This is a genomic window from Weissella koreensis KACC 15510 (assembly GCF_000219805.1).
GTDB classification, from domain to species: domain Bacteria; phylum Bacillota; class Bacilli; order Lactobacillales; family Lactobacillaceae; genus Weissella; species Weissella koreensis.
In genome coordinates, this window is sequence record NC_015759.1 from 1095756 (window position 1) to 1153426 (window position 57671).

Consider the following 57671-nt stretch of genomic DNA (forward strand, 5'->3'; position numbering starts at 1 on the left):
TGGCGACTGAATTAACATCGTCTCAAATTTTAGCAAATATGACATACTATTTATCTGGGGAGTTAGCAGAACGTCAATCAATGCATGGTGTTTTGGTGGATCTTTATGGATTAGGAATTTTAATTACCGGTGATTCTGGTGTTGGAAAATCAGAAACAGCTTTGGAATTGGTTCAACGTGGACACCGATTAATTGCGGATGATCGAGTTGATATTTATCAACGTGATGAAAAGCATTTAGTTGGTGAAGCGCCAGCTATTTTAAGAAATTTAATGGAGTTACGAGGCGTCGGTATTATTGACGTATTGAACTTATTTGGTGCAGGGGCTGTTCGTGATCATTCTAATATTTCATTTAATCTTCACCTTGCTAAGTGGGATAAAGATACAAAATTTGACCGTTTAGGAAATGGTGAAGATCATATTTCAATCCAAGGTGTAAGTTTGCCAAGAATGGTTTTGCCAGTTCAAACTGGAAGAAATCTAGCTGTTTTGATTGAAACTGCAGCCAAAAACTTTCGAGCTAAGAAGATGGGATTTGATGCAACTGAAACGTTTAATCAAAATTTGAATAAATTAATCGAAGAAAATTCAAAAGATTAACAAAATCATTATTGAAAGCGCTTAAATATAGATTTTAAAAGATGATAAAATATGATAACCTATAAGAGTGATTTAATTAAAACCATTGGGGAGAAATGACATGGATCAAATAAAGGTGGCAGTATTAGGGGCTGGTTCATGGGGAACGGCTTTAGCTAATGTTGTGGCAGAAAATGGACATGCAGTCAAAATTTGGGGCCATCGTGCGGTCACAGTTGACGAAATTAATATACAACATACAAATAAAGAATATTTAGGAGACCGTGTTTTACAAGCGAGCATTAGTGCGACGACTGATTTGTTAACTGCGGTTGATGGGGCAGAGATTATTTTGAGTGTTGTTCCTACTAAGGCGACCCGTGAAGTGGCTAACTTGTTGAATCAAGCACTGGAACAATTACAGCAAAAATCGATTGTGGTGGCCGCAACCAAGGGGCTGGAACCATCAACATATAAGTTTGCGAGTCAAATGATTACCGAAGAAATTGAGGCTAAATATTTGGCAGGTATCGCAGTTATCGCAGGCCCTTCACACGCTGAGGGTGTTATTAAACATGATCCGACAACTGTTACAGCGGTTAGCGAAGATTTGTCCGTGGCAGAACGAGTTCAACGTGTGATGAGTAATTCAACATTTCGGGTTTATACCAATGATGATATTGTTGGGGCCGAGTTGGGTGGCGCTTTGAAAAACGTAATTGCCATTGCGGCAGGAGCTTTGCAAAGTTTAAATTATGATGCCAATGCGAAAGCGGCCTTGTTTACTCGAGGATTAAATGAAATGGCACAGCTAGGAAAAGCTTATGGCGCTAGTCCAATGACCTTTATGGGCTTAGCAGGAGTTGGTGATTTATTTGCTACTGCTACATCTACACATTCACGTAATTTTCGTGCGGGAATGCAATTAGGTGAGGGACTAAGTAAAGAAGAAGTGATTGAACATATGGGAATGGTGATTGAAGGAATTTCAACAACTAAGGTGGTGCATGATTTAGCACAAACTAAGCAAGTTGAAATGCCAATATCAGAAGCAGTCTATCAGGTTATTTATGAAGATCGCGACCCCAAAATTGTAATTAGAGAATTAATGGATCGTCCATTGCACCACGAAGGGAAGTAAAATATAATGAAACCAGTACGTAAAGCAGTTATTCCAGCAGCCGGATTGGGAACACGTTTTTTGCCTGCAACAAAGGCTTTAGCAAAAGAAATGTTACCCATTGTTGACAAGCCTACAATTCAATTTATCATCGAAGAAGCTTTGGCTTCAGGAATTGAAGATATCGTCATTGTTGATGGAAAATCAAAACGTTCAATTGAAGATCATTTTGACTCAAATCCTGAATTGGAAAACAATTTGAAAGAAAAAGGTAAGGATGAATTATTGAAGTTGGTTCAAGAAACAACTGATATTAATCTTTACTTTATCCGTCAATCACATCCACGGGGATTAGGGGATGCAGTTTTGACAGCTAAAGCATTTATTGGTGATGAACCATTCGTTGTAATGCTTGGGGATGACTTAATGACTGATGAAAAGCCATTAACTAAGCAATTAATTGAACGCTATGAACAAACTGGTGATTCAACCTTAGCGGTTATGAAGGTGCCACATGATCAAGTTTCTGAATATGGAGTGATTGCACCAGATACTGAAGTAACACCTGGATTGCATAAAGTTTCAACATTCGTGGAAAAGCCTAAGCCAGAAGATGCACCTTCTGATTTGGCTATTATCGGACGGTATCTATTAACACCAGAAATTTTTGAAGAACTAGAAAAGACTAAGCCAGGTAAGGGAAACGAAGTTCAGTTGACTGATGCTATTGATTCTTTGAACCAACGTCAACATGTCTATGCTCATGAATTTAAGGGACATCGTTATGACATTGGATCAAAGATCGGTTTCTTAACAACAAATATTGAATTTGGTTTGGAACACCCACAAACAGGTGCAGCTTTGAAGCAATACATTAAAGATTTAGCTAAAACCTTAGACTAAATCATTATAATTTTAAGAAGAGGTAAGAATAAGATATTCGGACCTCTTTTTTAATTAATGGTAATTATTTGACAACTTCATGTTAATTTAAATTGATGTACTACACTACATCAATATAGTTGATTCGGGTATATACTGAAATTGCATAGTAAATGCGTTATAATTTTGGAATAAACTTGATTCAAGATGTAGAAGTTATCTTTAAACAGGAGGGCATCAAATGAGTGAACATTTTGCAGTAACCGTGATTGGAGCCGGCCCCGGTGGAATGACAGCAGCAATTTATACTGCCCGTGCTAATTTAAAAACGTTGATGTTAGATCGTGGAATTTATGGTGGTCAAATGAACAATACCGCTGAAATTGAAAATTATCCAGGCTACGTGTCAATTCAAGGACCTGAATTATCTGAAAAAATGTATGCGGCTACGGAAAAATTAGGAGTTGAATATACGTTTGGCAATGTAGAACAGGTTTTGCCACAATCGGATAAAACTTTTAAAATTGTAACTGATATGGATGAATACACCACTGATTCTGTGATTGTTGCTACCGGTTCACAATATAAAAAGTTAGGTGTTCCAGGAGAAGATACCTATAACGGTCGAGGTATTTCCTATTGTGCAGTTTGTGATGGTGCCTTTTTTAAAGGTAAAAATGTTATTGTAGTTGGTGGCGGTGATTCTGCGATTGAAGAAGCTAATTACTTAGCAAGAATTGTTGACCATGTCACCGTTATTCATCGACGTGGTGAACTTCGTGCTCAAAAGATCCTACAAGATCGGGCTTTTTCTAATGATAAAATTGATTTTATGTGGAATACTGAAGTTGAAGAAGTGATTGGAACTGATCAAAAGGTAACAGGAGTAAAACTGATTAATAATCAAACGCAAGAACGTTCAACGTTTGAAACCGCTGGAGTCTTTATTTATGTTGGACTTTTGCCAGTAACTGAACCGTTTATGAATTTAGACATTACTGATGAAGAAAATTGGATTGTAACGAATGAACGGATGGAAACAAAACAACCTGGTATTTTTGCACTAGGAGATGTTCGATCTAAAGAGTTAAGGCAAATTGCAACAGCCGTTGGGGATGCAGCAATTGCGGGTCAGAATGCCTATGCATATATTGAAAGTCTAAAAGATTAGTAAAAATCAATCAGTTAATTTATTAAAAAAACATATCGAGGAATTCATAGATGGATTATAATAAATTATTAGAACAATTAAGGATGGATGAAATTAAAGAATTTAAATTGGAGCCTAGTCAATTTTCGGATTTTTATGAAGTTTGGCGAAGTTATCCATATCAAAATGCTATTCGAGGAATCGCAGGCCGGAATGGTTTGATCACTTATCGCCGGGCTAATTTTTCAGAGAATAATGATAACTAATTCATATAATTTATTGATCAAAATTGTTCTGTTTAATAAGACCTTTATTGTTTTTGATAGGTGTTGTTAAAATGCGGACTGTAACCGTTTGCAAAAAAAAGAAAATATCGTTATAATAGATAAGGTAAGAAGGACTATATCCGGATTATCATAAATAATTAAATATAAATAAAAGGGAGTACATTTATCATGGAATCACGCGAATTTCACATTACAGCCGAAACAGGTATCCACGCTCGCCCAGCTACTTTGTTGGTTCAAACAGCATCAAAGTTCTCATCAAATATCACTTTATCATACGATGGTAAGGACGTTAATTTAAAGTCAATCATGGGTGTAATGTCTTTGGGTGTTGGACAACATGCTGATGTTAAAATTTCAGCTGATGGTGACGATGCTGCTGAAGCAATCGAAGCCATTGGACAAACAATGACAAATGAAGGATTAGCATAATTTTTACTTGTAATAAAATTGTTGCATAAATGAGGGGGAGCCAAATTATGGCACAAGTGATCAAAGGAATTGCTGCGTCAAATGGCGTTGCAATTGCGAAAGCCTATAAGTTAGTGGATCCTGATTTGTCTTTTGAGCAAGTTACAATTGATGACGTGCAATCAGAAAAGGGCCGCTTAGAAGCGGCCTTTTCTGTTTCAAAGACAGATTTGGAACAAATCAGAGATAAAGCTAGTCAAAATATGGGAGCGGAAGAAGCAGAAGTGTTTACCGCTCATATTATGGTTCTAGAAGATCCTGAATTAATTGGTGGAATTAATAATGTAATTGAAACAGAACATGTTAATGCTGAAAGTGCACTGAAAAGTGTAACTGACATGTATATTGATATGTTTGAAGGAATGGCTGATGACAATCCTTATATGGCAGAACGAGCTGCAGACATTCGAGATGTTACTAAGCGGGCTTTGGCTCATTTATTAGGTAAAAAATTACCAAATCCAGCTTTGATTCAAGATGAGGTTGTAATTGTTGCTAAGGATATGACACCGTCGGATACTGCGCAACTTGATCGAAAATTTGTTAAGGGATTTATTACCGATTTGGGTGGTAGAACTGCTCATGCGGCTATTATGGCACGAACATTGGAGATACCAGCAGTTGTTGGTTCAGCAACATCAACACAGGATATTAACGATGGGGATATTTTGATTCTTAATGGGTTAGATGGAACCGCTGTAGTTAATCCGGAAGAGACTGAAATCAAAGAGGCACAAAAAGAGTCAGATGATTATAATGCTAAAAAGCTCGAATGGTCGAAACTTAAAAATGAAGCTTCAGTTTCAGCTGATGGTAAAAAATTAATTGTTGGTTCTAATATTGGGACGCCTAAGGATTTGGCTGGCGTTCTTGAAAGTGGATCTGAAGGTATAGGACTTTATCGGACTGAATTCTTATATATGGATTCGGCTGAATTACCATCAGAAGATGCTCAATTTGAAGCCTATAAAACGATTTTAGATGGAATGGGTGACAAACCAGTCACAGTTCGAACTATGGATATTGGTGGGGACAAGTATTTGCCTTACTTACCATTACCAAAAGAAGAAAATCCCTTTATGGGTTATCGGGCTATTCGAATTTCATTGGATCGGACAGATATCTTCCGGACACAGTTACGTGCCTTATTGCGGGCTTCAGTTTATGGAGAACTATGGATTATGTTCCCAATGATTGCGACACTCTCTGAATTTAGAGCCGCACGTGATATTTTTGATGATGAAAAGCAAAAATTAGTTCAAGCTGGTGTAGCTGTTTCAGATGATATTAAGCTAGGAATCATGATTGAAATTCCTGCTGCTGCCATGCTTGCTGACCGATTTGCTCAGGAAGTTGACTTCTTTTCAATTGGAACTAATGATCTAATAGCCTATACAATGGCTGCCGATCGTGGTAATGAACACGTTTCTTATTTATATCAACCATATAATCCTTCAATTTTGCGTTTGATTAAAAATGTAATTGACGCTGCACATAAATACAATAAATTTGTTGCAATGTGTGGAGAAATGGCTGGAGATCAAATTGCGGCTCCACTTTTGTTAGGAATGGGATTAGACGAATTTTCAATGTCATCAACTTCTGTCCTTCAAACGCGAGCACTTCTAAAATCTCTAGATTCTAAAGAAATGGCTAAATTAGCTGAAAAAGCTTTGAATATGGATAGCAACGAAGAAGTTAAAAAATTGGTTGAGGATACTTTGAACTTAAAGTAACTAAAAAATCGTATAGCCTTACATGAGATGAGGATATGCGATTTATTTTTATTTAAATGTAATTGGTATAGTTTAACGAAACCTTGTGAATGGCTTAATAAACTTATTTATATTGTTAAATTATTATTTTTGGTATAATGTGTTTATGCTATTGGTGAAGGGAGCAGCATGATGGAAATGATGAATCGACGCCCACTGGTTATTGCGAATTGGAAGATGAACAAGTTACCAAGTGAATCGTCAGCTTATATTCAAAAAATTGCAAATCCGCTGAGACGCTATCCTGATGTGATTCCCGTTTTAGCAGGTCAGGATGTTTTATTGCCTGCAATGGTTGAAGCGGCCAAACAGACGGATATCTCAATTGGTGCTGAAAATATGTATTGGCAAGATCGTGGTGCTTTTACTGGTGAAACTTCCCCTGCAGCTTTAGAAGATTTGGGTGTTACATATGTGATTATTGGTCATTCTGAACGACGAAATTATTTTCGTGAAACAGATGAAAAAGTTAATTTAAAGGCACAGGCTGCTTTACAACATAATTTAATTCCTATTATTGCAATTGATGAAGCAATTAAACCTAAAGATGATAATGATCGATCTCACTGGGTGGTAAATGAAGTTATTGAATCTTTAGAAGGTATTTCTGCGGAAGTAGCCAAATCCGTTATTATCGCCTATGAACCGACTGCATCAATTGGGAGTGGTCAAGCCATGACCCCGGCATTAGCACAATTTAGCTTGCGACGAATTCGTCTAACTTTAGCTGATATGTATGATTGGGATGTTGCAAATGCCGTGCGCATTATGTATGGTGGTTCAGTGAAACCAGAAAATGCGTATGAATTAATGATTCAAGATGATATTGATGGGGTCTTAGTTGGTGATTCAGCACTAGACCCAGACAATTTTATTGAATTATGCCAAGTAGCAAATCGAGCACTTCTTACAAAAATTAGACGACTTGATGAGTTTTAATGTAAAAATATGGTATAATTCTCTTTGTGATGGGTATTACAACCCAACTACTAATTATATAATTTGTAAGGAGAATACAAATGTCTGCAATTACTGATATTTATGCACGTGAGGTTTTGGATTCACGTGGTAATCCTACTGTTGAAGTTGAAGTTTACACTGAAGAAGGTGGTTTCGGTCGTGGAATCGTTCCTTCAGGAGCTTCAACTGGAGAACACGAAGCTGTTGAACTTCGTGACGGTGACAAGAGCCGGTTCCTTGGAAAAGGAACTTTGAAGGCTGTTGAAAACGTCAACACTACGATTAAGAACAAGTTGATTGGTATGGATGTTACTGATCAAGTTTTGTTGGATAAGACAATGATCGCTTTGGACGGTACACCAACTAAAGCTAAGTTGGGAGCCAACGCCATTCTTGGTGTTTCAATTGCTGCTGCTCGTGCCGCTGCTGATGAATTGGGAACTCCATTGTACAACTACCTTGGTGGTTTCAATGCTCATACTTTGCCAACTCCAATGATGAACGTTATCAATGGTGGAGCACATGCTGCTAACTCTGTTGATTTCCAAGAATTCATGATCATGCCTGTTGGGGCTAAGACGATGGCCGAAGCTATTCGTATGGGATCAGAAACTTTCCATGCTTTGCAAGCATTGTTGAAGGCTTCAGGTCACTCAACTGCTGTTGGTGATGAAGGTGGATTTGCTCCTGACTTCAAGTCAAACGCAGAACCATTTGAATACTTGTTGAAGGCTATTGAAAATGCTGGCTACACTGCTGGTAAAGATATTGCTATCGCCTTTGACGTTGCTTCATCAGAATTCTTTGATGCAGAACGTAAGCTTTACGTTTTGGATGGAGAACCTGATAAGAAGGAATACACAACTGACGAATTCATCGAATACTTGTCAGACTTAGTTGAAAAGTACCCTATCGTTTCAATCGAAGATCCTTTGGATGAAAACGAATGGGATGCTTGGGTTAAGTTGACTGATAAGCTTGGAGACAAGGTTCAATTGGTTGGTGATGACTTCTTTGTTACTAATACGGAATACTTGAAGAAGGGTATCGACATGGGCGCTGCCAATGCTATCTTGATCAAGGTTAACCAAATTGGTACATTGACTGAAACAATGGAAGCTATTGAAATGGCTAAAGAAGCTGGTTACACAGCGATTGTTTCACACCGTTCAGGTGAAACTGAAGATACAACCATTGCAGACTTAGTTGTTGCAACTAATGCTGGTCAAATTAAGACTGGTTCAATGTCACGTACTGATCGTATTGCTAAGTATAACCAATTGATGCGTATTGAAGATTTGTTGACTCCTGTTGTAGCTGATTACAAGGGTATTAACAGCTTCTACAACATCGATAAAGATGCTAAGGCAGCAATCATCAACTACAAGTAATAAAAATTAAGCAATTAATGTTAATTTAGAGAGGCCGTGACAATTTTTGTCCAGTCTCTTTTTTTGTTTCATTTTTAAATTACAATATAAAAATAATTATCCAAATGAATGAAGCAGACGGTTACCAATTACTAAAAACTATACAAACATGCTACTAATTGGTGAAATTTAATTGAAATGGTAAATAATTGTAAAACCGTATGATTATAAAAAATAATTAAAAATATTAGTTTAGCCATGAAATATCAAATTTAAATTAAGCTGGTCTTGAGTATATATTTTTTTATAAATATAATTTTATGAATTGTTGATATATGAGGTGAGATACCAAGATCATGAAGAAGGAGTTTGAGTAGATGAGTCGTAAAAAAAGGATAAATTATAAAAAGTGGTATGGCTTATTAGCAGCTGTCGTAGTGGCTACTGGAGGATATTTAGAAAATCAACATCAGAAGGACTCTTCAATAAATGATAACTATGCGACTGAAACGGTCAAAACTGATGAAAAAGTTGAATATGGTTCAGTAAATGATCAAAAGCCGACTGAAAGCTTGGCTACTTCAGTTTTGACGGATGATGTAAAAAATCAAGTCCGGGCTCAAACCATTAAATATAATGGAACCGGTGCGTTTGTTGTTGATCAAAATAAAACTAATTTAAATGCAAATGTTTCATCAGCTCCATATGTTCAATTGGCGCGTCAAGATCAACAAGGACGGCCAGGTGCAGCGAATGCATGGTTATCAAGATCAAGTCGCCAATATCGTAATCGTCAAGAAACCGGTAATAATCGTACGATTAATCCGGTCGGTTGGCAACAACTAAGAATTAATGGTAAAAGTCAGGTCCTGTATAATCGTGGACATTCTATTGGATATGCATTAGCTGGGAATATTAATGGATTTGATGCCAGTGAGGCTAATCCGCAAAATATTACTACGCAGACTGCTTGGGCTAATCAATCTTCTAATGGAAATGATCAAAACACTGGACAAAATTATTATGAAAGTTTAGTTCGTAAAGCACTAGATTCAAATAAGAAGGTTCGTTATCGAGTAACGCCCCTTTATACTGGTAATAATTTAGTGCCATCGGTGAATCACATTGAAGCTAAGTCTTCAGATGGAACACTTCAAATTAATGTTTTAATTCCAAATGTACAACCAGGGGTAACGATTAATTATCAAACTGGTGCAGGTAAAATTAACTAGAAAATAAAAAATAAGACTACTTTATTCACTAGGGGTTCCCCAAAAATCAAATAAAGTAGTCCTATTTATATATAAATAATAAGGTTAATGATGCATTGCATAGTGCATAGCATCTGATTCTGGTTCACCATGCAGTCGCTTGTATAAATATCGGGACATACGATAAAAACCGCGCCAATAGCGTTTAAAGAAATGAATGATGAAGTTGGTTACGGTATATAAACCAACTAGAATTAAGATGAAGAAGAAGACGGTAATTAATGAAATGAAAAAGTTTGAATACATGAATGCCTCCAGAATAATAGCAAATAACTTAATTTTTAATGAATATCTTTATTATATATTAGGTTTAACTTTATTTCAAGGGTTAATTAGGTTTAACCTTGAAATAAATTAAGTTTCAGTTTATAATAATGTAAAATAAATTACACTAGGAGTTTAATATGGCAAGTTCAGAAGGTCGAATCATCATGGGACGTAACATTAAACGGTTATTGAAAGAAAACCGAATAACAGCAGTTAAATTTGCTGAAGCAATTGGTGTGTCAACGGCTACTGTTTCTGATTGGTCAAATGGTAAAACGTATCCTCGGATCGATAAACTTGAATTAATGGCTAACTTCTTTGGAGTTGGAAAATACGAATTAGTCGAAGATCAAGAAAATAAGGATCAAAATAACGAAGAACCAACGCTCGTTGCTGCGCATTGGGGGATTGATTTATCACGTTTACCAGCTTATGATCGACAAAGAATTATTGATCGGGCTAAGTCGTATGTTGAAGGATTAGTTGCAGATTATGAGGATCGTCAATGAATAGTAACGAATACGATGAATTATTAATTCGAGTAGAAGAAGATTTAAGACAATATAAATTAACGCCGATTATTTCAGATACGGTACCCCTATATAAAGAAACTCAATTAGAAGGGGTTACTTTTTTAAAGGGAAATAATGCTTTTATATTTGTCGATAAAGATTTAAGTATTTTTGATAAGGCAAAAACGTTAGTCGAGGAGTACTTTCATGCTATTTCTGATCTAGGTAATCATTTGGATTATGATGAATTGCATGCCAATAATGATGAAGTTGATGCACGTGAATCCATTATTGAATACATGACTAACGAACAAACTATTTTAAAACTAGTCCAGAAATATCCCGATCAATCGTTTGAACCATGGATGATCATGGACGAATTGGGATATGATCGTGAATTTGCGGAAGAGACAGTTACTTATTATGAACGGCAAGGATTAATTAATTAATTAATCTCTTAAGAGTTTTTAGTAAATGTGGTTTAAGGTTGGTTATGGGTTAACATAACCTTTTCTGTAAAATAGATACATAATAATGATTTAAATATCTTTGTTAAAAATACTATTTTAGGTACTCATTTATTTGGGTGCCTTTTTTGTTATTTAAGATATAAAAAATCCCAAATTACCAAAGATAACGGTGATAATTTGGGATTTTAAATATTAGCTATGCGCACCGGGGGAATCGAACCCTCATCTCAAGAACCGGAATCTCACGTGATATCCATTACACTAGGCGCGCTTAACAATTCGATAATTATATCATAAATTATTGAACAAGTACAAGTTAATGATTAATTAACAAGACCTGAATAGAAGGATGTTATCAACCTTTTTTAAATGTTGATATTTAAATTTAGTTTGTCTTTAAACCTTGTAAAGGTGATTTACAATGATTAAAAATTAAATAAATGGACTATTACATAACTAGTAGTAATAATAAAGCTACTAAGGGCTTGGAGTCATGTTAAATGTGAAGCCTTCACAAAGTTTGATTGAAATTAATAAGGACAAGTTCTCCGTAAATTGAAAAAGCAGACAGAATCAGCTAATGATGAACAATACAAATATGGTTAAATAGCCATTGGAAACGCTTGCATACAATACTGTTATATAAAAATTTCACAATCTCAAGAAATGATGCCTGATTTGATTTGCGAATTGATCGAAAATAGCGTAAAATAATAGTTGTAAAAAACGTTAACAAAAATATACTTGGAGGCTTCTTACACATGACTGTTAAAATTGGTATCAACGGTTTCGGCCGTATTGGACGTTTGGCATTCCGCCGTATCTTAGAATTAAAAGGTACAGCAGATGATATTGAAGTTGTTGCAATTAACGACTTGACTAACCCTGCAATGTTGGCTTACTTATTGAAGTATGACTCAACTCACGGAACTTTGAATGCTGAAGTTTCAGCAGACGAAACTGGTATCATCGTTGATGGACGCCACATCACAGTTTACGCAGAACGTAATGCTGCAGACTTGAAGTGGGTTGCAAATGACGGTGTTGAAATCGTTTTGGAATCAACTGGATTCTACACTTCAGCAGAAAAGTCACAAGCTCACTTGGATGCAGGTGCTAAGAAGGTTCTTATCTCAGCCCCAGCCGGTGATGTTCCTACTGTTGTTTATGGTGTTAACCAAGATGTTTTGAAAGCAGATGACACAATCGTTTCTGCAGGTTCATGTACTACACAATCTTTGGCACCATTGGCAAACGCTTTGAATGCTGAATTTGGAATCGAACTTGGTTTGATGACAACTGTTCACGCCTTTACTTCTACTCAAATGATTTTGGATGGACCTAAGGGTAAGAAGGCTCGTTCAAACCGTACAGCTTCAGTTAACACTATCCCTCACTCAACTGGTGCAGCCAAGGCTATCGGACTTGTTGTTCCTGAATTGAAGGGTAAGTTGGATGGACATGCACAACGTGTTGGTGTTGTTGACGGTTCTATCACTGAATTGACTACTGTTTTGTCAAAGACTGTTACTGTTGAAGAGATTAACGATGCTGTTAAGAAGTACGAGACTCCTTCATTCGGTTATAACGGAGACGAAATTGTTTCTTCAGACATCATTGGAGATACTCACGGTGCTGTCTTTGACCCAACTTTGACTAAGATTATCACTGTTGGTGACAAGCAATTGGTTCAAACTGCTGCTTGGTATGACAATGAATACGGATTTACTTCAAACATGGTTCGTACTTTATTGCACTTGGCACAATTGTAAAATTAGGCTAATTTAAGCAAGAAAACAGGCGGTTGGAGGAATCTAAACGTCTGTTTTTTTATTGAAAATAGTGCATATTAATATTGGAATTACGGTATAATAAACTAGTAATACTAAATTATAGAAAAAAGAGGATTTTTTGAAAATGTCTAAATTAACAGTCGAAGATTTAGAATTAAAAGGTAAAAAAGTTTTGATGCGAGTTGACTTCAATGTTCCATTGAAGGAAGAAGACGGAGAAGTGGTTGTTTCTAATGACAACCGAATCGTTGCAGCTTTGCCAACTATTAAATATGTTTTGGAACAAGGCGGACGTGCCATTTTGTTCTCTCACTTGGCTCGAGTAAAGAGTGAAGAAGATAAAAAAGGTTTGTCAATGAAGCCAGTTGCACAAAAGTTGGCTGATTTATTGGGACAACCCGTTACTTTTGTACCTGCTACTGAAGGTGTTGAACTTGAAGAAGCAATTAACAATCTTGAAGATGGCCAAGTTTTGGTCTTTGAAAATACTCGTTTCGAAGATGTTGTTGATGGCGTTGAAGTTAAGCGCGAATCAAAGAATGATCCCGAATTGGGAAAGTACTGGGCTTCATTAGGTGACGTATTTGTTAACGACGCCTTTGGAACTGCCCACCGTTCACACGCTTCAAATGCTGGTATCGCAGCTAACATTGAACAAACTGCTGCTGGTTTCCTAATGGAAAAGGAAATTAAGTTCTTAGGTGGCGCTGTTGAAGAACCAGAACGTCCATTCGTTGCTATTATCGGAGGAGCTAAAGTTTCTGATAAAATTACAATTATCCAAAATCTTTTGAAGAAGGCTGATAAAGTTATTGTTGGTGGTGGAATGGCTTATACCTTTGACGCTGCTAATGGTAAGGCAATTGGGAATTCTTTGTTTGAAGAAGACAAGGTTGAATTAGCTAAGCAATTGATCGCTGAAGCTGGAGATAAGTTGGTATTGCCTGTGGATGCCATTGCGGCTGATGCATTTAATAATGATGCTGACACTTATACTGCTGGTGAAGAAGGTATTAAAGATGGCTACATGGGACTTGATATTGGTCCTAAGTCAATTGAACTTTTCAAGTCTGTCTTAGCTGATGCGAAGACTGTTGTATGGAATGGCCCAATGGGTGTCTTTGAAATGACTAACTTCGCTAGAGGAACTCTTGCAATCGGTGAAGAGTTGGTTGAAGTAACTGAAAATGGAGCTACAACTATTGTTGGTGGTGGAGATTCAACGGCTGCTGTTCAACAACTTGGGGTGGCTGATCGTTTGAGCCACATCTCTACTGGTGGTGGTGCTTCATTGGAATACCTTGAAGGAAAGACATTACCTGGAATTGCTGCTATTTCAGAAAAGTAATCTTTTAATAAACATTAATAATGATTAATCTGTGATGATTCAATTTTTTATTGAATTTTCATGGATTTTTTTATTTTGATGAATTTAAATTTATTGAAATAAAAAAACTATATAAAAATCCCCAGCGCATGGATAGTTTTACATAGTAGTTTGGTAGATTTAATTTCAATGAAATCTTATTGGACACGAATTGCTTCACCAGTTTTTAAACTGGTAACATTAGGATTTAGATTCTGTAACTCACTAACACTTAGATTATTATTAACAGCGACTCGATACCATGTATCACCTTGGGTAACCACATAAGACTGTGAATCATCAGATGCAACTGTAGTTGTATCTAGTTCAGTGGTGCTGGTAGTATTATTAGGAACTTCAATAATTTGATCAATTTGGAGAGTTGCCCAATCGATGTTAGGATTTAATTTTTTAAGTTTTTTAGAAGAAGTATTAAACTTAGTGGCAATTGTATCAATCGTCTCGCCAGCTTCAACGGTGTAAACTTTAGTTGTTGCTATTTTTGTAGATTTCTTTGTACTAGTTTTGTGACTTGAGGAACTTGAACTTGTTTTTTTAACCTTTTGGGTGATCTTGCTTGATGTCGCTGTTGCAGTTGGTTCATGATGAAACAACTTATGTAGTCCTCGTGTAATGGTAAATGCTAGGAAAAAAGTAACAAGGAATATTACAATAGAAATGGCGATTCGCTTAAGTACTAGTTTAGTTTTTTTTGACATAATCAATACCCTACTTAAATTATTTTAGATTTAATAGTATTAGTTTATCATTGAATGAAAGTAGATAGCATTAAATTATAAAGTCTTAAATCGAATTTAAAAACTTAGTTTATTTTATCGCTTTATTGACATTAGAAACTAGCGTATAATTAAAAAATAATAGACTAAAAAAGAAAATGAGGGAATCTCGATGGCTGGTTCATTTACACCAACTTGGATGGTTGAAGCAATTTATCATTTAACACCAGTTGAATTAGAAGCGCATGGTATCAAAGCTATTTTGACTGATTTAGATAATACTCTGATTGCTTGGAACAACCCAGATGGTACAGAACAACTTCATCAATGGCTGCAATTAATGGATCAGGCGGGTATTCCAGTTATTATTGTATCTAACAATTCTGATGATCGAGTTGAACGAGTGGCTAAACCACTTGATCTCCTATTTGTTGGGAGGGCTTTAAAACCACTAACTAAAGGATTGAAGATGGCAATTAAAAAGCTTGATCTTACAACAAATGAGGTTGTGATGGTTGGCGATCAACTTTTGACGGATGTTTGGGCGGCTAATAATATGGGAATGCGCAGTATATTAGTTCAACCGCTGATTGAAACAGACCAATGGAACACTAAAATTAATCGTTTTTTGGAAAAAGGGGTTAAAAAGAAGATGTTAAAGCAAAATCCAGATCTAAAATGGAGGAAAAATCTTGATAAGTGAAACTGAAGTACAAAATTATTTAAGCGAAGGCCTTAGGTGTATTGGTTGTGGGGCTGAAATTCAAACCGATAGGCCAGGGGAAGTGGGATATACTCCCATGTCTGCGCTAAAAAAAGGGTTTGAAAACGGGGAAGTGCTATGCCAGCGTTGTTTCCGGTTAAGACATTATAATGAAATTCAACCGGTTGATTTAACGGATGATGATTTCCGTCGTCTTTTGGATCAAATTTCAACGACAGATTCCTTGGTCGTTTATGTGATGGATGTCTTTGATTTTAGTGGATCACTTATTCCTGGTCTACATCGTTTCGTTGGAAGCAATCCTGTTTTGCTTGTGGGAAATAAAGTTGATATCTTACCCCATGCCTTAAGACGAGCAAAAATCAAAGAATGGATGCGTCAACAAGCTAACCGAGCTGGTTTGCGCCCCATTGATATTGCTTTAACTTCTGGTAAAAATGGTGATGATGTACCTGCATTATTAGATATGATCGAAAAATATCGAGCTGGACGTTCAGTCTATGTAGTAGGGGTCACTAATGTTGGTAAGTCAACTTTGATTAATCAAATCATTAAGGATGTTACTGGTGAAAAGAATGATGTTATCACTACATCACGTTTCCCAGGAACTACATTAGATCGAATTGAGATTTCATTGGATGATCAATCAAATATTATTGATACTCCTGGAATTATTCATCCAGATCAAATGGCTCATTATCTTACACCTCAAGATTTAAAATATGTTTCACCCCAAAAGGAATTAAAACCAAGAACATATCAATTGAATGCCGAACAAACACTCTTTATGGGAGCAATGGCCCGATTTGATTTTATTCAGGGACCCAAATCTGGAATTACGGCATATTTTGAAAATAATTTACCGATTCATCGGACCAAATTAGATAATGCAGATCAATTTTATGCTAAGCACGCGGGTGTATTATTGACACCACCTGAAAAAGTGAATTTAGAAGATCTACCACCATTGAAAAGACATGAATTTAAAACAACTGAAAAGACTGATATTGTGATTGATGGATTGGGCTGGGTTACAGTACCGGGTCAAGTTGTTGTTGCAGCTTGGGCACCAAAAGGAGTTTCAGTTTTGACACGAAAGGCTATGATATAAAAATGATTGAATTACGCGGAAAGCAAAAACGTTATTTAAGAGCTTCAGCTCATTCTATGAATCCCCTCTTTAGTGTTGGGAAACAAGGATTAACGGAAAATTGGTTGGAACAATTAGGTTCAGCCATGGAAAAACGCGAATTATTTAAAGTTAATATTTTGAATAATTCTGATGTAACAGTTGATGAAGTTAAGGAATTTATTGAATCAAATTCTTCAATTAAAGTTGTCCAAACCATTGGTCACACTTTAGTTTTGTTTGATCAAGCACGTGATCCAAAGTACCGTAACTACTCAATTGCAGTACAAAAGATATAAGCTATAGTAAATCAAAAGGGGGATCTTATGATTAAAACAGTGAATACTTTAGCTCCAAAAACACAAGTAGCTACTGAATTAGATCAAGAGCGACACCGTGTTGGTATTATCGGTGGTACGTTTAATCCTCCACACCTGGGGCATCTTATTATTGCTGAACAGGTAGCCTCTGATTTACAGCTTGAGCAAGTTTATTTTATGCCAAATTCAACACCGCCACATGTTGATCCCAAAATGGCCATCGATGCATCTGATCGTGCCCAAATGGTCAAAGCAGCAATTTATGGTAATCAACATTTTAAGTTGGAACAGGCAGAGGTTAACCGTGGTGGAATTAGCTATTCTTATGACACTATGCGTTATTTAAATGAAATTCATCCAAATTATGATTATTACTTTATAATTGGTGGCGATGAGGTTGCTTACCTTAAAACTTGGTATAGAATTGAAGAATTAAGCCAAATGGTGCAATTTGTTGGGGTTAATCGTCCAGGACAAGAACATCCAGTGACTGATTATCCAGTTGAATTTGTAACTGTTTCTAATCTTGATATTAGCTCTACTAAAATTCGGCAAAGAATTAAAGAAAAACAAAGTGTTCGTTATTTAGTACCAGATTTAGTGGCGGCTTATATTGTAGAGAAGGGACTGTATCAAAATGAATAACTTAGAGTATCAAAAACGTTATTATCCTGGGACTCGTTTAGAATTACTATCAACCGTACGAGCTGCTTTATCAGATTATCGATATCAACATGTATTACGAGTTGAAACGATGGCCTTGAAGTTAGCGGAAAAATGGCAAGTCGAAGCTGAAATTGTTTCGATAGCTGCATTGATACATGATTATACAAAAGAACGTTCCGATGAAGATTTTATCGAAGCTATAAAAGAATATCATCTATCCACTAGCTTATTACCTTGGGGAAATAATATTTGGCATGGAGTTGTTGGAGCAGAAATGATTCGAAGTGAATTAGGAATTAATGATTCGATTATTTTAGATGCAGTCCGCCAACATACTACGGGGGCTGAAGAAATGACGCTCGTGTCACAAATTATTTTTATGGCTGATTATATTGAAAGTGCCAGAGACTTCCCCGGGGTTGATGAAGTAAGAGCTTTAGCATTTGAAGACTTAGCTGCTAGTGTTGGTTGGCAAGCCCAACATACATTAGAATATTTAATTAAAAATAAACAGAGGGTCTTCCCTTTGTCACTATTGACCTATAATACATGGTCAACCAAATAAGAATGGAAAATAAATAATTATGATTGAAACCACAATGATGAAAATGTTAGAAGTAGCTGTAAAAGCTGGAGGCCAAAAGCGGGCTGAAGATTTAGTGGCCTTGGACATACATGAAACTTCAATCTTTACTGATGTAATGTTGATTATGGATGCTCCATCAAATCGTCAAGTCTTGGCGATTGCTCAAGAAATTATGGATCAAATGAAAGAAGCTGGATTTGAAGTTCATCAACATGAAGGTCGTGATTCTGGGGAATGGGTTGTTCTTGATTTCGGTGATTTAACCGTTCATGTTTTCAAACAAGAAATACGTCATTTTTATGGATTGGAACAACTTTGGTCTGAACAAGGTGAAGAGATTGATATCACAGACTGGATCATTGAGGAAGACTTTTAATGGAAAATTATCAAACCTTTGCAAAGTTATATGATGAATTATTTGATGATGAAGCTTATGATGACTGGTTTCAGTATGCACAAAAAAATATTCAAAATCCGCAAGGTAAGATTTTAGAACTAGCTGGTGGTGCTGGGCGCTTAGCAATTCGCTTAATAAAAGCTGGCCATGATGTGACGGTTTTTGATTTATCCACTGAAATGTTATCTTTAGCTCAGGAAAATGCGCAAGCGGCTGAAGTGGATTTACCCTTGATTCAAGGGGATATGCGAGAATGGTCTGATTATCCAAATCATTTTCAAACGATTACTTCATTTGCTGACTCATTTAATTATCTTGGTAGTTTAGCAGAAACTAAAATGGCATTTGAACAAGTAGCTAACCATTTAGAAAACGGTGGACAGTTCTTATTTGATGTCATTTCACCATATCAAACCGATGAATATTATCCAGGATATATGTATAATTTTCATGATGATGAAACGGCTTTTCTTTGGAATTCATATGGTGTTGAAGGTGAAGAACATACGGTGGAGCACGAATTAATTTTCTTTGTATATGATGAGAAAATTGACGGATATAAGCAATTAACAGAAATTCATACGGAAAAAACTTATGAATTGAAAAAATATATTCAAGCCCTGGAACAAGCGGGATTTGAAAATATTAAAGTTACTGGTGATTTTGGTCGTCAAACAAAGCCTGATGAAAAAACACCACGTTGGTTTTTTAGTGCAAATAAGAAAGGATAGCTGATGCGAGCAGTTGGATTAATTACCGAATATAATCCTTTTCATGCTGGTCATGAATACCACCTCGAACAAGCAAAGGCGATGAGTGGGGCTGAAACAGCAATTGCTGTAATGAGTGGAAATTTTGTACAGCGCGGGGTTCCTGCGATGTATGATAAATGGAAACGAGCGCAGGCGGCGGTTCAAAATGGAGTGGATTTGGTTATTGAATTGCCGGTGGCTTTTTCAATTCAACCAGGTCCTTTTTTTGCTAAAGGTGCAGTTCAAATCTTGTTAGCTGCAGGAGTTGACACAATTGTTTTTGGAGCAGAGCACGCTCAATGGGATTTTATGAAATTAGCGCGAACAGTTCGGGATGTAACTACTCATTCTGATGAATTTCACAATTATCAGACAACTTATGCAAGTAATTTTAATACAGTTTTAATGGATAAGTTAGGCGTCACGATCAATGAACCTAATTATTTATTGGGATTAAGTTATGCATTAGCAGTGCTTGAATTGGACGCGCAAGATCAGGTTGCCTTGATGCCATTACAGCGTCAGGGGAGTGGATATCATGCTACACAAATTTCTGACGAAGACTTTGCGAGTGCCTCAGGAATTCGACATGTTTTAAAGAATGGGTTACCCAAAGAAAAATTAAGCCAACAATTGCCGACGGGCACGCAACAATTACTAATGGAGGCACCATTTTTAGATTATGAACCAAATATGTGGGATTTACTTCATTATAAAGTCTTAACGACACCGGTAGAACAATTGGAGTCTATTTATCAGTTAAATGATGGATTAGCATATCGTCTTCTAGAAACGGTTGAAAAGAATGCTGAGTCGAAGCAAATCGATTGGAATGTCTTTATGCAACAATTTAAAAGTAAACGATATACCTATAGTCGGCTGCAACGGAGCATTTTATACTTATTGTTAAATGTGAGTGAAATTGAAATGAAGGTTGCTTTGAAACAACCTTATATTCGACCCTTGGCTTTTAATGCTAACGGACAGTTATGGCTAAAACATGGGCGTAAAAATTTCACTTTGCCGATTATTGGTAAGGTTGATCAAAATAATTTAAAGGGTCTCTTAAAACTAGATTTTAGAGCTGGTCGTTTATATAATATGTTGCGAAGTAATTCTGATGAAAAACCACAAGATACTAAACGTCAACCGTATCGAAAACAATAATTTAAAATGAAGAGGGAGTAAGAAGATGAAATGGAATTTTAGTGAGTTATTAAAATATAAACAAGAACCAATGGAGTTTCAAGAAGAATTAAACTTAGAAGCCATGACCAAAGAAATGTTTGGGGATGTTATTTTGAGTTTGGAGCCTGTTCAAGTACAAGGTTGGGCACGTATGGAACGCGATGATGTTATTATCCATGCACATGTTACAGGACAACTTACAACACCTTCAACTCGTTCAGCTCGCCCAGTAGAATTTCCTTTGGACTTTATGATCGACGAAGTTTACATTCGCGAAACTGAACATGCAGATCGGTATGAGATTGAAGAATCTGTTATTTTAGTGAAAGATGATGTTATTGATTTTAATGAAGTCTTAGCACAATACATTTTCTTACAAATCCCATTGCAAATCTTGGCAGAAGGTGAAGAAGAAGAAGCTATGCCAACTGGGGATGGATGGGAAGTTATATCAGAAGATGATTACTTAGCCGAACAAGAAAATGGCGAAGAACAAGCTACTAATACGCCTTTGGCCGGTTTAGCTGACTTATTATCTGAAGATAAAGATAAATAAAAAATAGACCAATAATTAAGGACCAAGGAGATTTAAATGGTTAAAAGTAAAGAAACGCCGATGATGCAACAATATAATGAAATTAAATCACAGTATCACGATGCCTTTTTATTTTATCGTTTAGGCGATTTTTATGAATTGTTTAATGAGGATGCCATTTTGGGGTCCCAAATCTTGGAACTTACTTTAACTCAACGAAATAAAAATTCACCTAATCCAGTCCCAATGGCAGGGGTTCCTCATCATGCTGCTCAAAATTATATAGATATTTTAGTGGATAAAGGTTACAAAGTAGCTGTAGTGGAACAAATGGAAGATCCAAGTCAAGCCGATGGGATGGTCAAACGTGAAGTTGTTCAATTGATTACACCTGGAACGCGGATGAACGTGAATGGAGAGTCTGTTAAAGATAATAATTATTTAGTGGGAATTACGTCCGAAGATGCTAATCATTATGGATTTGCTTACACTGATTTATCAACAGGTGAAATGGCAGCTACTGATTTAATTTCAACGACTGCCGTCCTGAATGAACTCGCCCGTTTAGCGGCGAAAGAAATTGTTATTGATAAGATTTTGCCAGCAGATTTAACCGCTTCTTTGACGAATTTGGGTATTATGGTTTCAACGCAAGCATTAGAGACGGTACCAGATAATCAAGCAAATTTAGTGCAGGATTTATCAGATCTTAGTTTAACGGCAGCCCAAATTTTAATCACATATTTGCATACGACACAAAAACGAGCATTAGATCATCTTCAACCAGCTCGTGCTTACGAAGTTGCTCAATATTTAAAAATGGACCGGAATTCACGAGCTAATTTGGAATTAACGGTTAATTTACGCACACAGCAAAGAAGTGGTACATTGTTGTGGCTTTTGGATGAAACTAAAACTGCCATGGGTGGACGGCTATTAAAACAATGGATTGAGCAACCGTTAATTGATCAACAAAATTTAATGAGTCGATATGACAAAATTGAACAATTCATGCAGAATTTTTTGATTGAGAATGATTTGCAAAGTGCGTTAAAAAGTGTTTATGACTTAGAACGTCTGGTTGGTCGGGTCGCATACGGTAGCGCAAACGGCCGTGATTTATTGCAGATTCGTAATTCCTTACGTCAAATTCCTACTATTTTGGAATTATTGGAAGATTTAGATCCTGCCGTTTTTGGAGGGTTAATCAGTCAAATTGACCCAGTTACGGATCTTGAAGCGTTGATCTCAACGGCCATTATTGAGGCCCCACCATTGTCAGTTACTGATGGTGGGTTGATAAAGGCAGGTTATAACGATCAGCTCGATGCTTACCAAGATGTCATGCACAATGGAAAGCAATGGCTGGCTGAATTAGAAGCTACCGAACGTGAAGCGACTGGGATTAATAGTTTGAAAATCGGTTTTAATAAAGTTTTTGGTTATTATATTGAAGTTACTAGAGCGAACATTGATAAATTAGATGATAATCGGTATACACGAAAACAAACTTTAGTTAATGCCGAACGTTTTATTACCCCTGAATTGAAAGAACATGAGCAAAAAATTTTAGAAGCGGAAGAGAAATCTAGCCAATTAGAATATCAATTATTTACTCAAGTACGCGAACAGATTAAGCTTAATATTAAACGATTACAACGGTTGGCTAAACAAATCGCAACGTTAGATGTTTTGACTTCACTAGCTGATGTTGCACAAAAAAATCAATTTACGAGACCACGACTTAATCAAAAACAACATTTAGAAATTGTTGGTGGACGCCATCCCGTTGTTGAAAAAGTTTTGGGGCATCAAAGTTATGTTGCCAATGATATTATGATGGATCAAAATCAAGAAATCATGCTGATTACTGGACCCAATATGTCTGGTAAATCAACTTATATGCGTCAATTGGCCTTAACCGTGATTATGGCTCAAATTGGCTCGTTTGTACCTGCGCAAAGTGCTGATTTACCAATTTTTGATCAAATTTTTACTAGAATTGGGGCAGCTGATGATTTAATTTCGGGAAATTCAACCTTTATGGTAGAAATGTCGGAAGCAAATACGGCGTTACAAAATGCAACTAAAAATTCTTTAATTCTATTTGATGAATTAGGACGAGGAACGGCTACCTTTGATGGAATGGCCCTAGCGCAAGCTATTATTGAGCATATTCATCAAAATGTACATGCTAAAACGCTATTTTCAACCCACTATCATGAATTGACTAGTTTGGATCAAGAACTACCACAACTGTTCAATGTACATGTGGGTGCGCATGAAGAAAATGGAGAATTGATTTTCTCACACAAAGTTTTAGCGGGACCAGCTGATCAGTCTTATGGAATTAACGTTGCGAAATTAGCAGGTCTGCCTCAGACATTGATTGAACGAGCAACAGTGATTTTAAATCAATTGGAAACACCTGAGCAAACTAAAATTCCTGAGCTTGTGAAATTAACTGATGTTGCAGACTCTAAAACACAAATGTCATTATTTGATACATTACCTGACAATGATGAACAAAATAAAGTCGTTGAACGGGTTAAAAATGCCGATTTGGCAAATTCAACGCCTTTCCAAGCGTTGATGTTATTAAATGAATTACAAGAACTTTTAAAAAAATAATTGTTTTTTGTTTCACAAAGTTATGGGGATGTGCTACACTAATTATATATTAACTAAATTATATAAGATTAAGGTGAGTTAACATGACAGAACAAAAAATTCCTCGTGCAACTGCTAAACGGTTGCCCATTTATTATCGTTATCTCAAGTTATTACTAGATGAAGGAAAAACTAAGATTTCTTCCGTTGATTTGGCTGAAATTGTTAAAATTGATGCTGCGACCATTCGTCGTGATTTTTCGTGTTTTGGAGCATTAGGTAAGCGTGGCTATGGTTATGATGTCGCTGAATTAATTGAATTTTTTGCTGGAGAATTAAATCAAGATAATTTGGCTTCAGTTGCTTTGATTGGTTTGGGAAATTTGGGACATGCTTTGTTGAATTTTAAATTTCAAAAAACTTCTAATGTGCGAGTATCTGCTGTTTTTGAAGTTAAGCCGGAATTAATTAATACAATTCAAAGTGGCGTTCCAGTATTCTCAATGGATGAATTAGAAGAACAAATTGAGGAACAAAGGATTGATGTAGCAATGTTGACAGTGCCGGCTGATGCGGCTCAGACAATTGCAACCCGCTTGGAAGCAAGTGGTATCAAAGGTATTTTGAATTTTACACCAATGCGGTTAAATGTTTCTCGGAAGGTGCATGTTCAAAACGTGGACTTAACGAATGAGTTGCAAACGTTACTTTATTTTATCGATAATGATATAAGTAACTAAAAAAAATATAAAATGAGGCTCAGACGATTTTTGTCTCAGCCTCTTTTATTAAATGGAGTTAAAAATGATAATTTTACAAGCAAATGATGTCAGTCGACGCTTCAATGGCGTGACTTTTTTTGAACACTTTTCGCTGCAGATTCAAGATCGATCCCGAATTGGTTTGGTCGGACGAAATGGGGCAGGAAAATCTACATTACTAAAAATTTTAATTGGTCAGGAATCACCAGATGAAGGGGTTGTTTCTTCTAAAAAAGGATTAAAGCTAGCTTATTTAGCCCAAAATTCAGGGATGGACTCAACTTTAAGTGTGTATGATGAAATGTTAGCCAGTTTTAAAAAGGTGCAAACATTAGAACAACAGATGCATCAAATGGAATCAAAAATTGCTAATACGACTGATTATGAAAGTGAATCTTATCAAAGTCTACTTACTGAATATGATCAAATTCAGCATGATTTTGAAGCTTTAAATGGTTACGGATATGAAGCAACTATTCGTGGCGTTTTACATGGATTTGGGTTTGACGAGTCGTTTTATTCACAAAAAATTTCTGATCTTTCCGGTGGTCAACGAACTCGTTTAGCGATCGCAAAGCAATTATTAGAGAAACCAGATCTTTTGGTACTGGATGAACCAACCAATCACTTGGATATGCAGACTTTGGCATGGTTAGAAAAATATTTACAAAATTATCAAGGAGCACTGCTAATTGTTTCGCATGATCGTTACTTCTTAGATCGAGTAGTAAATGAAGTTTATGAGGTACATTCTGGAGTTTTGGATCATTACCAAGGAAACTATAGCCGCTATATGGAGCAAAAGATTGCGAAGATTACAGCAGAGCAAAAGGCGTTTGATCGGCAACAAAGTGAAATTGCTAAATTAGAAGACTTTGTTAATCGTAACATTGTGCGAGCTTCAACCACAAAACGAGCTCAATCTCGACGTAAACAACTTGAAAAGATGGAAGTTTTGGATGCACCTAAAAATGAATCAGGGGTAGCACATATTACTTTTCAAGCTGCTCAAAGTTCAGGGAATGAGGTCCTTCAAGTTGAAGGACTGAGCTTGGGTTATCAAGCAGATAAGGTACTATCCCAAAATGTGAATTTAGCGGTCAATAAACAACATGCCGTGGCTTTAGTTGGACCAAACGGGGTTGGTAAATCTACTTTAATCAAAACGATCTTAGGTAAATTAGCACCATTAGCGGGAACGTTTAAACTGGGTGCTAATGTTACAGTTGGTTATTATGATCAAGAGCAAGCAACGTTAGATCCAAAGAAGACAGTATTAAACTCTGTTTGGGATTTACATCCTAAATTACCGGAAAAAGATGTACGATCTATTTTAGGATCTTTCATGTTTACGGGGGAAGATGTTGATAAAAAAGTCACAGCACTTTCTGGTGGCGAAAAAGCACGGTTATTACTAACCGTGCTTTCGATGAATGAAGATAATTTCTTGATTTTAGACGAGCCGACCAATCATTTAGATATTGATTCACGTGAAGTCTTAGAAACAGCTTTAAATGAGTATAATGGGACCATTTTCTTTGTGTCACATGATCGTTATTTTATTAATGAGGTTGCAACTGAAGTTGTTGAATTATCTGCAAATGGAACGCAATTCTTTGACGGTGATTATGATTATTATTTAGAAAAAATTGAACAAAGAGATGCCCAAATGGCGCTCGAAAATGAAGTGACTGCCGAACAGGTTAGTGATGATGCGACACCAACATACCAAGCTACGCGTGAACAGCAAAAAGAGCTTCGTAAAAAAGAACGCGCCGTATCCAAAGCTGAAGCAGCAATGGAAGAAATTATGGAGCAGATGGAGCCATTAGAAACAGAATTGAATGATCCTGCTAATGGTTCAGATTTGGGTAAATTGACCGAATTAACACAACAAATAGAAGCTTTACAACAAAAATTAAATCAACTTGAAGAAGAGTGGACTCAGGCATCCATGGATTTAGAAACCTTTCAAGCATAAAAAGGAAGTTTTAAATGGCTGAAGTAACACGTGTCACTCAGACAAAAAAGAACCAACGTTATAATATCTATTTAGATGATGAGTTTGCTTTTGCTGTGGCAGAAAAAATTTTAATACAATTTAATTTGTTCAAGGGGACCAAAGTTGATGATGAATTAAAGGCTACAATTATTGAAGCTGAATATAATCAAAAGGCTTACCAAAAGGCTCTGACTTATGCTGCTAATAGTCTGCATTCCAAGCAACAAGTTCGAACAAAATTACAGCAGGCTGATTTTCCTGTTTCAGTAATTGAACAAGCAATTGAACGTTTAGAACAATTGGATATTATTGATGATCAACAATTTGCGAATGAATATGTTCAAAGTCAGATTCGACGCGGAAAATTAGGTCCACGGGCTATTAAATTTAATTTAAAAAAATATGGGATTGATCAATTTATAATTGAAGATTTACTGGTTGAATATGATGAAACGCTACAAAGGGAGAAGTTATCTGAATTAATAGATCCTTTATTTCAAAAATATCGCCGTGAATCAGCTTTTATGGCAGATCAAAAAGTGACGCAAAAGCTGTATCAAAACGGATTTGATCAACGTCAAATCAAACAAGCGTTACAAGATTATCATGCCGAGACTCCCGTCGATGAAGAACAGGCTCAAGAAAATTTTGAGCGAATGATGGAAAAAACAGCTCAAAAATATCAACATCTTACTGGTTGGGATTATCAAAGTAAGGTTAAGGCAGGAATGTATCGACGAGGCTTTGATCTAAGAAAAGTGGATCAATGGTTAAAAGAGCATCGTTCTGATTAATTTGGTAGTTCAGGTGATGGTTTATCAGACTTAAGCAAAGTTTCTGTTTAACCTAATAATAGGCACAAATAGATACTAAAAAGCTAGTTATATAAACGGTTAAACTAACGATAGCTATAATTAGGTATAACTTAATTCGTGCTTTTTTACGTATAATCTGCGTGGAATTTGTGCTTAATTACGTGCTTAAAAATTATAGATTTGCCCGCTGGCATGTTCGCTTTGACTTAATTGTTGAAGCGATTTTTTAAGGAGTAGTATACAACAATTAGGAGGATGGGTATGGATGTTTTAAAATGGATATTAATGATTACTATTATTTTGCAATATATAATTATGGGATCATATCAAATATGGATTAAATTTCCGCACAAAAGAAGAATAGCCAGAGGAATAATGTATTTTATAACCGGCATTGCACTTGTGGTAGTTATTTATATTTACTTATCAAATAAATCAAATTCAGACGGAATAAAAAATATTATGTCTTCATTAGTTACTTTACTAATTACATTGTTTCCTTTGTTCAACGTAAAGGGTAATGGTATAAGAGATGAAACAAAATGGCGTCAAGACTTAAAATCATGGATTAGTAGTGATTTGGATAAATCGAAAGGTAAAATAGAATTAAGAAGATTATTACGTGGAAGTGTAAGTCCAGAAGCCATCAGATTTGTTTATGTTAATAAAAAACTAAGTTTTAAAAATGCAGAAAAAGAGATAATTAAACCTCGTTTTTGGATGAACCCTAAAAAGGAAGTAGATAATGAAGGTAAAACAATAGGCTACATAGGATCTTGTTTTTGGTGTGAACCTAAATTTAAACCAGAAAATCAACAAACAGAAACTATGAAATATGGCAGAATTTCAGCAATTGATTTATATGTAGCCACTAAAGTATCGGATGACAATATTAGTATGAAAGATTTACTTGATGTCGTATCAGTCCTTTTAAAGTATGACTGGGATTACGCTAATGAAAAGGTACCAATGTTTTATTGGAAATCATCAGATACTACAGAATAAGAATTATTTAGAAGTTTAGTACTGAATTTACTAAGCTTTTTTAATTCCCCCCGCTTATGTTGTAATAAATTAATAAATAATACCGTCTTTTTAAAATACCCCCCCATTATAAAAAATAACAATTCAATGAATTTGGGACACCGAGGTAAAATGTCTCGACTGTCTAAAATATGCTAAAAACGTGTAGGGTGGGGGTAACGTTGTTAAATCATTGATACAATTGAATTTATGCAAAAAAATAAACGTCCAAAACGGGCGTTTTTTAGTTATTTGTGGTCTAAAACGACGGCTAAAAATAGATTGTTTTAATTACGAATAGCTTTAAATTAATCTTTATATCCATTAAGCCACCCTATATAAAAGTTTTCAAAAATTAGATATTTCTATAAGATCATGAACTGTGTGCGCTCCTTTAATATGAAAATATGCGGGGGGAGAGTGTTATATTCTAAAGTCGTATGTGTCTCTGATATTATCCATAATTAATTGAATAGGATCATTCCCTCATCAAAAAAACGACCTAGACTATAACTAGATCGTTTTATCTTATTTCTACTTTGCGACTGCTTTATTAATTTCTACAGCTATCTTTAATAAGTCATGATGATTTCGCACATCCCCACCAGTCTTTTTATAACGTTGGGTGAATTTTTGACGTATTTTGTTAATGTGATTAGGCGTTGTCTTGTAGATTCTAGCAAGTGTATTGGCGGTTAGCTTATCCTTACCGTAGCTTTGATTTAGTATGTCCTGCTCGTCGTCTGTGAGCGTGCTAAAGGTGGTTTCAATATGATTGGTCTGATGTTCTACTAAGTCCCTTACCTGCGTATATATGTCAATTTGGTCTGTATTTAACTTTGGCGTACTAAAGTCACTATCTAATATCATGTTACATAACTTAAACTCAATTGCTAAGCGTCCGCCAAAATAATCGTATAAAGTTGTTGAGAATGCCATAAGTGATACCTCGCAAATATAGTACTGTAGATTAAATCTATTTTCTTAAATCGTGTAATTAGGACTGAGATTATGATACAATTATATCTTAAACGGTTGAGCGTAAGCTTCAAGAATTGTTAGTCGGGGAACTAACCTTTTTTGAAGCTTTTTTAATTTTAGGAGGTATAATGGAATATTTATTATTATTTTTATTGACTATTGTTACGATTGCTCTGGGTAAAATAGGCAAACGCTTTGGACTATCTGAAGTAGTTGGACAATTATTATCTGGGATATTTTTGGGAACAAGTTTTTTAAATATAGTACACCCAAGTAATTTAATTCACTTAATTGCGGAGGTAGGTGTATTTCTATTAATGCTTAATTCAGGACTTGAATCAGATTTAAAAGAGATGAAAAAATATATTAAAGCTTCTTCCACGATCGCCGTGGCGGGGGTATTATTTCCCTTGATAGCTTTTCCAATTACATTTTTATTATTTGGGTATAGTGTTCAGGCATCAATTTTTGCTGGTGTTGTTTTTTCAGCTACGTCAATTTCTATTACGCTAGCAGTGTTGGCTGAACAAAAAAAATTAGCTACTAAAATTGGTGCAATAATTCTTTCAGCCGCTGTTTTGGATGATATTATAGCTTTAGTAGCGGTAACATTGTTTTCAATATTTGTTGGTGGCGGGACACTAGGTATCAATAATTTACTACCCTTATTCGCTTTTGCATTAGGTTTGATTTTGAGAAAGTACGATTTTGCCGAAAGATTGGGTTTTTTGAGCACAAAATCCGGAAATTATTTTTTTTATCCAGTATTTTTTGGATCAATTGGTCTGGAGGTGGCAGTGCAAGATTTAAATAACAAACTACCTGCCATTGTATTATTTAGTTTACTAGCTGTAATTACTAAATTCTATGGTTCTTACGTAGGTGCTAGACTGTCAGGACTTGATACTAATATGGCAAACGCAATTGGATCTGGGATGATATCCAGAGGAGAGATGGCTTTGGTCATTATTCAGATAGGAATATCTTCGAAAATTATTAATGATGATATATCGTCAGAATTTATAGTTGCAGTAATTATTTCAACAATCGTCGCACCAATAATAATGAAGCCATTATTTAAAAAAGTATAGCAAATTGCTAAAGCGATACTTTTTAATAGTTATTGTTTTTCTAGTTTATTGCATAAAAAAGGCTTTTCTGTTAATGGTAAAAGCAACGACAAAAATACATCGTTTCTCTTAATCAACAGTATGGGCGGGGGTCATAATTAAATTATAACTAACCTGTGATAGTTTAAAACTAATTGCGACTTTAAACATATTCAATCAACGTAAAACGTCTTAAATGGGCTTATATTACTTCAAATTAAAACCGTTATATGTTCAACTTTATTGCTGAATGTATAACGGCTTTTTTATGCATATTTGATGTCAACAAATGTCAACATTTTGGTTGCAACGATGTTAGCAAATGTTAGCATTTAATACCAACATTTACCAACATTTTAGACTAACAAATACTAACATTTGTGTGCGTAAATATCGGCTGTTATTAGTCTGATAGTCGCAATCCAATAGGCTTAACAGAGGGGATGAGGTAGCTATAAATACCACTTCAACACTTTTATATTATGTTGCAACCTTTTGGTGTAACCTTGCAACCTTTTTGAATTTAGTTACATTGAATTTGTAACTTTTTGTGTGCATACCTTTTTAGTTTTGTGTGCACACTTTTTATAAATTTAATATTAGGTTTTATTAGGTTTTTATGTCAAGTTATGTCAAGTTTTCAGGTAAGTTTAGTAAGGTCGTAATTTATTCTATGTATCGAGATAGACTGAATTATCAGTCGTACTCGTTTGGTTAATAATTAGTCTTTTATTGCTTTAAATTCAATCAATATTTAATATTATCGTTTATGCGTATATTTTGCATAATATGCACAATTCTCATAAATGAACTAGTCCGGAACTACTTTTTGAACCGCTACGAATAGCTATACATCAGTATGTGAACCAAAAAAGCTACTTTTTGAAAAAAGCCCCTATATAGGTATAGTGTTTATATACTACTTTTAATTTATATGGGTTTTATTGGTTCAGACGTTGGGGGACAACGGTGTAGGGTGGTTCGTTTAGTGGTTCTTTGGTGGTTCGTTTTGGTTCACTTAAATCAATGGAATTTCTTTAATTTTACGATATTTAAAGGTGTCATTATTTTTATTTACACCTAAGCCTTTTAATGCTTTTTGAATATCTTTATTAGTTATTTTTAACTGCCCGCTGTTCTCTTTGGCGTAACGCTTAATAGAATCATTTAAGTAAGTTACATCAATAGTATCTGTTATGTCATCAGTAACAATATAGCGTTGTTTGATGTAATATTCAATGTCTTTACCTTTCTCGACTTCTGGGTTTATCTCTGCGCTTCTGATAGCAAAGAGTTCTTTATCGCCTTTAGGTAGATCGTATCCGTTATTAGCGATATTGGTTACCTCATCAAGTAATAAGTTTAGTATACCACTAGCCTCATCTTGCATAATAGCGGTTAGTTTAACTAGCTCAATCTTTTCTTGTATGGTTTCAACTTCAACTAATGATATTCGGTTCTTAGTTGCTGCTTCGTTAGTAGTAGGTAGGTTATTAGTTGCAATTATTAAACCACCATTGATTTGAATAGCTACTGGCTTAGAAGCTCCCTTCTTCTCTAATGAGATAGGGCTGTTCTTACCACTATAAAAGCGTTTAAGAGTTTCTCCGTCTAGAATAAGTCCTTCTTCGGTTTCATCAATAATATTAATTAATGCCCCGCTAGATTGACCAAACCCTACACGGTTCATATCTTTACTTTTAGGGCTTAAATCAGCTCTGGTCATAGATGTATTGGCGTATGATCCTAGGGCATTAGTAATGGCTTCTAAGAATTGCGTTTTACCATCCCCACCCGAACCTTGAATAATATAAACATCTTTCATAACACCACGGGTATAGATACCGTAAGCGATGTATTTAAATAGTTTGGTAAATGCTTCGCCGTTTGTTGCATGATTTAAGAATAGTTTTTGAAACTTTGGGGCAGTGGCTTTTGGATCGTATGGAGTAGTGACACGAGTATAAATTGCTTCATGAGGTTCTTGCTTTGGTCTGATAGTTCCTCTGGCAACGTCAAAGACAACGTTATTAATACCTTTGGGATTACCTAGGTTAATATAGCCTTTTGGGTTCAATTTACTGCGTCCATTCATAGATTTAATTTTCTTGGCCACAATTTTCTCAACCGCTGATATTTTACGCTCGGTTGTAACTCCCAATGGTTCTAAAAATGTAATTACTTGTTCAGCGTCTGCGATTTGGTACATTTTTAAAAACATGTTGGCCAAGATCGTATCGGCTGTTTTCTCTGGATCTTGTATTTGAATATCTAAGGCTCGGGTAGGATCAAAATTATCTTTTTTTCTTTCCCGTTCTTCATTGCTAAGGCGTTGCTTAACTGCGTCTTTTTGGGATTGACTAAGTTTATTTTCAAGCCCTAACATTTCTTTAGCTTCATCTTGTGTTAGACCTCCGGCAATCAAACCGTTTATTAGTTCGTCATTAATAGGGGATGTCGCTGTATTTTCTGTCATGGCTAGTCCTCTGGATCAATTAAAGTCATAGGTAAATTAATAATTTCATACATATTTCGAGAAGATAAAACATTAGCAACAGAAGCAAGTTCTCGAACGTCAGCAACTACTTTAATTAATTCATTGACCGTACTAAGCTCTTCATAGGTGGGATTAGATGAAATTTGTTTAGGCATAGGATAGTTACCAATTAGTGAAAATATAATACTGTTAACTTGTTCTACCATGGTCACATTGGTTTGTAATGTACTTAAATCATATTGCTTCATTTTAGTATCTCCTTAGTATTCAGGCTTAATATTTTCAGGGTAACGTTCTAATTGTGTTGTTAGATGATCAGATAAAAGTCTCATAGGCATAGTTAACCGTTCAATTTGTTTCATATCGTAATTAATATCTTTTCCGTCTGAATTAGCGAAAATATCGTTTTGAATTTTAATTAAATCTATAATTGCCAAAGCGGTTAGAATTTGTTCAGCGTTATCTATGTTTTTCATTTGACTAGTTCCTTAATATAATTCGTTTAATTGATTGATAAGTGTCTTAAATGCCGTAACTTTATCTTTATCGGATAAATTAGATTGTTCTATAACAGTTGTATTTTTAATTAATTCAGTCATGAATTTATCAGATAGGGTATTAATATCGATCATGTTATTTATCTCCAGTCATTTGGAATTTAAGGGCGGTTTTAAGTCCATTGTTTTCGTGTTTAAGAATATTTTTTTCAGCTTGTAGGTTAGCGATAACTTCATCAGCTTTCTTCTTATAGTTTTCTAAGTCATCAATGCGCCGTGATTGGTTCTTAATAGTCATAACTTGACCTCTTATGATGTCTTCTGTCCGTTCTTCTGAAGTGCGTTTACTAATATCAAACATTATCATCACTTAAACTCCCAACTATTTAAATCAATCTGGGTTAAGGCGTTTTGAATTAAGACCTCACTAGTTATTTGACTACTTGAAACTTTTAATACGCTGGTTCGTTCCTCGTCGTTCTCAATAAGGAATAGTCCACCATTTTGACTGTCTCTGCGTGAGCCAATTGGAATACCATAGTCACGGATCGCAATAGCTTTATACGCTAGGACTGTACGTGGGTCAATTTCAGGCTGGAATAGCTTAGCAATGTAACTAGCTGGCTTAGCATTATCAATGCCACGAGGTATGACGTTAATTAAGTGTTTAATGTGTTCAGGTATATTTGTATCTGTCATGTTTTAACCTCCGTAAATGGCTTGCGTGAGGCAACGAGCGACAGTGTGGGCATGATTGTTTAACTTGAATAAATCGAGTACCATATTATGAATATCAAGATAGAAATCTTGAACGGTCGCTATTTGATAATCGTTATAACCAAAGTTGAAAAGTGTATCTCGGTAAATTTCAGCATATAAGGCAATAACTGGGTGTTTCCAGTCATCACTAGCCTTGTTTAGTCGATTGATTAATTCATTCAATGTCATAGCTTCTCGTAAGTCTGGCATTGATGTAGTTATATATGTTATATTTGTCATTGTAAAAACTCCTTTAATTGGCTTAAATGCTGGTTATAGTAGTGTGTGTTAAGTCTTAACGTGAAGTTGGTAGCTCGGCGTTAAGACTTTTTGTTTGCTCTGATTGAATAGACTTAAGTACGTCATTTTTAACTTGATTGATAAATGTTTCATAGTCGCCAACATCAGCAATTAAGTATATTGACTTACTGTGTTTATTACGTGGTCTTACAAGAGCGTTGACCTCATCTAAATCAAATAACTTATTTGTGCCAATTATTTTAGGGTGTAGCAATCCTTGATTAATATATTTTTTGATAGTAGGGACTGATACATCTACTAACTTAGCAGTTTTCGTTTGGTTGACTGTGATAGCAGGGTAGAGATTTAACACATTAGATTGTGATATACTTTTATTACTCATAAGGTTTTAAGTTCCTTTCCACATATTTATATGTACGCTCCCTAGTTAGTCTCTAGGGGGCTTTTTTTATGCTGGCGGGCAATGCCATATAAATTGGTGTTATTGGTTAGCGATGTCTTCAAAATAATCCATAGTAGCGGTATTCAATTCTTTAACGGCTTCTTGAACACCGTGTTCATCTTGTTTGTTACCAGCTCGAACAACATTAAAGGCAAGATCAACAATGCCGTAACTATCGTTTAATTCTTCTTTTGGGGTGGCCGACTTCTCGGCAGACCCATTTGCTTCACTATCTGGATTGGCATAATCACGAGCAACGTCTTTAATCCAATCAGTGTACTTAAAAGCAGTTTCTAAGTCGTTCTTTTCAATTGCAAGATATAAGCCATTTACTGCTTGATGTAGTCCTAATCCGTCCTCTGATTGAATAGTAGGGGTTGCTACATTGTTAGCAGACCCGTTATTAGATTGTTCTTGTGTCTTCATGGTGTAAATCTCCTGGTGTGTTTGTCGTGTTTAATGTCACGCCTGACAAGCGGGGATGCACATCCCCTAATTTTAATCATTGAACAATTTCTTTTATTTCTTGATATGACTTACCTAATTCAATTAGTCCTGCCATAGTGCTACGGATTAGTTCCATTTGCTTTAATTCATTAGCAGTTAGCCCATCTTGAGCGTCTGTAACGTTTCGTGCTTCTCTGAACTGCTTAGGTGTTAAACCAGTTACAACCATGTAAGCAAGGGTGTGATAGTTAGAAAAGGCATGAGGGTTATCAGGTAGACAATTTTTAATAGTTTCGCCTAAGTCCTTATTAGTTTTATGATTGCGTTCTAACATGATACGAGCATTTGTAAGTTCTTCTCGTTGTTCGTAGAAAGCATGAACAAGGTTCTCTTTGAAAGTGGCAACCGTATCAGTATTATCTAGAAATGTAATTAATAAGGTTGCTTGTGGTTCATTTAAAAAATAATGTTTTGTAGGTCGACCACCTTTTGAGCCTTTTAGAGGTTTACGGATTTCAAATCTCATAACTCCAAATGCTTCTAACTTAGATTTATGATTTCTAATAAGTCTATTAATTGATTCAACTTGAATATTTGTATATTCTGCGATGATTTCTGGCGTGGTATAAATTCCGTCCGTGGGATTGCTGTACATAACTAATTCGTTCATGACGGCTCCTTATTTATTGGATAACTCCTCAATTAAGAAGTTATTAACAGCAGTAAATGTTTTGGAGTGGACGGCAAATGGTGTAGCCTCATCTAAGATAATTTGAATGGTGCTTCTGGAAACTCCAATTTTTAAAGCTAGGCTTGTACGAGTCATACGATTTAATGCTTGTAATTTTAAGAGTTCTTTTTGTTGCTTATCAGTAATAATTGCTTGCATTTTAATTAACCTCTTTAATTTTTGTCTAAGTTCTATACTTTTCTTTTAAGATAATAATCTAGATTCTAGACTTTGTCAACAATCTGGACAAAATGAGTTAAAATATATACAATGATTAGCAAAAGGAGAAAACTTTGACTACTATGAAACAAATAAAAAAAGCGCCTAATCGTATTAGAGAAGAACGCAAAAATAAAAAGATGAACATTGATGATTTGGCGAAATTAATCGGCGTTAGTAGAGCTACAATAAATAATTATGAAACTGGTACTCACGATCCAAAATTGACTACTTGGAAGGCTTTAGCTGATATATTTAATGTTGATATTGGTTATTTGCAGGGCGTTAGTGATTTTAAAAAATCCAAGGAAGTTGTAAAAAAGCATGATGATGAATTGGCAAAAGGATTGGACGAACTAATTCGAAAAAATGCTAGTAAATCTGAACTAGTTGACCTAATAGTAAAGGATTTTAGCAATAAAGATCACACTGTAGCATTTGAGAATGCTGAAAAAGAAGCTGCGAATATAAATTTAGAAGATGAAATAGCTGCATTGTATAAAATGACTGGTAGGGATGTTAGTGGTTATTATATATTAGAAGAAGTTTCTAAGTTAAATTTTGAAGATAGGTACAAAATGCATGAATTAATATCTATTGATACGATAATTAGTGTACTTGTACTTAAATTAAATGAATTTAATGGTTTTAAAAATTGGGATGACGAAAAAATAAAAGAAATATCTTCTGCAAAATTTGATTTGATACTTAAAATAGAGGAATTAACAAATATTAATAAAGAAAATAATTTGGGAATGAAAAAATTAGATAAAATAAAGGATAATTTAGATTAGTAGTCTAACAAGCGTTAGCATAACTACGGTTGTCCAATTAAGGACAACGGTCGTGCCTAAAAAAAGTACGTTCGTTGATGTTGTCGCCACTTGTGGAGATGCTGTGTATTTATAACTACGTACCCACTTATGGGCATGACATAGTTCGTAAATGTTTTGCATTGAACTGAAACAGAACAAAATAGTTTATAAATGTTTCGTATTATTTTTGACGGTTAAAACATCTAAATTCATCCCCTCAAGCAAGTATTTAACGACGGCTTCATAATTTGCAACTGTTAATTATATAAGGAGATTTGGGAGCCCCTAAAAAGGGGATGTCGGTATAATCTACACCCTTATATCTGTGGCACTATTTTAGTTCTTCAGATCGGCAGAGATTTGTACTCATGTATTAAATTGATGGGGTAGCGGTCGGCGACGTCATCAAAGGGGATGTATTATTTAGATAACCCTTGATTATTTATTAAACCCCTCGATTTCGATGGGTTTAAGTGTGTCGGTTCAATCTACTCCCTTGTATCTGTTTTAATTCAGGTCGGTACACATTTGTACTCACGTAAGTCCACATTTGGTCTCACGTCGCTGGCGCAATTTAACGCAGGCAAATATATAGTTAGTTTAATACAAGTAACAAAATATTTATTAAAAAATTATAAAATAGGAGTTTATTTATGAATAAAGAAGATAGTTATAAAAACTTGTTGGAGAAAACTTATTTAGAAGTTGTAGATTTTTTACTTGAAAAATATGGACCAGCAGTGGATTCGTATTATTCGGAGGTTTCTTATAATCGATTTAAAAGAGGAGAAATAAAAGCACCAACAAAAAGAAAAATTTCAAGAACAAGCGAAGGATTGTATTGCCATCATATAGATGAAGACAAACAGATTCTCATATCAAATGCTCGGGCAATTGTAGATTTTAACATTCCTTTTGAATATCAGACTAAAGATAGGTTAGTATATTGTGACCTTGTTGAGCATGCAATTCTACATATTTTAATTGCTATAGAAGATAAAAATAAAATTGATAAATTAAATAACATGCAGTTGGGGATAGAAGGATATACGTTTTATATTCGTCCACAAATTATTAATTGGCTAGTAAAAGAAGAGCGACCTAATATTCAGTGGCAAGTAAATTGTTTTAATAAAATATATATGGATAAAAATACGTCGGAAGAATTTGTTCAACATTTAGATGACTTTTTAATTTCTAGATACCCAATAACTCAAGAAGAAATTGATATTACTTATCAAAAAAGTTTAATTTATTAATGTTTAAACCATGTAAGTACATTACATTATTTCTAAAGTTTAGTAACTATAAATTGGTGCGTAAATGCAATATATGACGTTTATTTAAAAATAAGCGGGACGTTCCCTCAATCTATTTTAAAGAGCTAATTTGCGACTTTGTTTTAAGTTTGAAAGTTAGATTACATATTAATTGATGATAAGAACATTGTTCTTAACGCGACGTAAAAATATTTACCATAGCTTTTAATACTCGATAGGTTTACGCATTTCAAGTGCCAAAACCACTACACATAGAAAAACCTAATCCAATACATAGCTGGCGGGCATGTCTGGAAAAGGACTTAAAAATTATGAGTATTAGAAAACTAAAAAATGGTAAATATCAAGTACGTGTGTACGTTGGGACTGATGAAGTAACTGGTCATACAACATATAAGTATAGGAACACTGACAGTAAAACCAGTGCTATTATGATCGAGAAACAATTAAATGAAGCTATTGAACGTGGCGAGATCGTTATAAAGGAACTAGAACACTTGCAACCACAACCATATACGTTTGAAGAGGCGTATAAAGAGTGGTGGAAGTTTTACGAAAGCCAAAACTTTGCACAATCGACTAAAGATAAAGTGGCACGTCATTTTAAAAATCATCTATTAAAACCTAAGTTATTTGGTAATTTGAGGTTAGATAGGATTATTAGGATTGATATTCAAAATAAAGTAAATAAGTTTATACCTCAATATACACAATCAAAAGAGATGTTAGGATATGCTAAACGTGTATTTAAATACGCAGTGGATAGTGAACATATAATCTGTGATAGCAATCCATTAGAACATATTCAAATGGTAAGGGTTAAAAAAGCTCCACGGCGTGAAGTGCGTTTCTATAACGAAATACAAGCTAAAATGTTTGAACACGGAATAAATGAATATTATCAACGAGGAGATAAATTTCTAGCACTATTTACTGTATTGTTGCGAACTGGTATGCGTGGTGGAGAATTATGTGGCCTTAAATGGAACAATGTAGACTTTGAACGTTGTGAATTGTTGCTTAATGGTCGTATGTCCTTGGATGGACATGGTAAGGATCATTATTTAAAAGGTCTTAAAAATGGGGATGATTTTAGGTACATTGATATTGATGATGTGGTAATTGATAAGTTGAAAGCATGGCATTACGTTCAGGCACAACAGTCAATGTTAAAGGGACAACCTATTAACGATGAAAGTTTTGTATTTGATGTGCTTAGAAACCAAATGTATAGTCAATTTGCATCATTTCTTGAATGGTACAACTGCAACAATACGCAAAAGTTACCATATTTAAATATTCATGGACTTAGACACACACACGCTAGTTTATTAATATCTAGTGGCATGGATTTAAAGAAGGTGTCTGACAGATTAGGGCATAAAGATATAGCTGTCACTGCAAATATATATGCGGAGCTTACGCCAAAGGCTAGAAGAGAAGTAGCGGACGTGTTCAGCAATATTATGGGCGATGTTAAAGAAAATTATTAAGTAAGTTATACCTAATTATTTCAGTTGTTATTAGGTTAGGTTTAAATAAACACGATTTTGACCGTGCTTGTTCGATTGTCGAACTATTTTAAACGTTGGTATTAAGCCATTGATACGTTGACGATATAACTTAAGCAAAGTTTGATTAAGCGTGGTATAATTTTAAACGAAGTTCGTCGCTGTGGCGAAGGAGATAATTAAAGTTATGCGAAATAGTCGACTACCTCGAGAAGGTGACTATATAACGATAAAGAGCTATAAACACGATGGAAGTCTACACCGTACTTGGCGTGAAACCATGGTATTAAAAACCAGTGAGAATGAAATTATTGGGATTAATGATCATACAGTGGTGATTGAAGATGACGGTCGACGTTGGGTAACCCGCGAACCGGCAATTGTTTACTTTCATCGTAAGTATTGGTTTAATATCGTGGCAATGATTCGAGATAATGGAGTGTCATATTATTGTAATTTGGCAAGCCCATTTGTTCTGGATAAAGAAGCGCTGAAGTATATCGATTATGATTTGGATATCAAAGTTTATCCAGATGGTGAAAAGCGGTTACTAGATGCTGATGAATATCAGGCTCATCGTGAAAAATGGAATTATTCCAATGAGGTTGATTTTATTTTGAGTGAGCATGTGAAGATCTTAGTTGATTGGATTCAACAGCAAGAAGGCCCCTTTTCTAAAGGATATGTTGATCTTTGGTATCGACGGTATCAGGAGATTAAAAATCGAGCCCATCGTTAATGTTGGTCTACAACTAAAATATAGTGCATCAAAAATATATTAATAAAAAGGCTAGGAAATTGTCCTGGCCTTTTTATTAATTTGGTTCAAATTTTTTAACTAGTTTTATCTTTAATTTAAACTATAATACAGGAATGTTTTTATCATACTCTATTTATTTATATTTAAATGCGATAAAATTTAATCAAGGATGGTAACCCATGGAAAAAATGGCTTTGTTGCTCCATAAAGTGCGTGCTCTTGCTGGCTACAACTAGCCCAATTTTGATTACCATAATCATAATGCCACCATTCATTTGATAGGTTTGTGAACCCAACCTCAGTCATAATATGATATAGAAGACGGCGATTATCACGTGCTTTTAATTCAGATTGATTGAGTTCAGCTTTTAGCTCGAGATAATTAGTTTTTGAGCTATCATTAAAGTCATCAAATGGAGAGGCCATATCTAACATAACACCTTGATCGTCAACAATTGTTAGATCAATAGATCCACCAGTATTATGGGGAGAAGGTTTTTTTGGATCACGGGAAGGTTGAGCGACCGTTTCTAATGTCTTTTCAATCATCTGATTTTTCGTCCAAGAAGGGTTGGTGCGGGCAATTTTACGTTTAAGAGAGTGAAATAGGGCTGCTTGGGTTGAAACGGAACGCCAAGCATCAAAAATAACTAATTTGTATCCAGCTGGGAGCAAATTAGCTGCTTGAACTAATTTACTTTGAACAGTCTGCCGGGCGTATAATTCTGACATTGCTCCAGAAAGATTTTGGATGAAATAAGCAGGTTGTACAATGATTTTTTCAGGTAAAAGGCCTAATGGAACCAGTGGCTCATTGTTATCTTTGATGTCCGGATCTAAGGCCGTTGACCAGTCCCATTCGGATAGATCGGTTGGAATTTTATTTTGTATATTTTTTCCCATGGTTTCCCTCTTTTGATAAATTTACGGTATAATGTTTTAAACATATTAGCTATTATTATTCTAATACATTCAAGAAGAAAATAGCGGATTAATTTGGAGGAATTTTAAGAATGAGTCAAGAATTTGTTCAACCAATTAACCAAACCGTCCAAGCAATGACGATTGATGGCTTAACTGGATTTCAAAAGAAAATAGCAGGGATCGAAGATTTAGTTTACTTAACCTTTGGTGAACCAGGGTTTAACATTGAAGATTCGATTAAGGATGCTGTTATCGATGGAGTTAAGAATAATCATTCACACTATGCTGTAGCCGAAGGCGATTTAGTCCTCCGTCAAGCTGCTGTAGATAATTATAATGAAAAATTTGATCTAAATTTCCAAGGCCCTGAAAATGTGGTAGTAACCTCAGGAGTCACAGAAGCGATCTATGCATTGTTCCAAACACTTTTGAACCCTGGTGATGGCGTGTTGATTCCAACACCAGCATACCCACCATATTATGCTGCTATCAACATTATTGGTGGAAAAATGTTGAAAGTAGATACTTCACAGAGTGAGTTTAAAATAACTCCTCAAATGGTGGACGATGCAATTGCTAGTGCAGATTTCCCTGTGAAGGTGATTTTGTTTAATTATCCAAGCAACCCAACTGGTGCTACTTATACTGAGACGGAGCTACGTGCATTGGCAGAAACGTTTAAGAAACATCATATTTGGGTTATTTCAGATGAAATTTATGCGGAATTAACTTATGATATTAAGCATGTTTCAATGATGAAGTTATTACCAGAGCAAACAGTTATGATTACTGGTTTGTCAAAATCACATGCCATGACTGGTTATCGAATCGGATTTGTAATTGGAAGTGCTGAAATTATTGCAGAAGTTTCAAAGGTCCATGATACATTAACTTTCGCCTTACCACAGGTTACTCAAGATGGAGCAATTGCAGCTCTAACGCAAGCTAAAGATGCACCAGCTAAGATGCGGAAGGTGTACCAACGTCGTCGGGATTTTGTTGTTGAAAAAATGACCGCTATGGGCTTTAAAGTAGGAAATCCACAAGGAGCATTTTATATTTTTGCACGTATTCCAGAAGATTTTTCAGCTGGAGTGGATGGATTGGATTTTGCATGGGCTTTAGCCACTGAAGGTGGAGTTGGGGTTGCACCAGGAATCGCCTTCTCAGATCAAACGGCTGAATACATTCGTATTTCATATGCTGCTAATGATGACGATTTAGCTTCTGGAATGGAACGAATGGCAGCCTGGATTGATCAAAAAAGGGCCAGTCGGTAAAAGGTAAAAACTTTTATCAACTTGGAAGAGGGAAAATACATGACAAATAAAAAACGATCAACGCGCCAATTAGTTTTAACGGCAATGTTTATGGCCATTATTTTGTTACAGTGTATGGTTCCATGGATGGGATTTATTCCGATTAATCCAATGGTCCGTGTCACAATAATACCTTTTACTGTAGCATTAGGTGGGATGTTATTGGGACCTAAAGTCGGTGGGTTGCTTGGGGCTGTGATGGGACTATATTCGTTTTATCATGCATGGACTTTACCGGTTGGAATTGGATCTTTAATGTTACGAGATCCAATTACAGCACTATTACCACGAATGCTAGTGGGTATTATTATAGGTCTGATTTATTTAAAATGGATCAATAATTCTAAACATAAAACATCCCCTTTTTTGATGTTTATGCTAGGGGCCTTGGCTGCTATCATAAATACAGGATTAGTCATTACACTAACCTGGATTCATTTTAGAATATTTAATACAACGGTGGCTGGTTTGCCTAACCATGTAGGAATTATTTGGATGTTTACTTCGATTGCAGGAGTAAATGTGTTGATTGAAATCGTTGTCGATGGCCTCTTAGGTATGTTGGTCGGCTGGCCAGTTTTACGTTATATGGAAAAGGCTCGATTAGCTAATCATTAAGAAATTAAAATAAAAAACATCTCTTTAGTCCATAAAATGGACTTAGGGATGCTTTTTTTATTGCGTTTAAATAAATATTACTTTTTTTGATCAGCTAAAAGATCACGAATTTCAGCTAACATTTCGACTTCGGGATTAACTACTTCAGGTTCATCCTTAGATTTATCTCTGCGTAACGCTTTATTTAAGAACTTGATGATCAAAAACACTACGAAGGCAGTAATTAAGAAATTAATCACGTCCCCCAAGAAGGCTCCATACTTCAAAACTAAGTTATCTGTAATGGTTAATTTTAAATTGTCCAAACTTGAAACTTGACCAGTAAATAGTCCGATAATTGGGTTAATTAAATTATTAGTTAATGATTTAACTAGACCTGTGAAGGCACCTCCAATAATGACACCAACAGCCAAGTCTAAAACACTACCACGTGAAATAAATTCTTTAAATTCCTTAAGCATTGACCTACTCCTTAAAATTAAATTATTAATTTAATCTTACTAAAGCTCAAATTAACAAACAACTTTTATCATAAATATTAAATATAAATTTAATAAATATGAGAAAAATAAAAAATAAGGGAGAAGAAGAAAGCGTTTCAATTTATTCAAAGTCATCTATAATGATAATAAATGGATATAAGAAGATACGAATATTTTGGAGGGTTTAAAACATGACAACTGATATTGAAATTGCCCAACAGGCTGAAATCTGGCCGATTCAAAAAGTAGCTGAAAAGGTGGGCCTAAGTGAAGATGACTTAGAAATGTATGGTCCTTATAAAGCTAAAATCACATTAAATGAAAAGCAAAAGAAACAAGAACTAGGTAAATTAATTTTGGTGACGGCAATTAGCCCCACTCCGGCAGGGGAAGGTAAATCAACGGTAACGATTGGACTGGCAGATGCTTTAAATTTAACTGATCATCAAACTATGGTAGCGCTACGTGAACCATCAATGGGGCCAGTCATGGGAATGAAAGGTGGTGCCACAGGGGGCGGTTATTCTCAAGTTATTCCAATGGCTGATATTAATTTACATTTCACTGGTGATTTTCATGCTTTAACGATTGCTAATAATACGTTAGCGGCTTTAATCGATAACAGCCTACAAAAAGGTAATCCGTTACAAATTGATTCGCGGAAAATTATTTGGAAGCGTGTTTTAGATGTAAACGATCGGGCATTACGTCATATTACAATTGGTCTGGGTGGACCAACTTCTGGTGTCCCACGTGAAGATGGATTTGATATTACGGCAGCATCCGAATTAATGGCCATTCTGACTTTGTCAACGAGCCTTATGGACCTTAAAGCACGGATCAAAAGAATCGTAGTAGCATACGATATCAATAATAAGCCAGTAACAGTAGATGATTTGGGAGTGGCTGGAGCTTTAACGGTAATGTTGAAAGATGCAATTAAGCCTAATTTAGTTCAAAGTTTGGGTCACACGCCGACTTTGATTCATGGAGGACCTTTTGCCAATATTGCTCAAGGGACTAATTCGCTTTTGGCGACTAAAACGGCCTTACGATTATCTGATTATGTTGTGACTGAAGCTGGATTTGGTTCTGATTTAGGGGGTGAAAAATTCCTTGATGTTAAGGTACCGCTTCTAGGAAAAACTCCCGATACGATTGTTATAGTGGCAACAGTTAGGGCTTTAAAATACAATGGTGGGCAGAGTTTAGATACTTTAACCCAACCAAATTTGGAAATGTTGGAAGCTGGTTTGGCTAATTTAGGTCAACATCTAAAGGCAATGCAACGTTATCAGACTCCAGTGATCGTAGCAATTAACCGCTTTACCGATGATACTGAAGCAGAATTAGATTTGATAAAGAACTTTGTGCAAAATCATCAAGCACAAGCTGTGGTAGCAGATGTTTGGGGGCAAGGAGGGTCTGGAGCGATTGAATTAGCGCAGACCGTAGCAGCAGCGACAGAAACTGAGAGTGCATTTAAACCACTTTATGCATCAGAGGATACTTTTGAAGAAAAAATTGAAAAATTAGTTACTGAGATTTATGGCGGTGTTGATTATGAATTATCTGATCAAGCACAAAAACAACTTCAACAATTTAAGCAACTGGGTTGGGATAAAATGCCGATTGTAATGGCTAAAACCCAGTATTCTCTATCAGATAATCCAAAGGCACTCGGAGCACCGAAAAACTTTAAAATTCATGTCCGTGAATTAGTTCCAAAACTAGGAGCTGGTTTTATTGTAGCTTTGACAGGATCAATTTTAACGATGCCAGGTCTTCCAAAAGTACCTGCAGCTAATCGGATTGATATTGATGAAAATGGTGTGATTACTGGTTTAGATTAGCCATATCATTTCTATTGTCAATTTAAAATGATATCAAAATTAATTTCTAAGAACTGAAGCATATTGATAATTTGGTAGTGGAAATTATGATTTGACGATCATAGTAAATTTAAGGGGTAGGTCTAGATGAAGGTTGAAGCAATTAAAGATTATGTCCGTGAAATTACAAGCCAAGAATTTTCGGGACATGACTATCTACACTTAGAGCGGGTGTTACAAAATGCTGAATTATTAATGCAGTCAGAAGAGGGCTTTAAACGAGATGTAATTGTGACTGCGGTTTTGTTACATGATTTAATTGATGAAAAATTAACGAATAATATCAATGAAATGATTGATGAAATACGTATTAAAATGCGGGAATGGGGATTGGCAGATGATGAGCGGGCAGAAGTTTTAGATATTATTACACATATGTCATTTGCTAAAAATTTGGAACAACATCATGTGCTGAATTTAGATGGTGAAATTGTTCAAGATGCTGACCGCCTGGACGCACTAGGGGCGATTGGGATTGGAAGAGCTTTTACTTATGGAGGGCATGCCAATAACTTGATGTATAATCCCAATGAAGCAGTACGAGAAAATATGACCAGTGCGGAATACCGGCAGCACAGTACAGTGATAAATCATTTTCATGAAAAGCTGTTAAAGTTAGAAGGCGAAATGAATACAGCAACGGCTAAAAAACTTGCTGCCCGGCGGACTGCTTTTATGCGTTTCTATCTTGATGAATTTACAGCTGAGATTAACGGGGATAAGTAATCGGTTACAAAACTATGATTTAATTCTGGATTTGGTTGAAAAAATTATCCAATGTGGTATTATAGTAAGTGTTGATTAGCACTAAACAACAATGAGTGCTAAAAATAAAGGAGGAAATCATATCATGTTAAAGCCATTAGGAGATCGGGTTTTATTACAGGTCAATGATGAAAAAGAACAAACAGTCGGTAGTATCGTTATCGCTTCAAATGCGCAAGAAAAATCTGCTACTGGAACAGTAGTGGCAGTTTCTGAAACTACAGTTGGTGATTTGGAAGCTCCTAAGTCCGTTAAAATTGGGGATGAAGTGATTTATGACCAATATGCCGGTAAAGAAATTAAAAATGATGGTGAAACATATTTGGTTTTGCACGAACGCGATATCATGGCCATCCTATAAAAACATTAAATTAGAAGTAAAAATTCAATAATAATAAGTAAGGAGATTTATCAAATGGCAAAAGAATTGAAATTTTCTGAAGATGCGCGAGCAAAGATGAAGGCCGGAGTTGATCAATTAGCGGACACCGTTAAAACAACAATTGGTCCCAAGGGCCGTAATGTTGTGATTGAGCAAAGTTATGGTGCTCCAACGATCACAAATGATGGAGTAACGATTGCTAAGTCTATTGAATTAGAAGATCATTTTGAAGACATGGGAGCTAAGCTAGTCGCTGAAGTTGCTTCTAAGACCAACGACATTGCTGGTGATGGAACAACTACTGCGACTGTATTGGCTCAAGCTATCATCAACGAAGGCTTGAAGAATGTTACTGCCGGGGCTAATCCAGTTGGGGTTCGCCGCGGAATTGAATTAGCTACGAATGCTGCTGTTCAATCTTTGCATGATATGTCAAAGACGGTTTCAACTAAAGAAGAAATTGCTCAAATTGCCTCAATTTCAGCTGCTAACGAAGAAGTTGGTGCTTTGATTGCGGAAGCAATGGACAAAGTTGGTCATGATGGTGTTATTACCATTGAAGAATCTAAGGGAATTGAAACTACTTTGGATGTCGTTGAAGGAATGCAATTTGACCGTGGTTACATGTCACAATACATGGTGACAGATAATGAGAAGATGGAAGCTAACTTAGATAATCCATTTATTATGATCACAGATAAGAAGATTGGAAACATTCAAGATATTCTTCCTGTTTTGCAACAAGTTGTAGAGCAAGGACGTTCACTTTTGATCGTTGCTGATGATATTACAGGTGAAGCTTTGCCAACCTTGGTTTTGAATAAGATGCGTGGAACCTTTAATGTCGTGGCTGTTAAGGCACCAGGATTTGGTGACCGTCGCAAGGCAATGCTAGAAGACTTAGCTGTTTTGACAGGTGGAACGGTTATTACTGACGAACTTGGTTTGAATTTGAAGGACGTTACCATCGAAAACTTAGGTCAAGCAGCTAAGGTTACAGTTACGAAAGATAGTACGACAGTAGTTGAAGGCGCTGGTGATAAACAATTACTTAGTGAACGTGTCGCTTTAATCAAGGGTCAGATTGAGGAAACTACTTCTGACTTTGATCGTGAGAAGTTACAAGAACGTCTAGCTAAATTAGCTGGTGGTGTTGCTGTGATTAATGTTGGAGCAGCAACTGAGACAGAATTGAAGGAACGTAAGTACCGGATTGAAGACGCCTTAAATGCTACTCGTGCGGCGGTTGAAGAAGGCTTTGTTGCTGGTGGTGGAACCGCATTAGTTAATGCTATTCCAGCTGTTTCAGCTTTAACTGCCGAAGGTGATGTTCAAACTGGAATCAATATTGTTGAACGTGCCTTAGAAGCACCTGTTCGTCAAATCGCTGAAAATGCTGGTTTGGAAGGTTCAGTTATTGTTAATAAGTTGAAGGAACAAACATTAGGAACTGGTTATAATGCTGCTGATGATACTTGGGTAGATATGATTGATGCTGGAATTGTGGACCCAACTAAGGTTACTCGTTCAGCATTACAAAATGCCGCTTCAGTCTCAGCCCTATTGTTGACAACTGAAGCTGTCGTTGCTGAGCAACCAAAGGATGAAACAGTTATGCCAGCTGCGCCACAAGGTGGCATGAACGGTATGATGTAGAAAAATTTAAATTAAATTTATTTTCAAAGAGGTTGGGGGATTTTCATCTCAGCCTCTTTTTTGTATTATGAATAAAGAATTTAAATTAAATTTATTTCAAGTAAATAAATATTAGCTTGAGGCTTTTGAGAAGACAATTTGAGATTATCAAGAGGATTGATTAATAGTAGGAAATCAATGTGGTAAAATGGAGTTTAATATAAAAGCTAGATTAATTTTGCAATCGCAAACAATGGTCTGAGATAAGGAATTTTAAAATGCAGCTAACTGGAAATGAAGTAATAGAAGCCTTGAAAAATGAAGAAATTGAACATAAAGTTTGGACGGCGGAAGATCAAACTTTGATTAACTTAGACCCCTTATTTTTATTTTTAGAACAAAAAATTAATGAAAATAAACTAGTCAGTGGAGAAATAATAATTAGCGGAGATGAACCTATTCATTTAAGTGTTGAAACCAATGTGATTAACTTACCACTTCGTTATGTGAACCAAATTAGTAAGATCATTATTAATGATCCTGAGACAGATGTGAACGTATATATGTTTGTGGATCATCCTGATGTTACACGTTCAGGGATGCGAATTGAATTAGCAGCTTCAGTTCAATCATTCTTAGATGATCGAGAATCAGTGATGAGTAAAATTTCACTCTTTTTTGATCGTGAAATTCAGAATATTAGTAAAAATCAAGCAGAAAAAGATGAACAAGCGGAAGTTGAAGGGTCAGCTAAGATTGAGAAAAAGGATTAGAGGAAGCAAATATGCGTTTAAAAAAATTAAAATGGATTTTAGCGCTTGTTGTTAGTGTTATCTTTTTTGCTTTAATCATGCCGATTTTTAATTTACCAGTTGGGGTTAGAAATACACAAATTACCTTTGGAATGGCTTGGCTGTCATTAGTGACAGCAGTATTTGGTCCAATTTTTGGTCTTTTGATGGGGTTATTAGGCCACGCGCTACAAGACTATTCATTATTAGGAAATGCCTGGTGGTCATGGGTAATTGCGGATGGTTTATTTGGATTATTGCTTGGTTTGGTTACGCAACGACTACAATTAATCTTTAGTCCGTTAAGCTGGCATAAGGTTATAACATTTAACATTTGGCAAGGCTTGGCTAATCTAATTGCTTGGGTGATAATTGCCCCACTAGGAGATATTTTAATTTATGGTTCCAAAGCTAAATTAGTCTTTAAACAAGGGTTGTATGCTGGCATTGCTAACTTCTTCGTCATTGCTGTTTTTGGAACAATATTAATTATCATTACTAATTATTTGATCAAACTTTTTAAGATATCAAGAAAATAAAAGGGAAGGTAATATGATGCAGGAAATCATTGAATTATCAGAAACATTGGCCAATCAGATTGCAGCAGGGGAAGTGATTGAACGGCCTGCATCAGTAGTGAAAGAGTTAGTGGAAAATGCGATTGATTCTGGAGCACACAAAATTGATATTTTAATTGAAGCGGCCGGGGTTCAGTCAATTGAAGTGATAGATGACGGTCAAGGAATTCCAACTGATCAATTAGAGCGAGCTTTTTTACGACATGCTACTTCTAAAATTCAGACGAAGCAGGATTTATTTCAAATCCATTCCTTAGGATTTCGGGGGGAGGCTTTACCCTCGATTGCCTCAGTTGCCGATGTCTTTTTAGAAACGGCAGTGGTTGATGCTACTTCTGGAGCCATGATTCATATAAAAGGAAATAAAATTATAGAAAAAAAGGGATCTGGAGCACGGCGGGGGACTAAAATTAAAGTTAGTGATTTGTTTTTTAATACGCCAGCTCGGCTGAAATATCTTAAATCACAATCAACGGAACTCGCTAAAATTGTTGATATTATCAATCGATTAGCTTTTAGTTATCCCGCAATTGCTTTTAATCTAGTTCATAATCAGAAACAGTTAACGCAAACGGTAGGAAACGGGAATTTACAACAAGTAATCAGTTCTGTGTATGGGTTAAGTGTGGCTCGTGATATGGTTACCATTGATGATCATGATGCTGACTTTAAAGTACAAGGCTGGATTTCTAAACCGGAATTAACTCGTTCAAATCGATCTTATATTAGTTTGTTAATTAATGGTCGCTATGTGCATAATTTTAATTTAGCGAAAGCTTTAATTAAAGGTTATGGAACTCGCTTAATGGTGGGCCGTTTTCCAATGGCGGTGTTGAAAATTGAATTAGATCCAAGCCTAGTGGACGTTAACGTGCATCCGCAAAAATTTGAGGTTCGAATTAGTAAAGAAGATAAATTATTAGCGCTGATAGAAAAAATGGTCGCTGAGGCTTTTGATAATGTTAATTTAATTCCCAATGCAACTGAAAATTTAATTGAATCCTCAGTTAAGAAGAATTATGATGGGCAACCTGAAAAAAGCTTTATTCAACAATTAAATACTGTCTCTAAGAATAAGCAAGTTCAAAATCAAAATCAACGGGTGAATTTAAGCGTAGATGGATTATTGGATTCCCAAAAAGCTAATGGATTATCAGAAAATCAAGACATTCAGTCATTCCATGAAGAGAGACAGATTACCCCGATTGTGGTAGAACATCTGGGCGACTTAAACGAAGCAACGGTTGAAGCGTTTGAACAAAAGTATCAGCAAGAATCGAAAGCAAATCCATTTGGACTTGATAGCTCGACTGTAATTGCAGGAGAACAGACACAACTTACTTTAGACCATGAAACAGAATCAACGTCAGAATTGGCCGGATTTCCAAAATTAGAATATCTAAGCCAATTACATGGTACCTTTTTATTTGCTCAAGGTTCAGATGGATTATATTTAATTGATCAGCATGCTGCTCAAGAACGGGTTAAATATGAATACTATCAAGCAACGCTAGCGAAACATGATTTAGAACAGCAAAAGATGCTAGTTCCATTGGTTTTTGAGTTTACAACGGTCGAAATGTTGGAGCTAGAGAGTCAGGCTGAGACGTTAAGGGAGCTAGGGCTGCATTTGGAAAATTTTGGTCCCAATACGCTTATTTTACGTGAGCATCCGGGCTGGTTCCCGGCGGGGCAAGAAGCTGATACGGTGCATGAAATGGTCGATTGGTTATTGCGTGAGGGAGGATTAACCTTACAACAATTCCGTGAAAAGACAGCCATTATGATGGCGTGCAAACGTTCAATTAAGGCGAATTGGAAGTTGAATGCTATTGAAGCACAAAATTTAATTGATCAGTTAGCTCAAACTAAAAACCCTTATAATTGTCCGCATGGTCGACCAGTGGTGATTAATTTTAAGGAAACTGATTTGGAAAAAATGTTTAAACGGATTCAAGATAGCCATGAAAATTGGGTTGAATATGATAACCACCCATTCTAAATAGGAAAAAAACAAAGGACACATAAAAATGAATAATAATGACATTGTAATTCGATTACGATACGCCTTGGCGATTTCAAATGCAGATATGCTTAAAATTTTTAAATTAGGTGGTCTAGAACTTACCAATGAAAAACTAGTAAAGATTCTAAAACGTCAAGATAAAGAAACACCAAGAGATCAAAATTTAACGATGGAAGAACTTGAACGGTTTATGAATGGTTTAATTATTTCTCAACGTGGAATTAAAAAAGACGCTAATGGACAAACTTCAGAACCAACCTTTGATATGAAAAAAGAGGACGATATTAATAACGTAGTGCTAAAGAAATTGAAAATAGCAATGCAATATACCAGTGAAGATTATCAAAGTTTTTTTAAGTCAGCAGGAATAGAAGTTTCAAATGCTGAATTGAGTGCGGTATTACGGCGCCCTGATCATCGAAATTATCGTCCAGCGGGAAATCGATATTTAAGAAACATTCTGAAAGGAATGGCCTTAGAATATCGAAAGGAACAATAATAGCTGAATAGGAATAATATGTGGGAGGATGATCAAATGCGAGCGCGAGTTTTGTATGCAACTTTAACTGGTAATAATGAAGATGTTGCAGATGTGATTATTGCTGAGTTTGAACGACTAGGAGTGCAAACCATTAAGGAAGATATTTCTGATGTTGAGGCTTTGGATTTAAATCCCACGACACAAGATATTTTGGTTACAGTGGTTTATACCTTTGATTTGGGAACTTTAGCTGATGAAGCAATTGATTTTTATGAAGATTTACCAGATGTTGATTTGGAAGGCGTTATTTATGGAGTAGCTGGTTCAGGAGATGTTTACTATGGTAAAGATTACGGAACAGCGGTTGACATATTAGAGAAACAATTTTCAAAGACTGCGGGGATTCATGGTGCTTCTGGAGTAAAAGTTAATTTGCGGCCAGATGCCAAAGCTACGGATGAATTACAAAAATTTACGCAAGCCTTGGTACAAAAAGCTAGTAATAATTGAGATTAATTAATGAGGGGCTTGTCACCCTTTGGAAAAGTGCTTATAATAAGAGTCATAATTAAAACGTTGAGAAAGACATGTTAATTTAACTAAAATATTTAAAAGCGAGACTGGGACGGTGTAAGCCAGTTAATATGGGTTAATTTGATACTACTTTTGGAGTGAATTAGAAAACTAATTCCGTTTCCCCGCGTTAAGGGATTTGAGTTGTATATTTTATTTTTAAATATGCATAAACTTCGGGTGGTACCACGTGTTAACGTCCCGTTCTAATGTCAAGATGATGTTGGAACGGGACTTTTTTTAATGTTAATTAAAAAACATTTCATAAATAAGGAGTAAAGTAATGGCAGATATTGAGATTAAGTTCCCTGACGGAGCGGTTAAAAATTTTGCAAGTGGTGTTACACCGCTTGAAATTGCAAATGGTATTTCAAAGTCATTGGCAAAAAAAGCTGTATCTGGTCGTTTAAATGGTGAATATGTTGGAATGCATGACCAAATGATGGTTGGTGGTGATTTTGAATTGATTACTAAAGATTCAGAAGAGGCATTGCGCTTACTACGTCACTCAGCGTCACATTTGATGGCTCAAGCTTTAAAACGTTTGCATCCTGATATGAATTTTGGAGTTGGTCCAGCAATTGATAATGGTTTCTATTATGATACTGATAATGCAGAAGGCCAAGTTTCAGTTGAAGAATTCCCAGCAATTGAAAAAATTATGCATAAAATTGTGGAAGAAAACTTACCTATTGTTTCACGCGTGATTTCACGTGAGGAAGCATTAGATATGTTTAAAGACGATCCATACAAAGTTGAATTGATTAATGACTTGCCAATTGATGAAAAAATTTCAATTGCTGTACAAGGTGATCACGTTGAATTGGATAAGGGTGGTCTTGTTCCATCAACTGGTTGGATTAAAAACTTTAAGTTAACTTCTGTAGCAGGAGCATACTGGCGTGGAAAATCTTCAAATCCAATGTTACAACGGATTTATGGAACTGCTTTTTGGAATGCTGATGATTTACAAGCTGAATTAAAGCGTCGTGATGAAGCTAAAGAACGCGATCACCGTCGTATTGGAGCTCAACAAGATCTATTCTTTACTTCACAAGAAGTTGGATCAGGACTACCTGTTTGGATGCCAAATGGAGCGGCCATTCGTCGGACTTTGGAACGTTACATTGTTGATCGCGAATTAGAAGCTGGGTATGAACATGTTTATACTCCAATCCTTTCTAATTTAGATTTGTATAAGACTTCAGGGCACTGGGATCATTATCATGATGATATGTTTCCACCAATGGATATGGGAGATGGTGAATTCCTAGAACTACGGCCAATGAACTGTCCTTCACACATTCAAGTGTATAATCATCATCCACGTTCATATAAAGAATTGCCTTTGCGGATTGCAGAATTGGGGATGATGCATCGTTATGAAAAGTCTGGGGCTTTGACTGGTCTATCACGTGTCCGCGAAATGACATTGAATGATGGACACACATTTGTGACTTTGGATCAAATTGAAGATGAATTTAAAAACATCTTGAACTTGATGATTGATGTCTACCATGACTTTAACATTAGTGATTACCGCTTCCGTCTTTCTTATCGTGATCCTAAAAATACAGAAAAGTATTTTGACGATGATGAAATGTGGGCCAATTCACAACGGATGTTGAAGGCTGCTATGGATGATTTGGGACTAGATTACTTTGAAGCCGAAGGTGAAGCTGCCTTCTATGGTCCAAAGTTGGATGTTCAAATTAAGACTGCCTTGGGTGGCGAAGAAACACTTTCAACGATTCAATTAGATTTCTTGTTGCCTGAGAAGTTCGATTTAGGTTATGTAGGTTCTGATGGAGAACAACATCGCCCAGTGATGATTCACCGTGGTGTTATTTCAACGATGGAACGCTTTACAGCTTACCTCATTGAAATGTACAAGGGTGCTTTCCCAACTTGGTTGGCACCTCATCAAGTACGTGTAATCCCAGTTAATCGTGGAGCTCACAGTGAATATGCAGAAAAGATTGTGGAGCAATTGAAGCACCAAGGAATTCGTGCCGAATATGAAGACCGCAATGAAAAGTTAGGTTATTTGATTCGTGATGCGCAATCATTGAAGATTCCATATACTTTGGTAATTGGGGATGATGAGAAGAATAATGAAAGTGTTACAATTCGTCGTTTCGGTTCACGTGATACTGAGACGATGCCATTGGCTGAGTTTGAAAAAACTTTGTTAGCTGACATTGCTAATTATTCACGTACTGATCAAAAGTAAATATAAAATATTTTAAATGAAAAGAGGTTAGAACTTAATTGTTCCAACCTCTTTTTTAATTTAATTTTTGCAAAACCATAAAATGCCATTGAATAGAACTAAAATCAAAATTAAGATGATTATTTGTACAATGGGCCAAGGCATTGGCAGTGCTTCAGTCCGTGATTGGCCCTCGGAAAAACCGTGAGAATGCATTGCATTGGTTAAATCGGTGGCCCAATAATTGGCGCTTAAGATAGTTTTAAAATATAGTTGAGGGCTCCAAAGATGGTATTTTATACCTCGTAGTTTAGCTGCATACTGAATGGTTTTGATTTGCTGTTTTACTTGGTCGAGTAAATTTAATGCTGCTAAAATACCATAAACAAAGGTGTTTGATAGCTTAAAGCGGGCATGTAAATTTATTAAGAGATCTCGGGGAGTAGATGTTAGTGTAACTAGTCCACCTAGAATTAAATAAGCATAAAGTCGAGACGTATAAAGTCGAGCATTGGTGAGATGATCGCCAGTTCCAAAAAACCAAAATGAGGTCCAGGTTCCAAATGCTAATGGAATTGAAATGAGTAAGAGTAAACCTATTTTTCGATAATTGATTTGATTTAAAAATAAATAAAATAGTCCAATTAAAACCAAAAAAAGATTTCCTGGGATGCTGCGCACAAAGGAAATTTCAATGGAAGCTAATAAAACGGTTGATAGCAACAACGCCGGTTCAAATTTAAAATGGCCTGCCATAATTATAATCCTCTCTCGGCTGGGTTAATTAAAGTTTGTTGTGTTAAATTGCGTTCATAATCAATAAATGTTTCTAAACCATGGCGCTGATGTGAAATCATCAAGATACTAGTTTGGGTGCTTTTGATATATTTTTGCATAATGTTCATAACTATTTTAATTGATTGTAAATCTAATCCAGCTAAGGGTTCATCTAATAAAAGAACTGGCAATCCTAAGATTAGGAGGGCTAAAGTTTGAACTTTTTTTTGCTGTCCGCCAGATAGCTGGTAGACACTATGGTTTAAAACTTCGGTCAATTGTAACTGTTCGATGCAAGAATTGATCAAAGTGGGGGTCCAGTATTCAGCTTGTTGACTGATTTTTAAACTGATTGAAAATTCTTCAGCCGGAGTCATAGTTATAAATTGATTGCTGGCAGTTTGAAAGCCATAGCCGACAAAGGATGACCAATCTTTTAGATGGGATTGGCCATCCCATGTTAAGGTTCCATTTAACGGGCGTTGACGGCTAATTGTTTGTAACAAAGTGGATTTACCCGATCCATTTTGACCTGAAAGGAGGCCAATGGAGGCCGCTGGCAGAGTGAAACTATTTGGCTTCAATAATGTTTTTTTAGCTTGCGTAATAGATAAATCCGTCCAAGATAAGGACCCATTAATTAAATTAGTCCGCTTTTTGAAAATGACTGGAGGGGCTGTCATAAGTTGATTTGATTTACTTATAATTAATTCACCAGCGGAAGTCAGTTGGTAATGATGATCAATGATCTGCTGATAATTGTTTAGATCATGATCGGTAATTATAATTGTTTTATCTTGCTCTAATTGAATTTGTTTTAAGGTTTTCAATAAAGATAAGCGGGCATCAGGATCGACATTAGCAAATGGCTCGTCTAATACAATGATATTTGTGTCCATGGCTAAAATGATTGCTAGGGCCGCTTTTTGTTGTTCACCTCCAGATAAATGAAGTAAAGGGCGATCCGCTATATCCGTTAAATTTAGGGCTGTTAAAACTTTCTCGATTCGTGGTTCAATTTGTGCTTGTGGTGTTTGTAAATTCTCTAATGCAAATTGTAATTCTTCTTGAGCAGTCTGCATTGTAAACTGGCGGGATGGGTTTTGAAATAGGAGCGCGACATGTTTAGCACGCTCAAAGGGGACTACTGTATGGATCGGATATTGATCAATGGTAATCGTTCCGCTTTGTGGACGCTCAAGCCCAGCCATTAAACGTAACAGAGTGGATTTGCCAACTCCACTGGGCCCGCTTAATAAATTAAAACTATGGGGGTCTAAACTCCAATTTACTTGATTCAAAACAGGCTTTGCATCATTTGGATAGGTAAAGGTTAAGTCATTAATTTTTAAAAGTGTCATAATTTATTTACGAATCGCTCCAGTCTT

Annotated in this window: 64 protein-coding genes and 1 tRNA gene (2 of these 65 cut by a window edge); 45 read left to right on the forward strand and 20 right to left on the reverse strand. The window is 35.8% G+C overall.

Features of this window, described 5'->3' with window-relative positions; translation table 11 throughout:
- The 10 genes from hprK to WKK_RS05305 all read left to right on the forward strand — a co-directional run.
- Positions 1 to 602: the 3' portion of an HPr(Ser) kinase/phosphatase gene (gene hprK / locus WKK_RS05260; protein ID WP_006845071.1), read on the forward strand. 331 nt of this gene lie to the left of the window's left edge; 602 of the gene's 933 nt are visible here — the last part of the coding sequence; its start codon lies beyond the left edge, outside the window; the stop codon is at positions 600 to 602.
- A gap of 100 nt (positions 603 to 702) precedes the next feature.
- Positions 703 to 1722, forward strand: coding sequence for an NAD(P)H-dependent glycerol-3-phosphate dehydrogenase (locus WKK_RS05265; RefSeq protein ID WP_013989691.1), 1020 nt, complete (start codon positions 703 to 705; stop codon positions 1720 to 1722).
- Positions 1723 to 1728: 6 nt separating this feature from the next.
- Entirely contained in the window at positions 1729 to 2604 is an 876-nt protein-coding gene (galU, locus tag WKK_RS05270) for a UTP--glucose-1-phosphate uridylyltransferase GalU (RefSeq protein ID WP_006845073.1), read from the forward strand.
- A 220-nt stretch (positions 2605 to 2824) separates the two neighbouring features.
- Positions 2825 to 3754: a thioredoxin-disulfide reductase gene (gene trxB / locus WKK_RS05275; RefSeq protein ID WP_006845074.1), complete on the forward strand. Its 930-nt coding sequence runs from the start codon at positions 2825 to 2827 to the stop codon at positions 3752 to 3754.
- 50 nt (positions 3755 to 3804) lie between these two features.
- Complete coding sequence (locus tag WKK_RS05280; RefSeq protein ID WP_013989692.1) at positions 3805 to 3999, forward strand: hypothetical protein; 195 nt, start codon at positions 3805 to 3807, stop codon at positions 3997 to 3999.
- A gap of 189 nt (positions 4000 to 4188) precedes the next feature.
- Entirely contained in the window at positions 4189 to 4452 is a 264-nt protein-coding gene (locus WKK_RS05285; protein WP_006845076.1) for a phosphocarrier protein HPr, read from the forward strand.
- A 47-nt stretch (positions 4453 to 4499) separates the two neighbouring features.
- On the forward strand, positions 4500 to 6227 hold the full coding sequence (ptsP, locus tag WKK_RS05290; protein WP_006845077.1) for a phosphoenolpyruvate--protein phosphotransferase: 1728 nt from the start codon (positions 4500 to 4502) through the stop codon (positions 6225 to 6227).
- Between the two features lie 168 nt (positions 6228 to 6395).
- Positions 6396 to 7205: a triose-phosphate isomerase gene (gene tpiA, locus WKK_RS05295; protein ID WP_238530577.1), complete on the forward strand. Its 810-nt coding sequence runs from the start codon at positions 6396 to 6398 to the stop codon at positions 7203 to 7205.
- Between the two features lie 80 nt (positions 7206 to 7285).
- Complete coding sequence (eno, locus tag WKK_RS05300; protein WP_006845079.1) at positions 7286 to 8617, forward strand: phosphopyruvate hydratase; 1332 nt, start codon at positions 7286 to 7288, stop codon at positions 8615 to 8617.
- Positions 8618 to 8973: 356 nt separating this feature from the next.
- Complete coding sequence (locus WKK_RS05305; RefSeq protein WP_006845080.1) at positions 8974 to 9828, forward strand: DNA/RNA non-specific endonuclease; 855 nt, start codon at positions 8974 to 8976, stop codon at positions 9826 to 9828.
- Between the two features lie 84 nt (positions 9829 to 9912).
- Here WKK_RS05305 and WKK_RS05310 read toward each other — a convergent pair whose 3' ends face one another.
- Positions 9913 to 10113: a hypothetical protein gene (locus WKK_RS05310; RefSeq protein WP_041942390.1), complete on the reverse strand. Its 201-nt coding sequence runs from the start codon at positions 10111 to 10113 to the stop codon at positions 9913 to 9915.
- A 158-nt stretch (positions 10114 to 10271) separates the two neighbouring features.
- On the opposite strand from WKK_RS05310, the gene WKK_RS05315 reads away from it, so the two are divergent.
- Positions 10272 to 10643 carry a helix-turn-helix domain-containing protein gene (locus WKK_RS05315; protein ID WP_006845082.1) on the forward strand — a complete coding sequence of 124 codons (372 nt, stop codon included), beginning with the start codon at positions 10272 to 10274 and terminating at the stop codon, positions 10641 to 10643.
- On the forward strand, positions 10640 to 11095 hold the full coding sequence (locus tag WKK_RS05320) for a hypothetical protein (RefSeq protein ID WP_013989694.1): 456 nt from the start codon (positions 10640 to 10642) through the stop codon (positions 11093 to 11095). Before WKK_RS05315 ends, WKK_RS05320 begins: the two co-directional genes overlap by 4 nt.
- A 220-nt stretch (positions 11096 to 11315) precedes the next feature.
- Here the strand turns inward: WKK_RS05320 and WKK_RS05325 are convergent.
- Positions 11316 to 11387 (reverse strand) — tRNA-Arg (locus WKK_RS05325).
- Positions 11388 to 11877: 490 nt separating this feature from the next.
- On the opposite strand from WKK_RS05325, the gene gap reads away from it, so the two are divergent.
- A complete protein-coding gene (gene gap / locus WKK_RS05330; RefSeq protein ID WP_006845084.1) occupies positions 11878 to 12888 on the forward strand; it encodes a type I glyceraldehyde-3-phosphate dehydrogenase in 1011 nt (336 codons plus the stop codon).
- 145 nt (positions 12889 to 13033) lie between these two features.
- The gene (locus tag WKK_RS05335) at positions 13034 to 14257 is read left to right on the forward strand and encodes a phosphoglycerate kinase (protein ID WP_013989695.1); all 1224 of its coding nucleotides are present in this window, start codon (positions 13034 to 13036) and stop codon (positions 14255 to 14257) included.
- A 176-nt stretch (positions 14258 to 14433) separates the two neighbouring features.
- Here WKK_RS05335 and WKK_RS05340 read toward each other — a convergent pair whose 3' ends face one another.
- A complete protein-coding gene (locus tag WKK_RS05340) occupies positions 14434 to 14994 on the reverse strand; it encodes a lytic transglycosylase (RefSeq protein WP_013989696.1) in 561 nt (186 codons plus the stop codon).
- A gap of 190 nt (positions 14995 to 15184) precedes the next feature.
- Here WKK_RS05340 and WKK_RS05345 point away from each other — a divergent pair, with 190 nt between their 5' ends.
- From WKK_RS05345 to WKK_RS05410, 14 genes are all read left to right on the forward strand, one after another.
- Complete coding sequence (locus WKK_RS05345; RefSeq protein WP_006845087.1) at positions 15185 to 15715, forward strand: YqeG family HAD IIIA-type phosphatase; 531 nt, start codon at positions 15185 to 15187, stop codon at positions 15713 to 15715.
- Positions 15705 to 16847 carry a ribosome biogenesis GTPase YqeH gene (yqeH, locus tag WKK_RS05350; protein ID WP_013989697.1) on the forward strand — a complete coding sequence of 381 codons (1143 nt, stop codon included), beginning with the start codon at positions 15705 to 15707 and terminating at the stop codon, positions 16845 to 16847. The genes WKK_RS05345 and yqeH overlap by 11 nt, the downstream gene beginning before the upstream one ends.
- A 2-nt stretch (positions 16848 to 16849) precedes the next feature.
- Positions 16850 to 17164 carry a ribosome assembly RNA-binding protein YhbY gene (gene yhbY, locus WKK_RS05355; protein ID WP_013989698.1) on the forward strand — a complete coding sequence of 105 codons (315 nt, stop codon included), beginning with the start codon at positions 16850 to 16852 and terminating at the stop codon, positions 17162 to 17164.
- A gap of 27 nt (positions 17165 to 17191) precedes the next feature.
- Positions 17192 to 17830 carry a nicotinate-nucleotide adenylyltransferase gene (locus tag WKK_RS05360; protein WP_006845090.1) on the forward strand — a complete coding sequence of 213 codons (639 nt, stop codon included), beginning with the start codon at positions 17192 to 17194 and terminating at the stop codon, positions 17828 to 17830.
- Entirely contained in the window at positions 17823 to 18416 is a 594-nt protein-coding gene (gene yqeK / locus WKK_RS05365; protein ID WP_006845091.1) for a bis(5'-nucleosyl)-tetraphosphatase (symmetrical) YqeK, read from the forward strand. Before WKK_RS05360 ends, yqeK begins: the two co-directional genes overlap by 8 nt.
- Positions 18417 to 18435: 19 nt before the next feature.
- On the forward strand, positions 18436 to 18813 hold the full coding sequence (rsfS, locus tag WKK_RS05370; RefSeq protein ID WP_013989699.1) for a ribosome silencing factor: 378 nt from the start codon (positions 18436 to 18438) through the stop codon (positions 18811 to 18813).
- Positions 18813 to 19565: a class I SAM-dependent DNA methyltransferase gene (locus WKK_RS05375; protein WP_006845093.1), complete on the forward strand. Its 753-nt coding sequence runs from the start codon at positions 18813 to 18815 to the stop codon at positions 19563 to 19565. Before rsfS ends, WKK_RS05375 begins: the two co-directional genes overlap by 1 nt.
- A gap of 3 nt (positions 19566 to 19568) precedes the next feature.
- Positions 19569 to 20753: a nucleotidyltransferase gene (locus WKK_RS05380; RefSeq protein WP_013989700.1), complete on the forward strand. Its 1185-nt coding sequence runs from the start codon at positions 19569 to 19571 to the stop codon at positions 20751 to 20753.
- 25 nt (positions 20754 to 20778) lie between these two features.
- Entirely contained in the window at positions 20779 to 21330 is a 552-nt protein-coding gene (locus WKK_RS05385) for a YceD family protein (RefSeq protein ID WP_006845095.1), read from the forward strand.
- A 36-nt stretch (positions 21331 to 21366) separates the two neighbouring features.
- On the forward strand, positions 21367 to 23940 hold the full coding sequence (gene mutS, locus WKK_RS05390; RefSeq protein ID WP_013989701.1) for a DNA mismatch repair protein MutS: 2574 nt from the start codon (positions 21367 to 21369) through the stop codon (positions 23938 to 23940).
- Positions 23941 to 24023: 83 nt separating this feature from the next.
- A complete protein-coding gene (locus WKK_RS05395; RefSeq protein WP_013989702.1) occupies positions 24024 to 24659 on the forward strand; it encodes a redox-sensing transcriptional repressor Rex in 636 nt (211 codons plus the stop codon).
- A gap of 64 nt (positions 24660 to 24723) precedes the next feature.
- On the forward strand, positions 24724 to 26661 hold the full coding sequence (locus WKK_RS05400; RefSeq protein ID WP_013989703.1) for an ABC-F family ATP-binding cassette domain-containing protein: 1938 nt from the start codon (positions 24724 to 24726) through the stop codon (positions 26659 to 26661).
- A gap of 14 nt (positions 26662 to 26675) precedes the next feature.
- Complete coding sequence (locus WKK_RS05405) at positions 26676 to 27476, forward strand: RecX family transcriptional regulator (RefSeq protein ID WP_013989704.1); 801 nt, start codon at positions 26676 to 26678, stop codon at positions 27474 to 27476.
- 282 nt (positions 27477 to 27758) lie between these two features.
- Entirely contained in the window at positions 27759 to 28502 is a 744-nt protein-coding gene (locus WKK_RS05410) for a hypothetical protein (RefSeq protein WP_013989705.1), read from the forward strand.
- A gap of 552 nt (positions 28503 to 29054) precedes the next feature.
- On the opposite strand, the gene WKK_RS05415 is transcribed toward WKK_RS05410, so the two are convergent.
- Positions 29055 to 29459, reverse strand: a complete 405-nt coding sequence (locus WKK_RS05415) for a hypothetical protein (protein WP_013989706.1) — start codon at positions 29457 to 29459, stop codon at positions 29055 to 29057.
- A gap of 170 nt (positions 29460 to 29629) precedes the next feature.
- On the opposite strand from WKK_RS05415, the gene WKK_RS05420 reads away from it, so the two are divergent.
- Positions 29630 to 30592 carry a cation:proton antiporter gene (locus tag WKK_RS05420; protein ID WP_013989707.1) on the forward strand — a complete coding sequence of 321 codons (963 nt, stop codon included), beginning with the start codon at positions 29630 to 29632 and terminating at the stop codon, positions 30590 to 30592.
- A gap of 1036 nt (positions 30593 to 31628) precedes the next feature.
- Here WKK_RS05420 and WKK_RS05425 read toward each other — a convergent pair.
- The 11 genes from WKK_RS05425 to WKK_RS05470 all read right to left on the reverse strand — a co-directional run bounded on the left by WKK_RS05425 (position 31629) and on the right by WKK_RS05470 (position 36402).
- A complete protein-coding gene (locus WKK_RS05425; protein WP_013989708.1) occupies positions 31629 to 33086 on the reverse strand; it encodes a DUF5906 domain-containing protein in 1458 nt (485 codons plus the stop codon).
- Positions 33087 to 33088: 2 nt separating this feature from the next.
- Entirely contained in the window at positions 33089 to 33355 is a 267-nt protein-coding gene (locus tag WKK_RS05430; protein WP_013989709.1) for a hypothetical protein, read from the reverse strand.
- A gap of 12 nt (positions 33356 to 33367) precedes the next feature.
- Positions 33368 to 33583: a hypothetical protein gene (locus WKK_RS05435; RefSeq protein WP_013989710.1), complete on the reverse strand. Its 216-nt coding sequence runs from the start codon at positions 33581 to 33583 to the stop codon at positions 33368 to 33370.
- A gap of 12 nt (positions 33584 to 33595) precedes the next feature.
- A complete protein-coding gene (locus WKK_RS07215; RefSeq protein WP_013989711.1) occupies positions 33596 to 33739 on the reverse strand; it encodes a hypothetical protein in 144 nt (47 codons plus the stop codon).
- Position 33740: 1 nt separating this feature from the next.
- Positions 33741 to 33971, reverse strand: a complete 231-nt coding sequence (locus WKK_RS05440; protein ID WP_013989712.1) for a hypothetical protein — start codon at positions 33969 to 33971, stop codon at positions 33741 to 33743.
- The gene (locus tag WKK_RS05445; RefSeq protein ID WP_013989713.1) at positions 33971 to 34303 is read right to left on the reverse strand and encodes a hypothetical protein; all 333 of its coding nucleotides are present in this window, start codon (positions 34301 to 34303) and stop codon (positions 33971 to 33973) included. Before WKK_RS05445 ends, WKK_RS05440 begins: the two co-directional genes overlap by 1 nt.
- 3 nt (positions 34304 to 34306) lie before the next feature.
- Positions 34307 to 34603 carry a hypothetical protein gene (locus WKK_RS05450; protein WP_013989714.1) on the reverse strand — a complete coding sequence of 99 codons (297 nt, stop codon included), beginning with the start codon at positions 34601 to 34603 and terminating at the stop codon, positions 34307 to 34309.
- A gap of 55 nt (positions 34604 to 34658) precedes the next feature.
- A complete protein-coding gene (locus WKK_RS05455; RefSeq protein WP_013989715.1) occupies positions 34659 to 35006 on the reverse strand; it encodes a helix-turn-helix domain-containing protein in 348 nt (115 codons plus the stop codon).
- A gap of 99 nt (positions 35007 to 35105) precedes the next feature.
- Positions 35106 to 35492 (reverse strand): hypothetical protein, encoded by a 387-nt coding sequence (locus tag WKK_RS05460; protein WP_013989716.1) that lies wholly within the window; start codon positions 35490 to 35492, stop codon positions 35106 to 35108.
- Positions 35493 to 35568: 76 nt separating this feature from the next.
- The gene (locus WKK_RS05465) at positions 35569 to 36168 is read right to left on the reverse strand and encodes a Rha family transcriptional regulator (protein WP_158306225.1); all 600 of its coding nucleotides are present in this window, start codon (positions 36166 to 36168) and stop codon (positions 35569 to 35571) included.
- Between the two features lie 24 nt (positions 36169 to 36192).
- Positions 36193 to 36402 (reverse strand): helix-turn-helix domain-containing protein, encoded by a 210-nt coding sequence (locus WKK_RS05470; protein ID WP_013989718.1) that lies wholly within the window; start codon positions 36400 to 36402, stop codon positions 36193 to 36195.
- A 143-nt stretch (positions 36403 to 36545) separates the two neighbouring features.
- Between WKK_RS05470 and WKK_RS07010 the strand changes: the two genes are divergently transcribed.
- The 4 genes from WKK_RS07010 (at position 36546) to ntdP (ending at position 40807) form a co-directional block, all read left to right on the forward strand.
- Positions 36546 to 37256, forward strand: a complete 711-nt coding sequence (locus WKK_RS07010) for a helix-turn-helix domain-containing protein (RefSeq protein ID WP_013989719.1) — start codon at positions 36546 to 36548, stop codon at positions 37254 to 37256.
- A gap of 674 nt (positions 37257 to 37930) precedes the next feature.
- Positions 37931 to 38536 (forward strand): SAV1803-related protein, encoded by a 606-nt coding sequence (locus WKK_RS05480; protein ID WP_013989720.1) that lies wholly within the window; start codon positions 37931 to 37933, stop codon positions 38534 to 38536.
- A gap of 332 nt (positions 38537 to 38868) precedes the next feature.
- Complete coding sequence (locus tag WKK_RS05485; protein WP_013989721.1) at positions 38869 to 40050, forward strand: site-specific integrase; 1182 nt, start codon at positions 38869 to 38871, stop codon at positions 40048 to 40050.
- A gap of 205 nt (positions 40051 to 40255) precedes the next feature.
- Entirely contained in the window at positions 40256 to 40807 is a 552-nt protein-coding gene (ntdP, locus tag WKK_RS05490) for a nucleoside tri-diphosphate phosphatase (RefSeq protein ID WP_006845115.1), read from the forward strand.
- A 180-nt stretch (positions 40808 to 40987) separates the two neighbouring features.
- On the opposite strand, the gene WKK_RS05495 is transcribed toward ntdP, so the two are convergent.
- Complete coding sequence (locus tag WKK_RS05495) at positions 40988 to 41731, reverse strand: M15 family metallopeptidase (RefSeq protein WP_006845116.1); 744 nt, start codon at positions 41729 to 41731, stop codon at positions 40988 to 40990.
- A gap of 110 nt (positions 41732 to 41841) precedes the next feature.
- Here WKK_RS05495 and WKK_RS05500 point away from each other — a divergent pair, with 110 nt between their 5' ends.
- Positions 41842 to 43032, forward strand: coding sequence for an aminotransferase class I/II-fold pyridoxal phosphate-dependent enzyme (locus tag WKK_RS05500; protein ID WP_013989722.1), 1191 nt, complete (start codon positions 41842 to 41844; stop codon positions 43030 to 43032).
- 39 nt (positions 43033 to 43071) lie between these two features.
- A complete protein-coding gene (locus WKK_RS05505) occupies positions 43072 to 43689 on the forward strand; it encodes an ECF transporter S component (protein ID WP_013989723.1) in 618 nt (205 codons plus the stop codon).
- A 77-nt stretch (positions 43690 to 43766) separates the two neighbouring features.
- Here the strand turns inward: WKK_RS05505 and mscL are convergent, their stop codons facing one another.
- On the reverse strand, positions 43767 to 44150 hold the full coding sequence (mscL, locus tag WKK_RS05510; protein ID WP_013989724.1) for a large-conductance mechanosensitive channel protein MscL: 384 nt from the start codon (positions 44148 to 44150) through the stop codon (positions 43767 to 43769).
- A gap of 212 nt (positions 44151 to 44362) precedes the next feature.
- On the opposite strand from mscL, the gene WKK_RS05515 reads away from it, so the two are divergent.
- The 10 genes from WKK_RS05515 to thrS all read left to right on the forward strand — a co-directional run bounded on the left by WKK_RS05515 (position 44363) and on the right by thrS (position 55527).
- Entirely contained in the window at positions 44363 to 46024 is a 1662-nt protein-coding gene (locus tag WKK_RS05515) for a formate--tetrahydrofolate ligase (protein ID WP_013989725.1), read from the forward strand.
- A gap of 126 nt (positions 46025 to 46150) precedes the next feature.
- Positions 46151 to 46789, forward strand: a complete 639-nt coding sequence (locus WKK_RS05520; RefSeq protein WP_013989726.1) for an HD domain-containing protein — start codon at positions 46151 to 46153, stop codon at positions 46787 to 46789.
- A gap of 124 nt (positions 46790 to 46913) precedes the next feature.
- Positions 46914 to 47189, forward strand: coding sequence for a co-chaperone GroES (locus tag WKK_RS05525; protein WP_006845122.1), 276 nt, complete (start codon positions 46914 to 46916; stop codon positions 47187 to 47189).
- A 54-nt stretch (positions 47190 to 47243) separates the two neighbouring features.
- Entirely contained in the window at positions 47244 to 48866 is a 1623-nt protein-coding gene (gene groL, locus WKK_RS05530; RefSeq protein WP_006845123.1) for a chaperonin GroEL, read from the forward strand.
- Positions 48867 to 49123: 257 nt separating this feature from the next.
- Positions 49124 to 49618 carry a hypothetical protein gene (locus WKK_RS05535; RefSeq protein WP_013989727.1) on the forward strand — a complete coding sequence of 165 codons (495 nt, stop codon included), beginning with the start codon at positions 49124 to 49126 and terminating at the stop codon, positions 49616 to 49618.
- Between the two features lie 11 nt (positions 49619 to 49629).
- Positions 49630 to 50175: an ECF-type riboflavin transporter substrate-binding protein gene (locus WKK_RS05540; RefSeq protein ID WP_013989728.1), complete on the forward strand. Its 546-nt coding sequence runs from the start codon at positions 49630 to 49632 to the stop codon at positions 50173 to 50175.
- Between the two features lie 16 nt (positions 50176 to 50191).
- A complete protein-coding gene (gene mutL / locus WKK_RS05545; protein ID WP_013989729.1) occupies positions 50192 to 52216 on the forward strand; it encodes a DNA mismatch repair endonuclease MutL in 2025 nt (674 codons plus the stop codon).
- 28 nt (positions 52217 to 52244) lie between these two features.
- Positions 52245 to 52739 carry a YehS family protein gene (locus WKK_RS05550; RefSeq protein WP_013989730.1) on the forward strand — a complete coding sequence of 165 codons (495 nt, stop codon included), beginning with the start codon at positions 52245 to 52247 and terminating at the stop codon, positions 52737 to 52739.
- A 36-nt stretch (positions 52740 to 52775) separates the two neighbouring features.
- A complete protein-coding gene (locus WKK_RS05555; protein ID WP_013989731.1) occupies positions 52776 to 53231 on the forward strand; it encodes a flavodoxin domain-containing protein in 456 nt (151 codons plus the stop codon).
- A 346-nt stretch (positions 53232 to 53577) separates the two neighbouring features.
- Positions 53578 to 55527 carry a threonine--tRNA ligase gene (gene thrS, locus WKK_RS05560; RefSeq protein ID WP_013989732.1) on the forward strand — a complete coding sequence of 650 codons (1950 nt, stop codon included), beginning with the start codon at positions 53578 to 53580 and terminating at the stop codon, positions 55525 to 55527.
- Positions 55528 to 55587: 60 nt separating this feature from the next.
- Here thrS and WKK_RS05565 read toward each other — a convergent pair whose 3' ends face one another.
- The 3 genes in view from WKK_RS05565 to WKK_RS05575 are tightly spaced (at most 3 nt apart) and all read right to left on the reverse strand, a layout consistent with a single transcriptional unit that may run on beyond the window.
- The gene (locus WKK_RS05565; RefSeq protein ID WP_013989733.1) at positions 55588 to 56262 is read right to left on the reverse strand and encodes an energy-coupling factor transporter transmembrane component T family protein; all 675 of its coding nucleotides are present in this window, start codon (positions 56260 to 56262) and stop codon (positions 55588 to 55590) included.
- 2 nt (positions 56263 to 56264) lie between these two features.
- Positions 56265 to 57644 carry an ABC transporter ATP-binding protein gene (locus WKK_RS05570; RefSeq protein ID WP_013989734.1) on the reverse strand — a complete coding sequence of 460 codons (1380 nt, stop codon included), beginning with the start codon at positions 57642 to 57644 and terminating at the stop codon, positions 56265 to 56267.
- Between the two features lie 3 nt (positions 57645 to 57647).
- Positions 57648 to 57671: the end of an ECF transporter S component gene (locus tag WKK_RS05575; protein ID WP_013989735.1), read on the reverse strand. The gene runs 540 nt beyond the window's last position; only the last 24 of its 564 coding nucleotides appear in the window; the start codon falls outside the window, past its right edge — the gene reads right to left on this strand; its stop codon occupies positions 57648 to 57650.

Excerpts from the sequence above, each read along its gene's own strand:
- WKK_RS05535 (WP_013989727.1), top strand. The coding sequence starts at position 49,124 with ATGCAGCTAACTGGAAATGAAGTAATAGAAGCCTTGAAAAATGAAGAA.
- WKK_RS05540 (WP_013989728.1), top strand. The coding sequence starts at position 49,630 with ATGCGTTTAAAAAAATTAAAATGGATTTTAGCGCTTGTTGTTAGTGTT.
- WKK_RS05485 (WP_013989721.1), top strand. The coding sequence starts at position 38,869 with ATGAGTATTAGAAAACTAAAAAATGGTAAATATCAAGTACGTGTGTAC.
- WKK_RS05495 (WP_006845116.1), bottom strand. The coding sequence starts at position 41,731 with ATGGGAAAAAATATACAAAATAAAATTCCAACCGATCTATCCGAATGG.
- WKK_RS05555 (WP_013989731.1), top strand. The coding sequence starts at position 52,776 with ATGCGAGCGCGAGTTTTGTATGCAACTTTAACTGGTAATAATGAAGAT.
- WKK_RS05310 (WP_041942390.1), bottom strand. The coding sequence starts at position 10,113 with ATGTATTCAAACTTTTTCATTTCATTAATTACCGTCTTCTTCTTCATC.
- WKK_RS05280 (WP_013989692.1), top strand. The coding sequence starts at position 3,805 with ATGGATTATAATAAATTATTAGAACAATTAAGGATGGATGAAATTAAA.
- WKK_RS05515 (WP_013989725.1), top strand. The coding sequence starts at position 44,363 with ATGACAACTGATATTGAAATTGCCCAACAGGCTGAAATCTGGCCGATT.
- WKK_RS05470 (WP_013989718.1), bottom strand. The coding sequence starts at position 36,402 with ATGCAAGCAATTATTACTGATAAGCAACAAAAAGAACTCTTAAAATTA.
- WKK_RS05500 (WP_013989722.1), top strand. The coding sequence starts at position 41,842 with ATGAGTCAAGAATTTGTTCAACCAATTAACCAAACCGTCCAAGCAATG.
- eno (WP_006845079.1), top strand. The coding sequence starts at position 7,286 with ATGTCTGCAATTACTGATATTTATGCACGTGAGGTTTTGGATTCACGT.
- WKK_RS05420 (WP_013989707.1), top strand. The coding sequence starts at position 29,630 with ATGGAATATTTATTATTATTTTTATTGACTATTGTTACGATTGCTCTG.
- WKK_RS05410 (WP_013989705.1), top strand. The coding sequence starts at position 27,759 with ATGGATGTTTTAAAATGGATATTAATGATTACTATTATTTTGCAATAT.
- WKK_RS05425 (WP_013989708.1), bottom strand. The coding sequence starts at position 33,086 with ATGACAGAAAATACAGCGACATCCCCTATTAATGACGAACTAATAAAC.
- WKK_RS05375 (WP_006845093.1), top strand. The coding sequence starts at position 18,813 with ATGGAAAATTATCAAACCTTTGCAAAGTTATATGATGAATTATTTGAT.
- mscL (WP_013989724.1), bottom strand. The coding sequence starts at position 44,150 with ATGCTTAAGGAATTTAAAGAATTTATTTCACGTGGTAGTGTTTTAGAC.
- WKK_RS05430 (WP_013989709.1), bottom strand. The coding sequence starts at position 33,355 with ATGAAGCAATATGATTTAAGTACATTACAAACCAATGTGACCATGGTA.
- WKK_RS05480 (WP_013989720.1), top strand. The coding sequence starts at position 37,931 with ATGAATAAAGAAGATAGTTATAAAAACTTGTTGGAGAAAACTTATTTA.
- yhbY (WP_013989698.1), top strand. The coding sequence starts at position 16,850 with ATGATTGAATTACGCGGAAAGCAAAAACGTTATTTAAGAGCTTCAGCT.
- WKK_RS05405 (WP_013989704.1), top strand. The coding sequence starts at position 26,676 with ATGGCTGAAGTAACACGTGTCACTCAGACAAAAAAGAACCAACGTTAT.
- mutS (WP_013989701.1), top strand. The coding sequence starts at position 21,367 with ATGGTTAAAAGTAAAGAAACGCCGATGATGCAACAATATAATGAAATT.
- yqeK (WP_006845091.1), top strand. The coding sequence starts at position 17,823 with ATGAATAACTTAGAGTATCAAAAACGTTATTATCCTGGGACTCGTTTA.
- WKK_RS07215 (WP_013989711.1), bottom strand. The coding sequence starts at position 33,739 with ATGATCGATATTAATACCCTATCTGATAAATTCATGACTGAATTAATT.
- WKK_RS05345 (WP_006845087.1), top strand. The coding sequence starts at position 15,185 with ATGGCTGGTTCATTTACACCAACTTGGATGGTTGAAGCAATTTATCAT.
- WKK_RS05440 (WP_013989712.1), bottom strand. The coding sequence starts at position 33,971 with ATGATAATGTTTGATATTAGTAAACGCACTTCAGAAGAACGGACAGAA.
- WKK_RS05320 (WP_013989694.1), top strand. The coding sequence starts at position 10,640 with ATGAATAGTAACGAATACGATGAATTATTAATTCGAGTAGAAGAAGAT.
- WKK_RS05285 (WP_006845076.1), top strand. The coding sequence starts at position 4,189 with ATGGAATCACGCGAATTTCACATTACAGCCGAAACAGGTATCCACGCT.
- WKK_RS05520 (WP_013989726.1), top strand. The coding sequence starts at position 46,151 with ATGAAGGTTGAAGCAATTAAAGATTATGTCCGTGAAATTACAAGCCAA.
- WKK_RS05435 (WP_013989710.1), bottom strand. The coding sequence starts at position 33,583 with ATGAAAAACATAGATAACGCTGAACAAATTCTAACCGCTTTGGCAATT.
- WKK_RS05380 (WP_013989700.1), top strand. The coding sequence starts at position 19,569 with ATGCGAGCAGTTGGATTAATTACCGAATATAATCCTTTTCATGCTGGT.
- WKK_RS05400 (WP_013989703.1), top strand. The coding sequence starts at position 24,724 with ATGATAATTTTACAAGCAAATGATGTCAGTCGACGCTTCAATGGCGTG.
- WKK_RS05340 (WP_013989696.1), bottom strand. The coding sequence starts at position 14,994 with ATGTCAAAAAAAACTAAACTAGTACTTAAGCGAATCGCCATTTCTATT.
- groL (WP_006845123.1), top strand. The coding sequence starts at position 47,244 with ATGGCAAAAGAATTGAAATTTTCTGAAGATGCGCGAGCAAAGATGAAG.
- WKK_RS05265 (WP_013989691.1), top strand. The coding sequence starts at position 703 with ATGGATCAAATAAAGGTGGCAGTATTAGGGGCTGGTTCATGGGGAACG.
- ntdP (WP_006845115.1), top strand. The coding sequence starts at position 40,256 with ATGCGAAATAGTCGACTACCTCGAGAAGGTGACTATATAACGATAAAG.
- trxB (WP_006845074.1), top strand. The coding sequence starts at position 2,825 with ATGAGTGAACATTTTGCAGTAACCGTGATTGGAGCCGGCCCCGGTGGA.
- WKK_RS05525 (WP_006845122.1), top strand. The coding sequence starts at position 46,914 with ATGTTAAAGCCATTAGGAGATCGGGTTTTATTACAGGTCAATGATGAA.
- WKK_RS05395 (WP_013989702.1), top strand. The coding sequence starts at position 24,024 with ATGACAGAACAAAAAATTCCTCGTGCAACTGCTAAACGGTTGCCCATT.
- WKK_RS05455 (WP_013989715.1), bottom strand. The coding sequence starts at position 35,006 with ATGAGTAATAAAAGTATATCACAATCTAATGTGTTAAATCTCTACCCT.
- WKK_RS05415 (WP_013989706.1), bottom strand. The coding sequence starts at position 29,459 with ATGGCATTCTCAACAACTTTATACGATTATTTTGGCGGACGCTTAGCA.
- WKK_RS05305 (WP_006845080.1), top strand. The coding sequence starts at position 8,974 with ATGAGTCGTAAAAAAAGGATAAATTATAAAAAGTGGTATGGCTTATTA.
- galU (WP_006845073.1), top strand. The coding sequence starts at position 1,729 with ATGAAACCAGTACGTAAAGCAGTTATTCCAGCAGCCGGATTGGGAACA.
- WKK_RS05450 (WP_013989714.1), bottom strand. The coding sequence starts at position 34,603 with ATGACAAATATAACATATATAACTACATCAATGCCAGACTTACGAGAA.
- gap (WP_006845084.1), top strand. The coding sequence starts at position 11,878 with ATGACTGTTAAAATTGGTATCAACGGTTTCGGCCGTATTGGACGTTTG.
- WKK_RS05505 (WP_013989723.1), top strand. The coding sequence starts at position 43,072 with ATGACAAATAAAAAACGATCAACGCGCCAATTAGTTTTAACGGCAATG.
- WKK_RS05360 (WP_006845090.1), top strand. The coding sequence starts at position 17,192 with ATGATTAAAACAGTGAATACTTTAGCTCCAAAAACACAAGTAGCTACT.
- rsfS (WP_013989699.1), top strand. The coding sequence starts at position 18,436 with ATGATTGAAACCACAATGATGAAAATGTTAGAAGTAGCTGTAAAAGCT.
- WKK_RS07010 (WP_013989719.1), top strand. The coding sequence starts at position 36,546 with ATGAAACAAATAAAAAAAGCGCCTAATCGTATTAGAGAAGAACGCAAA.
- tpiA (WP_238530577.1), top strand. The coding sequence starts at position 6,396 with ATGATGGAAATGATGAATCGACGCCCACTGGTTATTGCGAATTGGAAG.
- thrS (WP_013989732.1), top strand. The coding sequence starts at position 53,578 with ATGGCAGATATTGAGATTAAGTTCCCTGACGGAGCGGTTAAAAATTTT.
- ptsP (WP_006845077.1), top strand. The coding sequence starts at position 4,500 with ATGGCACAAGTGATCAAAGGAATTGCTGCGTCAAATGGCGTTGCAATT.
- WKK_RS05335 (WP_013989695.1), top strand. The coding sequence starts at position 13,034 with ATGTCTAAATTAACAGTCGAAGATTTAGAATTAAAAGGTAAAAAAGTT.
- WKK_RS05385 (WP_006845095.1), top strand. The coding sequence starts at position 20,779 with ATGAAATGGAATTTTAGTGAGTTATTAAAATATAAACAAGAACCAATG.
- WKK_RS05550 (WP_013989730.1), top strand. The coding sequence starts at position 52,245 with ATGAATAATAATGACATTGTAATTCGATTACGATACGCCTTGGCGATT.
- WKK_RS05565 (WP_013989733.1), bottom strand. The coding sequence starts at position 56,262 with ATGGCAGGCCATTTTAAATTTGAACCGGCGTTGTTGCTATCAACCGTT.
- WKK_RS05570 (WP_013989734.1), bottom strand. The coding sequence starts at position 57,644 with ATGACACTTTTAAAAATTAATGACTTAACCTTTACCTATCCAAATGAT.
- mutL (WP_013989729.1), top strand. The coding sequence starts at position 50,192 with ATGCAGGAAATCATTGAATTATCAGAAACATTGGCCAATCAGATTGCA.
- WKK_RS05465 (WP_158306225.1), bottom strand. The coding sequence starts at position 36,168 with ATGTACAGCAATCCCACGGACGGAATTTATACCACGCCAGAAATCATC.
- WKK_RS05445 (WP_013989713.1), bottom strand. The coding sequence starts at position 34,303 with ATGACAGATACAAATATACCTGAACACATTAAACACTTAATTAACGTC.
- WKK_RS05460 (WP_013989716.1), bottom strand. The coding sequence starts at position 35,492 with ATGAAGACACAAGAACAATCTAATAACGGGTCTGCTAACAATGTAGCA.
- WKK_RS05315 (WP_006845082.1), top strand. The coding sequence starts at position 10,272 with ATGGCAAGTTCAGAAGGTCGAATCATCATGGGACGTAACATTAAACGG.